Consider the following 57671-nt stretch of genomic DNA (forward strand, 5'->3'; position numbering starts at 1 on the left):
GATGACGGCCGTAAGGACGCGGCCGCCCGAGCCGCCGATGCCGTCCCAGGCCGGTGGCCGCCGGGTCGGATCCGAGCGCGCGCAGCTGCATGGTGGGCTGGTCTTCGTAAGGGGTCACGGTCGGTCTCTCCCGCTCGGCTCCTCGGTTCCGGACAAGGCCGAGGCGGGCCCGCGGCGCGCTGCCGCGGACCCGCCTTTCTCGATGTGTGGGTTCAGCCGCCGATGGGGCGGCGGTGGGGCTTCTTCGGGCCCTTCTTCGGGGCCGGCTTCGGGGCGTGGTGCTTCTTCTTCGGCTCGGCCTTGCGGGCGGGCTTGACCGGGACGATCTTGTGGAAGCTCATGATGGTGCCTTTCGGAATTCGCTGTTTCTTTTCCTTTGCCGGAGCCGTTCGGCTTCGACACGGAAGACATTAGGAGCGATATCCGTGAGGGAGATCGGACTGAGCTGTGCGTTTGCCCAGAACGGGCTCAAGGAATTTTTACGCGGGATGTGGAACCGCGGGCCGACCTGCCGCGTCACGCGCGAAGCGCCTGCCCAGAACGCCCGCGTAGGCATGTGAAAGGGGCTGGTGGCGCACGCCACCAGCCCCTTTCACAAGAGCCGAATGTGTTCGGCGAGTTCAGCCGGTCTCAGCGGGTCTTTCCGAATTTCAGCCCCGCACCGGTCAGATCGGCCCGAATCCCCTCCGGGGACACGCCAATGTTCGCCAACCGGATGCCCTTCGCCTTTTCGGGCAGCTGGAAGGAGAGCTCCAGCTTGTTCGTCAGCTCCGGCACCTTTATCCGTGCCAGCGCCGCCGCCACCGTCGGATCGATGCCGAGCTTCCTGGCCAGCTGGGGATGGTCGTTGGCCGCCTGGACGAGGTTGACCGCGAGCAGCGCGGGGACGAACCGCGGCGAGCCCGTGATCTCGTCCAGCTTCCGCTCGTCGTTCAGCGCCTGCCCCGCCTCCACCGGCGACACCCCGAGCTTCTTCGCCACCGAGGGGATCGACAGCAGCGCCTGCGCCTTCTCGGAGTCCTCGCTGATCTGCTTGGCCGCCTTCTTGTGCAGATACAGCCCGGGGCGCGGTTCGGGGCCGGGCCGGTAGGTGGCGATCCCGGGGATGTCCAGCCGCATATCGGTCACGCTGGTGGAGATCCCACGGTCTCCCTGGCGTCCGATATGTGCCTGGGCGTGCAGCGACACCTGCTGGCCCGCGACCGGCAGCTTCCCGTCCGCGCGCACCGAGCTGGGCCCCAGCGCCCGGAACCGCACCTGGGAGGCGCCCAGTTCACGGCTGAGATCCTCGAAGGACAGCAGCACATCGCCCTTCATCCGGCCCACCTTCGCCCCCCTGAAGGAGCTGGGCAGATCCCCCACGATCCGGATGTCCTGTACCTGGGCGCGCACTTCGGCGAGCGAGACCCGGTCGGCCGCCACGTCCGGTACGGCGATGTCGACCTGCTGGAGGTCCTTGCCCAGCACCTGGGTGAGGAACGGGAAGCCGTGGATGGTCACGTTCGGTGCCGTGGCCAGATTCAGCTTCTTCTGGAGCTCCTGCTCGGCCTTGCGCTCGGCGTACATCACCGCGCAGCGGTCGGCCAGCACCAGCAGCAGCGCCAGCACGACAAGCCCGATCAGCGCCTTCGCGGTGCGCGGCACCGCCCGGAAGCGGCCGCGCCGACGCCGGGACGAGCGGCGGTGGTTGGGCGGTGACCACCGCGCGCCGTCATCCCCGGAGCCGGAGGCGGCCGGCTTGTCTCTGCGCCCGCCGAGGTCGGCGTCGTCGTCATCGTCCGACGTCAGGCCGAGGCCCAGCGGGTCGTCCGGATCGTACGGGTCGGCCAGCTCGCCGAGTTCCTCGTAGGGGTTCCGGTAGTGAACGCCAGGTGAACCGCTGTGAGGATATGGGGACTGGGGTGAAGGTATGCGTGTGGGGGATCGCATCAATCAATACCACCACGGCACACTGCCCCACCCGCAAGTCCTAGCGGCGATACGTGGCGAACGGCACGTTCCGATTTCGCCTTCCGTGCACGTGCCGTTTCTCAGCGCGTGCCACGTGAGACCGCCCTGGCCTCGGTGACCGTCACCGCCCTGCCGTCCATCTCGCAGCCGTCGAGCTGGGCCATCGCCTTCTCCGCGGCCACCTCGTCCATCTCCACGAACCCGAACCCCCGCGAGCGGCCGCTCTCCCGGTCGGTGATCACGGTCGCGTCCAGCACCTCGCCGAACTGCCCGAACAGGGTCGCCAGGTCCCGTGTCGTCGTCTGATAGCTCAAGTTGCCCACATGCAGTCGTTTGGACATGACCGGCTCTCCTTGTTCTCCGTGGTTCCCAGAGGAGCGAACCGGCTCAATCCTCTCAGCGAGGTACGAAACCGGCCATTCACATGGGCTGAACCGGTCATCCCCCACGGCTCAGTGCAGCGTGCCGAGCTGCTCCACGGAGTACGGCACGAGCGCGTCCGCGCGCCCGGTCAGCACCTTCTCGGCCCACTCGGGGTCGGCGAGCAGGGCCCGCCCGACGGCCACGAGATCGAACTCGTCCCGCTCCAGCCGGTCCAGCAGATTCTCGATGTCCGCCACCTGAACCGGCCCGCTGCCGGTCCCCGGCACGAACGTCGGCAGGAAGTCCTGGTTCAGACCGACCGAACCGACCGTGATCGTCGGCTTCCCGATGAGCTTCTTCGTCCAGCCCGCGAGGTTCAGGTCCGAGCCCTCGAACTCCGGCGTCCAGTAGCGCCGGTTGGACGCGTGGAAGACATCCACCCCCGCCTCCGCCAGCGGCGTGAGCAGCGCCTCCAGCTCCTGCGGGGTCTCGGCCATCCGCACGTCGTAATGGTCCTGCTTCCACTGGGACGTACGGAAGATGATCGGGAACTCGGCGGAGACGGCCTTACGGCAGGCCGCCACCAGCTCGGCCGCGAAGCGGACCCGGGACGCCGGGTCGCCGCCGTAGGCGTCGGTACGGCGGTTCGTGGCGCCCCACAGGAACTGGTCGATCAAGTACCCATGCGCCCCGTGCAGTTCGACCCCGTCAAAACCGATCCGCTCCGCGGCGGCGGCCGCGTCGGCGAAGGCGGCGATCACCGCGTCCACGTCGCCCTGCGTCATCGCCCGCCCGACCGGCCGCCCGTCCAGCCCGACACCGGACGGGCTCAGCACCGGCGCCTCGGGGTGCGGGGGCGCCCCTTCCTCCCGCGAAACCCCCACATGCCAGATCTGCGGCGCGATCCGCCCGCCCGCGAGGTGCACCTGCTTCACGACCTCGGCCCACCCGGCCAGGGCGTCCTCCCCGTAGAACCGCGGCACGCTGTCGCTCAGCCCCGCCGAGGGGTGGTCGACATAGGTCCCCTCGGTAATGATCAGCCCCACCCCAGCGGCGGCCCGGCGCGCGTAGTACGCCACCACATCGGCATTGGGCACCCCGCCCGGCGAGAACATGCGGGTCATCGGCGCCATGGCGATCCGATTGCGCACGGTGAGCCCACCCACGGTGAACGGACGGGACAGAACCTGGGCCGCGCGCTCGGCGCTACTGCTCACGGACACGTGAATGCTCCTTGACCGGACGTCATCACCGCGCGGAATCGCGCGGCCCGGCCAAGCTAAAACCTGACGTCGACGTCAGGGGCAAGTACCGGAGGCCGCCTCCGCAGAGCCGAGAAGCTCGCGGTAGCGCTTGGCGTGCACGGCGAGGTTCTCGTCGGAGACGGTGCGGGCGCCGTGCAGAACCAGCGGCTCGGCGAGACGCATGCCGATCAGGCGGGCGGTGGCGTCGAGGGGTGCCAGCAGCTGGGTCATCGTGAAGCGGGAAGTGGGATCGACGGCAGCGTACGACTCTTCCGGCCCGCCCGTGGAGGTGACCAACTGGAGGGTCTTGCCGCGCAGTGCGGAGCCACTGCCGCCGTAGGCGAAGCCGTGGGTGAGGACCTGGTCGATCCATGCCTTGAGCACTGCGGGGACGGAGTACCAGTACCAGGGGAACTGCCACACGATCCGGTCGTGGTCGCGCAGCAGTCGCTGCTCACGGTCGACGTCGAAGCGGCCATCGCGGCAGGCGGTGCCGAGCTCATGGACGGTGACGTGGGCGAGGTCTCTCACGGCCTCGGCCAGACGGGCGGTGATGCGGGAGGAGGCCAGGTCGGGGTGGGCAACGACAACCAGGGTGCGCGAGGAGGGCGGGCCGGGACGGTGCATCGGCGGTTGATCCTTGACTGTGGTGTTGTGACGGATCGTTCCGTCCCGGAGTTTGTGACGGATCGATCCGTCTGTCAAGCTGAGACCGGGCCCACAGGCAGAAGGAGCGCACCATGGCTCGCAAGACAGCGGAGGAGAACCGGCGCCACGTCCTGGCCGTGGCGAGCCGCCTGTACTACCAGCGCGGCATCCGCGCTGTCGGTATGGACCTGGTGGTCAAGGAGAGCGGGGTCGGCAACGCCACCGTCTATCGGCAGTTCCCCACCAAAGACGCTCTCGCCAGCGCCTACACACAGGACCGCGCCGACGCCTGGTTCGAACGTATGCGTCAGGTCACCGACCAGGTCGACGACCCGCGCGAGAAGCTCCTCGCGATCTTCACGGCCGTCATCGAGGAGACCAGACTGCCCACCTTCCGGGGCTGCCCCATGCTCAACACCCATACCGAGTTTCCCGACCCGGAACACTCCGCGAACCGTGTGGCGGTCACCCACGAGCAGCGGGTCCGCGACTGGATGCGTGACTTGGCAGCCGACGCCCGCGCTTCCGACCCCGAGCAGCTGGCCGACGACCTGCTCCTCGTCCTCAACGGCGTCTACGTCACCGCCACCGTCCTCGGCCCCCAGGGCCCCGCCCAGCGCACCGGTGAGCTCGCCCGCCGCCTCATCTGGACCGCCTGCGACAAACCTCGCCGCGCCTGAACCCGGGCCTGACCCGCCGGTTGGTGCATACGCGCTCTACTGCCCCTCGACGGGCGAAGCCCAAACTGGTTGCCGACGGCCACCACCGGGTATGGCTCGGCGATCCCTCGGCGGCGTGGCCCCTGCCCGCCGCGTAGCCGGAACGCCGTCCCGTCGGCCGGGGGCCGTCCCGCTCGCCCGACGGGCCGCCTCCGCCGGGTGCGGCGCGTTGGCCGGGTGCGGCGCATGGGCTGGGTGCGGCGCGTTGGTCGGGTGCGGCGCCGTTTCGCGCGCTTCGCGCGATTGAGCAGCGGGGCAGGGGGGCGGGGGCGTCGGGCCGACCGCCGGCTGCCGGGCCGGTGGGAGCGACCGCCGGTGGCGGCATCCGTGTGCGGGGGCGGGCCCGTCGCCGGACGGTCCCGGTCGCACTCGACGCCGCAGGGGGTACCCCTCCCGAAAACCCTTGACAAGGTAGTTGCTTCAGATCAAGCGTTTTCGGAGGGGGTACCCGGAGGGACCGCCCACCGGACCGCGCTCCGGATCGGCACGGGCCCCCGGGCGCGATGGCCGTCACGGCATGGGCCCCCACCGGCCCGGCGGCCCGCAACGCGCCCTACGCCCCGGCCCCCGCCCGCCGCTGCTCAATCGCGCGAAGCGCGCGAGACGATGCCCGCGCCTGACATCCGGTCGGCGCTCAGAGGGTGTGGTCGAGGCGGCCAGTCTTTATGGCGCGTATGAACACGCCGAGCGCGGCGGGCGTCGTACGGACCACCGCCTCCGGCTCATCGCTCTCGCGCATGTGGATGCCATTGCCTGCGGCGGCGAGTTCCACGCAGTTGTCGCCTTGGCCCTCGCTGAACGACGACTTCCGCCATGTGGTCTGCGGCATGCTGCCTTCCTCAGTGGGTGTACAGGATGTGTTGGATGAGGCCCCACGAGTCACGCTTCTCGTGGAGCATGGGGGATTCGTCCGCCACAACTGGCGGCAGTGCGCCTTCGCTGAGCTCTTTAAAGGTGGCACCGTAATGCGCCACGGACTCGGTATCTCCCAGGCGCAGTCGCGCGGACGGGTGATCGGCGACGACCGTTTCCAGGCCCGGCACGCCCGTTCTGAGTAGCAGAAAGGGCGTGCTGTACCAGCCGCGTACGCCGACGTCGAACGGCAGTACCTGAACCGTGACCGTGGGAAGCATCGACGCCCGAATGAGGTGGGTGAGTTGCCCTCGCATGACCTGCGAGCCGCCGACCTCCATGCGAAGCGCTGCTTCGTGGATCACGGTGTGAAAGGTGGTCGAGGAGTTGGCGCTCAGGACGTCTTGCCGGGCCCTGCGGAAGCGAACGAGGTTGTCGATCTCGTCCTGGGTGGCGTCCGGGCGAGTGCTGCGGAAGAGGGCCCGCATGTATGCATCGGTCTGAAGCAGGCCCGGGATCAGAAGCGTCTCGTAGCTCTCCATGGCCGTGGCGCCTGACTCAAGCTCGGCGAGGTCAAGCGCGGACTGCGGGAAGCTCTTGCGGTACGCGGACCACCAGCCTTTGCCGTTGCTGTCGGCCATATCGACGAGCGCCTCGACAAAGGGTGCACTTGTGTGCCCGTAGCCCTCGCAAAGCCGACGCAGTCGGTCGCTCGGGATCGCCGTGCGGCCACCCTCGACATGCGTCAGGTGCACACGACCCATGTCGATGAGCGCGCCCGCCTCATGCAGCGTCAACCCGGCTTGCTCGCGCAACCTTCGCAGCTCTGCGCCAAGGCGGCGCTGTCTCTCGGTGGGGTTGGTTCGCAGTGCCAACGGGGTCTCTCCTCAGGGTGTGGGCCACAGTCTGCCGTCAGGGGGTGGGTCGGTCCACTCATTCTCGCGATCAGGTTGAACTTGTCACCCTTCATCTATACCGTGTGTGTGGTGACGGTCACACAGCGGAGCTGTGTTGGGTCGCACGATGCCCGTTCACGAAGCGCCACGGAGGCGTCGCATGGGAGCACACGCACACGCACACCCGGAACACCCGCACCGCTACACCCTCTCCGCCCCCGCCCTCCCCACCTCACCCCGCCTGTGCCGCGACTTCGTGCGCGGGATCTTCGCGGCCTCAGGACTGTCCCAACTCGCCGACGCGGCAGCCCTCTGCGCATCGGAGTTAGTGACCAACGTCCACCGCCATGGCAAGGGCGACGTGTGGATGGCCGCCACCGTTCAGCACGACCGCGTCCGGGTGACCGTCCACGACGACAGCCCCGAACTCCCCTCGCCCCGCCGCGCCGCGACCGATGAGACCAACGGGCGCGGCCTCTTCCTGGTCACGGCCCTCTCCGACATCTGCGGCATGACCCTCGACGAATCCACCGAAGGCACCGGCAAAGCGGTGTGGTTCGAGTTCAACGTCCCGCCCACGCACACGAAAAGCCCCGCATGAACCCCACCCCCGCCGAGCGGGTCGCCGCGATCCTCCGTGACGAGTTCGCCGCCCACGGCGTACGGCTCCCCGACGTACGGGCGGACCTCAGCGCCCCCCGCCAACCGCAACTGCAACTCGGCACCGTCCCCCTCGGCACCGGCTTCGCGCTGCTGCGCGTGCTCACGGACTACCAGCGCCTGCTGAAGGCCGAGCGGGCCCGGTCGGACCGGAGAGGTTAGGGCGTCGGCCAAGTGGAACGGCGGGCGAGGTCGGGCAGGACGGTGGCCAGGCCGACCAGAGCCGTGATCGCGCCGAGCCAGAGGGGGGCGCGCAGGCCCCAGGCGTCGATCACGACGGCGCCGATGGAGGAGCCGAGGATGATGCCGAGGGTGATGAAGGAGGAATGGACGGTGTTGACCAGGGGCCCGGCGTTGCCGGTGCGCTGGACGCGGGTCGCCATGGCCGGATTCATGGTGACGCCGACCAGGCCGATGCCCATCATGCAGATGACGGCCGGTGCGGGCAGGTCGGCGAGCAGGGCGAAGCCGGTGAGGAACACGGTGTTGAGGGCGAGGCCGACGGCGAGGACCGGGACGGTATGGCGGTCGGCGAAGCGGCCGACGATGTCGTTGCCGACGACGGTGGCGGCACCGTAGGCGATCAGCAGGACGGGGACGGTACCGGTGGAGAAGCCGGTGAGGCCGGTGAGGATGGGGTTGAAATAGCTGAAGGCGGAGAAGGTGGCGCCGATGATGAGCGTGCTGGTGGACAGCACCAGCCACAGCTTGGGCTTCTTGAAGACGCCGACCTCCTGTCGGAAGCCGCCGCCGCCCTCGGCGCGCTCGACGCGGTCCACGCCGAACAGGGTCGTCACGGCGGCGATCACGGTGATGGCGGTGATGGTCCAGAACGCCGCGCGCCAGCCGAACCGCTCGCCGACCAGGGTGGAGATGGGCAGTCCGAGCAGGGTGCCGAGCATGAGGCCGTTCATCGCGACCGCGATCGCGCGGCCGCGGACCTCGGGGCGGGTGATCTGGGCGCACATCGAGATGCCCACGCCGAAGAAGGCTTGGGAGGCGATCCCGGTGACGATCCGCGCGGCCATCATCGTGGCGTAGCCGGTCGCGGTGGCCGCCAGGACGTTGCCCGCCAGGAAGATGACGAACAGCACCATCAGTGCCGTCCGCGGCGGGAGTTTCATGAGGGCCACGGTGAGGAACGGCCCGCCGACCGCCATGGCCACCGCGAACGCGGTGATGAGGTATCCGATCTGCGGGATGGTGGCGTTCAGTCCGTCGGCCATCTGAGGCATCAGTCCGGCGACCACGAATTCGCTGGTCACCATGGCAAAGATGCCGAGTGCCAGGACGTATACGGCACGGGGCACGGTTCGATCTCCTTAGGGTTGGCGCCGACCGGTATGGGGGATCGGCGACGTGATGATGAAGGGTTATGTATCGCTTAGTTCAAAACGCGGGTACGGGTCGGCGCCACCCGGCGCGGAGCGTGAGTCAGTGGATCAGCGCGTCGAGGGTGACTTCGGCGATCGACTCCAGTGCGGTCCGGTCGGCGCCGCCCTGGCTCGAGATGCGCATGCCGCCGATCGCCGCGTTGATGAAGCGGGCCAGCGACCCGGCGTCCCGCCGGGAGGTGATATCGCCGTCCCGGCGGCCCTCCTCGATCACCGCGCGCAACGCCGTGAGTCTGCGGGCCGTGTCGCGCTCCAGCATTCCCGCCGCCTGGCTGTCGCGTGCGGCCAGTTCCACCGTGGTGTTCACGCCCAGGCAGCCCAGGCCGCGGCCGCCGGCCCGGTGCTCGGTCTCGCCGTCGATGACCATGGCGAACAGGGCGCGAATGCGATCAGCGGCACTGTGTCGGGTGTCCTCCAGTACGGCCAGTTGGGCGGTGGTCGTGGTGTCGATGTAGTGGGCCAGCGCACGCTGGAACAGGTCGTGCTTGCTCTTGAACGTGTTGTAGATGCTGCTGCGCCCCAGGCCCGTGGCTTCGCACAGGTCCTGGGTGGAAGTAGCCTCGTAGCCCTTCTCCCAGAACGTGTGCATCGCCGCGTCCAGGGCCCGCTCCTCGTCGAACATCCTCGGCCGGGCCATGCCGTCAGCCTAGCTGTTTTGGATGGGTCGTTTCAATACGTGCGGGCGAGCCTCGACGTCCCGGGAGGGATGCGCTACAGTTGATCTTGCCGTAGCCGCCCGAACTCCGGGCAGACGGTTACGCGTTGGTGGTCCAAGGAAAGACGCCCCGCTTCCTGCGGGGAGATGCAGGTGCAAGGCCTGCCCAGCGCTCAAGAGGCGAGCCCATCCCGTATGCGGGATGGGCTCGCCGAGCTTCGGGGCCTTGTGTGTCATCTCATGGTCACTCGCGACGATTGACGCGGTCGGCGGTGAGGCGGGCCTCGAAGCCGTCCAGGATGGACTGAAGGCCGAACGCAAAGGTGTCGTCGGGCGCCGCGGCGTACTCCGTGGCGGCCGTGGTGCCGAGGCGCTCGCGCAGGCGCGGGAACCGCATGGCGGTCTCCTGGGCCTGCGTCAGGGCGTCGGCCATCAGTTGCTCGGCGTCCACGCCCTTCTTGTCCAGCCGGCGGTTCAGCGAGACCTGTGCGGCAGGGCCGAGCGCGCTGCCGAGCACGAAGGTGAGCACGGTGGCGGCCGCCCGGTCCGCGTCGTCGGCGGCGAAGCCCGCCTTTTCGTAGAGGGAGAGGCTGAGGTCGTTGTGTCGGGCCTGGCCGGGTCCGTACAGGAAGTGGCTGCCGAATGCCTGGACGAGCCAGGGGTGCCGGAGGAGCATCGCGTGCATGCCGGACGCATGGGCGGTGGCGGCCGTGCGCCAGTCGGTGGCGTCGAGATCGGGCAGCTCGACCTCGTGCCAGATCGCGTCGCTGGCGAGCCGGACGAGGTCGTCCTTGGTCTTGATGTGCCAGTAGACGGCCGTGGCGGCCGAGTCGAGCCGCTTCGCCAGGCTCCGCATGTTGAGGCCGTCCAGTCCTTCGTCATCGAGCAGTTCGACGGCCGTACGGATGATCCGGTCTGCGGTCAGTGTGTCTCGCGCCATGGCCACCACCATACTTGTACTTAGTTCATGTCAGCTCTTGCACTTTGTTCAGGAGGTCGCCTACGCTCGCTCTTGTACTTAGTTCAAGTGCCTGGAAGGGGAGCCATGCCGCAGGAGAAGCTGTCGGAGTTCGTCAGGGCGCAGGCCACGGAGCTCGGAGTTCCCGGTGTCGCCGTCGGGGTGCTCCTGGACGGCCAGGAGTTCTACGCCTCGCACGGTGTGACGAGCCTCGGCAACCCGCTGCCGGTCGACGAGAAGACGCTGTTCCCTCTGGCGTCGGTGTCCAAGACCTTCACGGCGACCGCGCTGATGCGCCTGGTGGCCGAGGGGAAGGTGGACCTGGACGCGCCGGTGCGGGCTTACGTCCCCGAGCTGAAGCTCGCCGACGAGGAGGCCGCGGCGCGGATCACCGTCCTGAACCTGCTCAACCACACCGCGGGCCTGGACTGGAACCTGATCGACGACGGTGAGGGCGACCGCTCCCTGGCCGGCCTCGTGGCGAAGCTGCCCCAGCTGCCGCTGATCGCATCGCCGGGGGCCCGCGCCTCGTACAGCCAGGCCGGGTACAACCTGGCCGGGCGGATCATCGAGAAGATCACGGGCCTGCCCTTCGAGCAGGCCATGGCCGCGCTCGTCCTGGAGCCGGTGGGCCTGGCCGACACCGTGTACGGCCTGTCCGAGGTGATGGTCCGCAAGTTCGCCGTGGGCTACAACCGTGGCGACGACGGCGAACTGCGAGCCGCCCGGCCCTGGGGAGCGTTCAAGGAGGGCGCGCGCGGCGACAATCCCGGCGGCGGCCTCGCCTCCTCGGTGAGCGACCTACTGCGCTGGGCACGGTTCCAACTCGGGGACGGCGAGGGCGTGTTGCCCGCATCGGCGCTGCACCGGATGCGGGAGCGGACGATCGAGCTGCGCGCCAGCACGCTCGGCGACGGCTTCGGCATCTGCTGGTTCCTGCACGACCTGGACGGCATCCACGGGATCGGCCACGGCGGCTCGGGAAACGGCCAGTTCGCCGAACTGCTCATCGTGCCCGAGCGCGACTTCGCGGTGGTCTCCCTGGCCAACGCCGGCCCGGACGGCTACCCCTTCAACCAGTCCGTCGTACGGTGGGCGCTCGAACACTGCCTCGGCATCGTCGAGAAGCCGGTGGAGCCCGTCCCGTACGACCGGAGACAGGCCCAACAGGTCGTCGGCCGTTACGAGATCGACGCCATGAACCTCGACCTCGTCACCGAGGGCACCCGTCTCACCCTGGCGGTCGGGATCAAGCCGGAGATCCGCGAGGCCTCGGACGAGGAGATGCCCCCGGACTACCCGGCCGCGGCCATCGGCTTCCTTCCCGGCGACGGCGATGAGTACATCGTCACCGAAGGCGGCCTCAGGGGGCAGCGCGGCTACTTCTCCCGTGACGTCAACGGCGTGGTCACCGGCGTCGACCTCGCGGGTCGGCTCTTCAGCCGAGTCTCGGAGGCATCCTGATCCAACGCGTTGCCCGATGTTGTCACCGTGACGCCGGGCAGTGCTGCGGCACCGCTGATCTCCGCGTTGATCGTGACCGTCTCCAGGTCGCGGAGAGCGGCGAGCGGGGACAGGTCGATGGGGCGGTCGGCACCGCTGGGGAAGAGGATGTTCAGGTGACGGAGGCGGGGGAATGTCGAGGACAACCAGGCGGTGTCCAGGAACTCGTGCACAACATGCAGATCCAACCAGGTGATGTTGGGTGGGAAATCGCGCTCCATACGTGCGTGTCCGATCGTGACCTTCAGCCGCTCCAGCGCCGTGAGCACCTCCAGGCGCCAGGGCACGACGCCCACGCCTGACAGGCCCGGCGTTTCGAAGACCAGGGTGCGCAGGGGAAGGTCGGACAGGCCGGTGAGGAAGACGGCCCTGAGACAGTCGGTCAGATAGAGCGTTTCGAGGTTCGTCAGGTGGCCGATCGCGGCGCCGAGGTCTTCGATCACGTGGTTACGGTTCAGCCGCAGCCGGGTCACCTCCTCCCCGTTCAAGTTGTCCCTGATCTCGGTCTCCGTGAAATCCCCGCGCAGGATCAGCCATGGACGCGGACCCGTGTCCAGGAGCAGCCGCAGATGCTCCATGGTCTCGGCCACGAAGTACAGGTCGTCCCGGTCCAGGCGGAGGATCACCTCATGGAAGTACCGCTCGGTGTCGTACCGCCCCCAGCTCGACGCCAGTTGCGCGCGCACCCCGACCGCCGGGTGGTCGGCGAACTTCGCCAGATACGGGATCGCCGCGTCCACCGGTATGCGTGAGGCCGTCACCACGCAGCACTCCGCCACCTCGTCCGTCAGCCCCTCCGGCCCCGGAAGGAGCTCCAGTACCAGCGGGCCCACCCTGGCCAGCTCCCGCGCCTGTGCGATGTCCAAGGGCGGGATGAACTCCATCGCACGCCGCGTGACCTCTTCCCGTACCGCCGGATCCAGATCGGGCGCGTGCTCGAGACAGGCCATCGCCAGCAGGTTCTGACGGAGTGATGCCCGCGGGTCCCATCGCTCCGCCTCATGCAGCAACTTGCCCAGCAGCTCCGCCCGTTCGCGCGGCCGCCCATGCGCGACGGCCATACGGATGACGTCCTCCCACTGCGCGTCATGCGCGTTGCGGATCAGCAGGCCGACGTCCCACGCCTCCACCGCGGCCTTCGCTCCCAGGTAGTCCTGGAAGGTGCGGTGGACGAAGTCCACCGTGCTCATGGACGGCTCGCGCAACAGCCCGCTGCGCAGCAGCAGATGGCGCAGGATGGCGGAGGCGTCGCCCAGGGCGCGGGCGGCGGGGACCGAGGGTAGGGCCTCCTCGATGAGGTGTTCCGCGCGGTCGCGGTCCAGCTCGGCCTCGCCGTTGCGGATCAGGTAGTAGGCGAGCCGCTGGAGGAGCTGGATCTGGGGCTCCTCGTCCAGCTGGACGTCGCCCGGCGCGTAGATGTGGCGCTCGGTGTCGCGCCGCGTCAGCAGCATCGACAGCGCCGCGTCGTACAGCGCCTTGCGGCCCGGTGGCAGATAGCCGCGCCGGGCGCGGTGCAGGGCGCAGATCAAACCGCACATCAGGGGGTTGGTGGCGAGTCGGCTCAGGTCCTGCTTGGTGCGGACGGCGGTGTGCAGGGCCGACTGGTACGCGTTCAGCTCCGCCCGTTCCTCCTCCGTACGGCAGGTCTGGCGCGCCGCCTCGTGCCAGCGGTCGATGAACGCCGCCATGTCCTCGCGGCTCATCGGGGAGAGCGTGAACTCGGCGAAGTCCTGCGCCCCCAGCCAGTCCTCGGCCACGGCCGAGGGGCGGGAGGTGACCAGCCACAGATTGTCCGGGTAGGCGATGAGGAGGTCGGCCAGCCAGGCGCGGGTGCGCTCGCGGTCGCGCTCGGGGATCTCGTCGATGCCGTCGATCAGCAGCAGCCCGCGCCCGGCGGTCAGGACGCGGTCGGCCCAGCCGGGCGGCTGGGCGCCGTCCAGGGGGTTGTGGACGGAGGCCAGGAACGAGGCCGGGGAGGGCAGGGACGCCTGGCGGGCGATCGTGCGCAGGGGGAGGACGAAGGGGACGCGGCCGATGAGCTGCTCCAGGCCACGCAGCGAGTCCTGCCGCGCGGTGCGGACGGCGAGCCACTGGACGAGCGTGGTCTTGCCGGAGCCCGCGACCCCACGCAGCAGCACCCGCCGAAGGCCGGAGAGCGCCCGGTCGGCGGGGAGTGCGGCGGGGAGTGCGGTGTGCTGCGGGGCGGTGGGGGGCCCACCGGCGAACGCGTCGTCCAGCGGGCGCTCCTCGCCGGAGGACACGGCCTCCAGGCTGAGGTACGCCGCGTCCAGCGGCCACGTGGCCTCCGCGTGGCTGAGGTCGATCCCGACGATCGTCAGCGTGGAGTGCTTGCGGATCATGTACTCCGCGTACCGCCCCTCGAACGCCGCGTCCTGCGCGGATTGCGACGGGATGCGCTCGATCAGGAGGTCGATCTTGGTGATGAGGTCGCTGAGCTGGTCGCTCTGCTCGACGAGGGAGCGGGCGACGAAGGTCGAGCGCTGGGTGAAGAAGTGCAGGATGTGCAGGCAGGCGGTGTCCAGCAGACGCTGGTGGAGCAGTGTGCCGCCCTGGCTGAGGAACAGCTTGTCGCCCTTGGCGAGGGTGGCGTCGATCAGCGCACGGGCCAGTCCGCGGTGGCCGAGCTGGACCGCCTGGACGTCGTTCATATCGAGGTCGCCGAGCGCGTACAGCGTGGTGGCCAGCTTCTCGGCGACGAGTTCGTCCTCGTCGGCGGGGCAGGGCCGCTCGCCGGGTCCGGCGTGCCGGGTGGCCTGCGCGACCAGTTCGGCGGCCAGCTTGGTGAGGTCCTTCTCGGTCAGGGTGCGCTTCTCGCCCCGGAACGAGATGAGGGAGGAAACGCGGACCGGCTGGTTCACCAGCCCGGCGCCCGGCCCCTCCCTGACGAACAGCTTCTTGATGAGCGGTGTGACGACGCTCGAGGCGAGGCGAGCGCCGATGGTCGCGGGATCCACGTCCCATTCCCCCCGGTAGTTGTGTCCCCCCGGCCGCGGAGGGCCGTCGACAGAGTACAGCGGGGTAAGGCCCTTGGTCCCGAACCGGACATCCGAAAGTCCCTGCGAAGGTGACATCCCACACAGGCGGCCCCGGGTCTACTACGGAAAATAGGGGATCTCGCAGGTCAGAGGTGTGATGGGAGTTTCTGGGAATTCCGCATGAGATACGGCTCCCCATAAGCAATTCGCTACGTACCCACTTAGTAGAAGAACACCTTGGCCTATTAACCAGAACGGGATAACAAGGGGCGTTCCGAAGACGCTTCTGGAGGTACTTCCCATGGCCCCGCGCGCCACAAACCGCCGATTCTCGCTTACGTCCGTGTCCAGGGGGCGCGCCGCCGTGGTCGCCGTGGGTCTGGGGGCCTCGCTGGCGCTCGGCGCCGGCACGGCGTTCGCCGTGGGGGCGGGTACGGCCGCCTCCGCCCCGTCCGTCAGCCAGGCCGCCGCGAAGGCGCCCGCGAAGGCGGCGAACGCCTGGGAGACCCCGGTCGACAAGTACTCGATAGGCGCCGCCTTCGGCCTCGCGGGCAACCTCTGGGCGCACAACCACAGCGGTCAGGACTTCGTGGTGCCGACCGGCACGCCGGTGCACGCGACGCACGGCGGTGTGGTCGTCAAGGCGGGCCCGAACGGCGCCGGTGACGGTCCCGCGTACGGCAACGCGATCGTGATCAAGCACGACAACGCGACGTACTCGCAGTACGCCCACCTGTCCCGGATCGACGTCCGGATCGGGCAGTCCGTGAGCACCGGCCAGCAGATCGGCCTGTCCGGCAGCACCGGCAACTCGACCGGTCCCCACCTGCACTTCGAGATCCGTACGACGCCGAACTACGGCTCCGCCGTCGAGCCGCTCAAGTTCCTCCGCGACCACGGCGTCAAGGTCTGACGCTCAGACCTTGACGCGTCATGCGTCATCCGTGGGTCGATGGCGTATGCGCCTGCTTCATCAGATCGAGGGCGACTTCCAGGACAGCCTTCCGCTTGTCCTCGGGGTCGCCCTCGACCGTCTGTAGCGCGAACATCCGCGCATGCATGCTGAACAGCGCGGTGATGCTCCGCACCTGGTCGACCAGGGGCGCCTCGGGGTCCCGGACCAGGGCGGACATCGCGAGCATCCGGCTCTTGAAGATCTGGCCGATGCTCAGCTCGCGCACCGTCGCCTGGTTCTCCTGCATGAAGCGCATCAACGGCTCGCCGATGTCCATGGCCGCGCTGTAGCGGCGCAGCAGCTCCTGCTTGGTCTCCAGGGTGCGCGGCTGCTGCTCGCCCCAGGCGATCAGCTCGTCCATCGGCCGTCCCAGGTCCTGGAACAGGCTGTGGACGATGTCCTCCTTGGTCTTGAAGTGGTAGTACAGGGCCGCCTTGGTGACCTCGAGCCGCTCGGCGATCTCGCGCAGTGACGTCTTCTCGTAGCCGTGCTCGGCGAAGAGTTCCAGGGCGACGTCCTGGATGCGCTGACGGGTGTCGCCCCGCCGCGGTGTGCTGCCCATGGTGCTCTCCTGATGCTGGTGTGGCTGCCGTCGGCAGGCCGAACGTAACTTACTTGACGCCCGGCTAGTTGGCGCCTTACCTTCTCTACTGTACTGAACTAGCCGGGCGGCAAGTAAGTGTGCGTCAGGGCTCTCATCATCCAGGGGGAGACGGAGAACATGGTCCGTAAACAATCAGACGACGAAGCGTCATCCGCTTCGGCACCGGCTCAGGCCGCCCGGGAGGCCCAGCAGCCCCCGGCCAAGGCCGAGCCCAAGCAGCGCAGCACCAGTGTGGTGATATTCGCGCTGATGATCGCGATGCTGCTCGCGATGCTCGACAACATGATCGTGGGCACCGCGATGCCGACCATCGTCGGCGAGCTCGGTGGCCTCGACCACCTCTCCTGGGTAGTGACCGCGTACACCCTGGCCACCGCCGCCTCGACCCCCATCTGGGGCAAGCTCGGCGACATGTACGGCCGTAAGGGCGTCTTCCTCACCTCCATCGTGATCTTCCTCGCCGGCTCGGCGCTGTCCGGTATGGCGCAGAGCATGGGTGAGCTGATCGGCTTCCGGGCCATCCAGGGCCTGGGCGCGGGCGGTCTGATGGTCGGCGTGATGGCGATCATCGGTGACCTGGTGCCGCCCCGGGAGCGCGGCCGCTACCAGGGCATCATGGCCGGTGTGATGGCCGTGGCCATGATCGGTGGCCCGCTGGTCGGCGGCACCCTGACCGACCACCTCGGCTGGCGCTGGATCTTCTACATCAACCTCCCGCTCGGTGCCATCGCCCTCGCGGCGATCACGGCGGTGCTGCACCTGCCGAAGAAGCGGTCCGAGGGACGGATCGACTACACCGGCGCGGTCCTGCTGACCGTGGGCATCACCGCGCTCGTGCTGATCACCACCTGGGGTGGCAACGAGTACGCCTGGGGGTCGGGCCAGATCATCGGGCTCGGGGCGGTCGGTGTCCTCTCGCTCGTCGCGTTCCTGTACGTCGAGACGCGGGTCGCCGAGCCCGTACTGCCGCTGCACATCTTCCGGAACGCCAACTTCTCGCTGGTCACCGCGATCGGCTTCCTCACCGGTTTCGTGATGTTCGGCTCGACCACCTTCCTGCCGCTCTACCAGCAGACCGTCCAGGGCGCCACCGCCACCAACTCCGGGCTGCTGCTGCTCCCGATGCTGCTGGGCATGCTGGTGGTCTCGCTGGTCGCGGGCCGGGTCACCACCTCGACCGGCAAGTACAAGATCTTCCCCGTAGTCGGCGGTCTTCTGATCACCGTCGGGATGTTCCTGCTGTCCACGATGGACACCGAGACCACCCGCTTCACCTCCGGTCTCTTCATGGCGGTGCTCGGCATGGGCATGGGCTGCCTGATGCAGACGACCATGCTCGTGGCGCAGAACAGCGTCGAGATGAAGGACATGGGCGTCGGCAGCTCCTCCGCCACCCTCTTCCGCACCCTGGGCGGCTCCTTCGGCGTCGCCATCCTCGGCGCCCTGTTCACCAACCAGGTGCGGGACACCATGACCGAGCGGGGCGGGGGCAAGGCCGCGGCCATCACCTCCGGGAGCGCCCAGCTCGACCCGGCCAGCCTCAAGCTGCTGCCGCCGCCCATCCGGGACGCGTACACCCACGCGGTGGCCAGCGGTGCCCACCAGGTGTTCCTGTGGGGCGCGCTGATCAGCATCGTCGGCGCCATCGCCGCCTGGTTCGTCAAGGAGGTCCCGCTGCGCGGGGCCGCCGCCAAGTCGGCCGACGGCGACGACGCGGCCGCGGCCGAGACGGCACCGATCGCCGAGACCGTCTGACCAACGGTCCGGATGAGCGGGGTCGCCATCAGGGGCCGCTGTCAGTGGGGCATGGCAGCATCGGGCCCATGGTGACCTCGCCGGACGAGGCGCGGCTGGCGCACTTGCGCCGGCTGCGCCTCGCGAAGGACGTGATGGACCGCGACTGGGCCGAGCCGCTCGACCTGGACGCGGTCGCCGCGCACGCCGGCTATTCGCGCTACCACTTCATCCGCGCCTTCAAGGGCGCCTACGGATCCACCCCCGGGCAGTATCTGACCCGGCGCCGCATCGAGCGGGCCGAGGAGCTGCTGCGCTCGGCCAATCTCTCGGTCACCGAGATCTGCTCGCTCGTCGGCTTCAGCAGCCTCGGCACCTTCTCCACGAGCTTCAAGAAGCAGACCGGGCTCACCCCCAGCGGCTACCGGGATCTGTACGTCGGCCGGGCCGCGGCGGTCATCCCGGGGTGTTACGCGATGCTGTGGTACGGCGGGCGCGACGCCCGCGCCCCCGGCCCCGACGCCCGCGCCCCCGACGCCCGCGCCCCCGGCTCCAAGGACCGCAATTCTCAAGAAGCGGAATGAATCCGCCGCTGCCTACCGTGGCCACGTCGCGACGACGCGCGCGGCCCACACCCACCCCGATAGCTCCGGAGGCAGCAATGATCAAGGGGATGTCCATCGTCACCGTCTGGGTCCTCGACCAGGACCGGGCCAAGGAGTTCTACACCGAGAAGCTGGGCTTCGAGGTCCGCACCGACATGACCATCGGCGGGGATGGCGAGGGCGGCGGCGGTATGCGCTGGCTGACGGTCGGCGCCAAGGACCAGCCGGATGTGCAGCTGACCCTGATGGTGCCCAGCTCGCCGGGGCTCGACCCGGAGTCAGCCGAGGCCCTTCGGACGCTGGTCGCCAAGGGGGTGCTCGGCGCCGGGGTGTTCACCACGGATGACATCCACGGGGACTACGAGGCGCTCAAGGCGAGGGGCGTGGAGTTCGTCCAGGAGCCCCAGGAGCGTCCGTACGGCACCGAGGCGCTCTTCCGTGACGACTCCGGCAACTGGTTCTCGTTCACCCAGCCCCGCGCGGAGATGGACTTCAGCAAGCCCTGGGACGGCTGCGCCTCGGACTGAGCGCTCAGTCCGGCACCTCGATGATCGGGAAGCTGCCGGTGTTGGTGGGCGCGGACTCCGGCAGCCAGAGCACCGCGACCGCGCCCCGGCACTCCCCGTCCGCCTCGTCGCCGCTGTCCAGCAGCGGATCGGCGTTGCGGAACGTCAGCCGGGCGCCCAGCACCCGCGCCTGGCCCGCGGCTATGGTCAGCCCCAGGCCGTGCCCGGTCCCCGCGCGGTCCTTGCTGCCGGTGCGGAACCGGCTCGGCCCGTCCTTCAGCAGCTCCTCCGGAAAGCCGGGGCCGTGGTCGCGTACGCGCAGTATCCGCCCTTCGACGGTGACCTCGAAGGGCGGTTTGCCGTGCCGGGCGGCGTTGGCCAGCAGATTGCCCAAGATCCGCTCCAGCCGCCGGGGATCGGTGGAGACATGGGCGTCGCGCACCACGTTGACCGTCGCGTCGGGGTCCACCGCCCGGACCCGGCGGGTGATGAACTCGGCCACGGCTATCTCCTGGAGCTCAGCGCGCTCCGCGAAGCCGTCCAGCCGTGCCACCTCCAGGACGTCCTCGACCAGGGTGCGCATCGCCTGCGCCCGGTCCCGTACCAGCTCGGTGGGGCGGCCCGGCGGCAGCAGTTCGGCGGCCGTGAGCAGCCCGGTGACCGGGGTGCGCAGCTCGTGGGCGATATCGGCGGTGACCCGGCGCTCCGCCTCCAGCCGCTGCTGAAGCGCCTCGGCCATGCCGTCGACCGCACGCGCCAGATCGTCGGTCTCGTCGCGTACCCGGCCGCCGATCGACTCGCGCACCCGCACCTCGGAGTCGCCCTCGGCCAGCTTGCGGGCGGCGGTGGCCGCCTTGCGCAGCCGCCGGGAGAGCTGATCGCCGATGAGCACACCGAGCGCGATACCGCCCAGCACCACCGCCAGCGAGCCGATGATCAGCACCCGGTCCAGGTCGTTGAGGACGGCGAACCGGTCCTGGAACTTGGTGTGGACGGACAGCACCTTGCCGTTCCGCAGCGGTACCGAAGCCCACACCTCGGGGGTGCCGGTGCCGGAGTCCTCCAGATAGGTGGCGCGCTGGCCGCGCCACGCCTCCTTCTTCAGCTGCTCGGGCAGACGGGGATCGTCCAGCTTGGCGCCGAACCCCAGCACCCGGGACTGCTCGTACCACCGCTGGGCGACCTTCACCCGCTCGTCCATCACCGTGCGGCTGTTGTCGAGCATCGAGACGCGGGCCGCGTTGTGGACGACGAGGCTCAGCACCACCGCCACCAGCGTGCTCACGGCCGCGATGGCGAGGCTGACCTTCCACCGCAGGCCGGTGCGCAGTGCCAACCGCCGCAACGCCGCTCAGCCCTTGAGCTTGTAGCCGAAGCCGCGGACCGTCTCGATGCGGTCCTGGCCTATCTTGCCGCGCAGCCGCTGCACATGGACGTCCACGACCCGGGTGTCCCCGCCCCAGCCGTACTCCCAGACCCGCTCCAGCAGCCGGTCGCGGGAGAGCACGGTGCCGGGCACGGCCGAGAACTCCAGCAGCAGCCGCATCTCGGTCGGGGTGAGCGCCACCTGATGGCCGCCCTTGCGGACCTCCATGCCCTCGGGGTCGACCTCCAGATCGCCGAAGCGCAGCACCCCGCCGTCGGGCTCCTCGGGGACGGGCTCCGCGCCCCGCCCGCCGGGGCCGCTGGCATGGCCGAAGCGGCGCAGTACGGCCCGGATGCGGGCCACCAGCACCGCGCCGTCGAAGGGCTTGGTCACATAGTCGTCGGCGCCGGCTTCGAGGCCGAGCACCACATCGATGGAGTCGGCGCGCGCGGAAAGCATGATCACGGGAACGGTGGACTCGTCGCGGATCCGGCGGCACAGGCTGACCCCGTCCAGGCCCGGAACCATCACATCGAGCAGCGCGATATCGGGGCGGTCGGCCCGGAAGCGCTCGAGGCCGGTCAGCCCGTCGGGCGCGGCCGTCACGAGAAAGCCATCGCGCTCCAGGGCGAGCTGCGTGGCTTCACGGATGACATCGTCGTCCTCGACGAAGAGCACATGGGTCTCGGCCACAGCCTCGCTTCAGCCTTCCGTTCCGTCGCCGGCGCGCGCGGTGGGCACCGGGGTCGCCTCTTCCTTGGGCACATTCTTGCTGTAGTCGGTGCGTTCGCGGGACCGCACCGTGAACGAGCGGTCCGCCCCGGACCAGCCGTAGGTGATCACGGTCTCGCTCGAAGGGCAACAGACCGAGTCCCCGGAGGTGTAGGAGAGCTTCGTCACCCGCAGTTCGTCCTTGGCGACGTCGGCGTAGACGGGCGGCTGCTCGTCGCTGAAGACGTTCTCGTACCGGCCGCCCACCTTGCGGTACACATACGAGCCGATGCCGAAGCCATCGGTGCAGCTCATGACGTTGATGACCAGGTCGGAATCGGCGGAGCCGGTCAGCCGGCCGGACGTCACGTCCACCGGATAGCCCTTGATCTCCTGCTTGGACTCGCGCTCCTTGGCCGTGGGGCAGGGCTTGAGGCTAGTCTTCAGATCGTCGCTGACCCGCGGATCCGCCTTGACCAGCCTGATCACGTCGACCTTCTTCCCGGCAGCCGGTGACGGCCGGTCGGAGGCACGGCCACCCGCGTACGCGCCGGAGTCCGCGGCGGCCGAGGCCCACTCGGTGCTCGCCGGTCCCTCCTTGCGCACCCCCTGGCTCGCGTTACCGCATCCGGCCAGCATCCAGCCGCCGGCGGCCGCGAGGCCCACGACCGCACCGCCGGTGAGCATGACTGTCCTGCTGGGAGAGGCCCTGGTCAGGCCGCGCACCGTTCCTGCCCCCGCTCCTGGCGGGCGCGCCGGACCCGACCCGTGTGCTGCCGGACGTTGGTGGCCGGCTTGGTGTCCCCGTCCCGACGGCCGAGCGCGCGGGCGTCCACATCGCGGCTCTCCAGCTCCTGCCGCAGCCGGGCCAGCGCCCGGTGCAGCGTGCTCTTGACCGTTCCGGTCGACATTCCGAGCGCCTCCGCGGTCTCTTCGGTCGTCATCTGCTCCCAGTGTCGCAGCACCACGACACTGCGCTGCTTGGGAGCGAGCACCGAAAGGATGTCCATCAGCAGGGCGCGGTCGGCGTGCTGCTCGGTGCCGTCGTCGACGCTCGCCTCCGGAAGCTGCTCGGTGGGCACCTCGTCCAGCTTCCGGGCGCGCCACCACTCGGTACGGGTGTTGATCATCACGCGTCGGAGATAGGCGTCCGCGAGCGATTTGTCGGCTATGCCGTCCCAGCGGCCGTAGGTGCGCACCAAGGCGGTCTGGAGCAGATCCTGTGCCTCGATCGGGTCGGGGATCAGCCGACGGGCGCTGCGCAGCAGCGCGTCCTGCCGATTCCGCACGTACTCCTCAAAGTCCAGAACATTGCTGCTGCTCATGATGTGCAGCCTCCATCCCGCTGTCTTCCCCGCCGTTGACGTGTCCGGCTTCTCGCTCGGCACGGGAAGGACGCTACGGAGGCGCTGTTGCGGCGCCATACGCAACTACGCCTCGGCAAACGCACAGCTACCCATAGGTTGTGTAACAACGGAACCCGGCCCGACTGAGTGTCAGAACCGGGTCCTGGGCGTGTCACAGGTCTGTCACAGACAGGCCGTGACGAGGGATGTCCTCAGGTCAGCGGCAGCCGGTAGAGGCCGCCCGAGAGGGGCTCCACCAGTCCGTCGGAGACGAGTCCGTCGAGCGCGCGGGCGCGCTGCACCGGCTCGTCCCACACCTGGTCCAGCGTCGTCTGCGGCACCGGTGTCACAGCCTCCCGCAACACCGCGAGCAGCTTGCCCCGCACCTGGCGGTCCGTACCGGCGTAGGTCTGGCCGCGCCGCGGCGGTCCCTCGTGCTCCGGCGAACCGGCCTGCCGCCAGGCGCACAGCGCGGCGATCGGGCAGCGTGCGCAGTCGGGCGTGCGGGCCGTGCAGACCAGCGCGCCCAGCTCCATCGTGGCCGCCGCCCAGCGCGCCGCGGTCGGCTCCTCCTCGGGGAGCAGGGCGCGGGCCAGCTTGCGCTCGGCGGCGGTGGTGGCGTTCGGCGGGTACTGCGCACCGCTGACCGCGCGCGCGAACACCCGGCGGACATTGGTGTCCAGCACCGGATGGCGCTGGCCGTACGCGAACGAGGCCACGGCCGCCGCCGTGTACTCACCCACCCCCGGCAGCGCCAGCAACTGGGCGTGGTCGCGGGGTACGTCACCGCCGTGCCGCTCCCTTATGGCGGCCGCGGCGCCGTGCAGCCGCAGCGCCCGGCGCGGATAGCCCAGCCGGCCCCAGGCGCGGACCGCCTCACCGGGCGGTTCCGCGGCCAGGTCGGCCGGGCGCGGCCAGCGGGCGAGCCACTGCTCGTACACCGGCAGCACCCGGTTCACCGGGGTCTGCTGGAGCATGAACTCGCTCACCATCACACCCCAGGCGCCCGCCTCGGGACGGCGCCAGGGGAGGTCGCGCGCATGCGCGTCGAACCAGTCGATGACGGGCCGGTGCAGAACGGCTCCATCGGGGTTGGAGGATGCGGCGGCCGGGACGGCGGAAGCGGAAATGGCAGTCATCGCATCCGATCCTGACATGGCGGGACGGCCCGCGGGGCCCAGGGCGCGGGCGTTCGGGTTTCAGTCGCGCCAGTCGTTGCCGAATCGTGCGATACGGCGCCCGTACGGGAACGGATGGCCGCTTGTCGCGCCCGGGTGCGGTCTTCCGGTGCCCCTGGGGTGACCTCAGGGCGCCTTGTGGACGTCTGTGGGACCCCTCATGTGCCGGATCCGGTCGGATCATGAGAAAAGTAGGGCCTGGAGCGGGGGTTATTGGCCGGTAGTGCTCCCGATCTCTCGTAGAGTTTCCGCGTGGGATCTCTGCGCAATCCGATCGGGCCGCTTCCCTCCTCCATTTACTGGCGGCGGAGGGCCGTTGCGCTGGCCCTGCTCATCGCCATCATCCTCGTGGTCATCTGGGCCTTCGGCTGGGGTGGTTCGGGCGGCGGCGGAAGTGACGAGGGCAAGGGATCGGGCGGCGGGGGACCCGCGAGCACGATCACCCCGGGCCCCTCCTCCTCCGGGCCGGTCAACAGCGAACGGCCGGGCGGGCGCGATGAGTCGGACGGCGGCGGCTCGGGCTCCGGCGGCTCCGGCGGCAGCGGGGGCGGCGGCTCGGACGACGGCGGAGCGGACGCGAGCGGCGGTGGCGCGGGCGGCGGCAGCGGCTCCGGCGGCGCGGGCGGCTCCTCGGGCGGTGGCGCGGGCGGTGGCATCGGCACCGGGACCGGGCAGGGCCTGCCCGCCGGGTCGAGCCTGCGGGACTGCCGCCCCGGCGACGCGGAGCTGACGGTGCGCAGCGTCAAGGACTCCAAGGTCAAGAACACCTGGGCGCCGGGGGAGAAGCCCAACTTCGAGATCGTCGTGAAGAACACCAAGTCGAGCTCGTGCAAGGTCGACTTCGGGCGCGCCGCGGCCTCGCTGACCATCACCGACGCCCACAACGCCCACGTCTGGGCCTCCGACGACTGCCCCGAGGGCAGCGCCGCCGCGCTGGTCGAGGTGCCGGGCTCCGGCCAGACCAAGCGCACCGTGGAATGGGACCGCAAGCGCAGCGCCGAGCACTGCGCCACGCCGTCGGGCAGCGCGTCGGCCAAGCCGGGCACGTATCTGGTCGAGGTGAAGGTGGACGGGCTGGGGACGGCCAAGGTGTCGTTCGTCCTAGAGAAGGACTAGGCCCCAGCCAAGGACCGGGTCCTTCGCCAAGGACCGAATCCGCCCCCCGGCTGCTTCTGCCGGGGGGCGTTGGTGTCGCCGTGTGCTGCTCGAATCGGTGACGGGCCATCAGCCGCAGAGTTTGTCAAAAGCGTTGACGAATAGCCCTGGGCGCTCCTACCTTCATCGCGTCGTGCATCATACGTCATATATGAGAGGCGCAATGCCCGGATTAGGGGCCCAATGTCCATTCATGCTGCGGGGTCGCCTCGGGCGCACAGGCCGTGCCGGCCGGCAGTTGGGCTGACTGAACTGATCAGGCAGCAGCCGCTCATCCACTGACGATGTGAGATGCGGCCCGTTCACCGCCAAGATCCCGGGCCGCGACAGAGAGTCAGCATGCTCCCTCTGTGGGGGAGCCTATCCAACTTCGGGAGCGACGGTGCCCCAGTCCAGCGTGCCCTTGTCCAAGGCCGGGAGATCCCCGGCGTCACCGCCTCGGCAACGCAGCCGCATGCGATGGACGATCGTCGGTTTCTCGGCGCTCGGCCTCACGATCGCCTATCTCGACCGCGCCGCGCTGAGTGTGGCGATGCCCCACATGTCGGATGAGTTCCACATCAGCTCCGCCGTGCAGGGGGTGATGCTCTCGGCGTTCTTCTGGACCTACGCCCTGTTCCAGATTCCCTCCGGCTGGCTGCTGGACCGCTTCGGCCCGAGGGTCATCTACCCCGTCGCGGTCGGCTGGTGGTCGATCTGGACGGCCCTGATGGCCTTCGCGCGCGGCGTCGGATCGGTCGTGGTGTTCCGCCTCGGCCTCGGTATCGGCGAGGCGCCGGTGCAGCCGGCGAACGTCAAGGTCGTCTCGCGGTGGTTCCCGCGCCGCGAACGCGCCTTCGCCTCCAGCCTCTTCGACATGGGCCAGCAGATCGGCACGGCGCTGTCGATTCCAGTGGTGACGGCGCTGACCGTGTTCGGTGGCTGGCGACTGTCGTTCGTCGTGATCGGCGCGGTCGGTCTCCTCTGGCTCGTGGGGTGGGCGGTCGTGTACCGCGACCCCGGGGACCATCCGCGCGTCTCCGCGGCGGAACTGGCCCACATCCGGTCCGACCGGGGCGAGGAGGAGCCCGTGGAACCGGCGGTCGGCGCCACCGTGCCGTGGCGCGACCTGCTGAGCGATTCCCAGGTGTGGGCGCTGACGGTCGGCTATGTCTTCCGCTCGCTCGCCGGGGCGTTCTTCCTCACCTGGTATCCCAGCTATCTGCTCGACGACCGCGGATTCTCCGAGGCGGACTTCGGCATGGTGGGGTGGATCCCGTCGCTCGTCGCGATCGGCTCCACCGTGCTCGGCGGCATCGTGTCCGACCGGATGCTGGCCTCAGGAGCTTCCCCGAACCTGGCCCGGAAGGTGCCCATCGTCGCCGGGCTCGGCCTGAGCGCCTGCATCGGCTTCGCCCCGTTCATCGGGAGCAATGTGGTGCTGATGGTGATCCTGACCGTCAGCAGCGCCGCCCACTCCTTCGCCGGCGCGGCGATCCTGAGCCTCCCGGCGGAAGTGGCGCGCTCCTCGGAGTGCGTCGGCGTGGTGGCCGGCTTCCAGAACTTCGGCTCCCAGGTGGGCAACCTCCTCAGCCCCATCGCCATCGGACTGTTCCTGGCGTCCAGCGGCGGCTCCTATGTGGGCCCGCTGCTCGGCGCGGCGGTGAGCTGTCTGGCCAGTGCGGCGATCTATCTGTTCTGGGTGCGCGTCAAGCCCGTCACCCAGCCCCACGACGACCCCGCGGGCCCCGTCGCACAGCAGGAAGGGACCACCTCGTGAACGCCTCGTCCAGCACCGCCCGCCTGGTCGACCGGCTCGCCACCGTCATCGGGATCCCCGTGGTCCCGTACGACGAGGAGGGCGCCGTCGACCACGATCTGACCGTCTCGCTGGCGGCACGACTGATCCGTAACGGAGTCACCGTGCTGACGGCGAACGGCAACACCGGCGAGTTCTACGCTCTCTCCCCGGACGAGCGCCGTCAGGTGCTGAGGTGCGTCCTCACCGCTCGTGAGGCCCACGCCGACACCACGACGGACGCCCCGGCGGAGGCCACGGTGATCGTCGCCGGGGTGGGGCTCGACATCGGAACGGCCGTCTCCGACGCGCGCTTCGCCCGCGACTCGGGCGCGGACGCGATCATGATCCATCAGCCCGTCCTGCCGTATCTGTCGGCGGACGGCTGGGTCGAGTACAACGCGCGGATCGCCCGGTCCGTACCCGACATCGGAGTGCTGCCCTACCTCACCAAGCGCGCGGTCACCGGAGCGCACATCACCCGCCTGGTGGAACGGGCGCCGAACATCGTCGGGCTGAAGTACTCCGTCCCCGACCCGGTCGCGTTCGCCACCACGCGGGCGGAGGCCGCCGACGGACTGCTGTGGATCGCGGGCCTGGCCGAGTCCTACGCCCCGGCCTACTGGCAGGCGGGGGCTCGGGCCTTCACCTCCGGCCTGGTCAACATCGCCCCGGCGGTGTCCCTGCACATGCTCACCGCGCTCCGCGACGAGGACTACGGCACCGCCTCCCGGGTCTGGCGGCGGATCCGCCACTTCGAGGAGCTGCGGGCCCGCGATGACTCGGCCGGCAACGTGTCGGTGGTGAAGGAGGCCATGCACCAGATGGGGCTGTGCCGGCGGGACGTCCGTCCCCCCAGCCACCCGGTGTCCCCGGCCCTTGCCCGCGAGGTCGCCGAGTCCATGGCGCGGTGGCACTCCCTGGTGCCCGAGACGGCCGGGGAGCGGGTGGCATGAGAATCGATTCCCTGCGGACCTTCCGGCAGCGGGTGGGGGACCGGCCCCGGGTACTGGTCAAGATCACCACCGAGGATGGGATCGACGGGTGGTCGGAGGTCTACAACCACGGCCCCGACCTGGCGTATCCGCCTCTGCTGGACTATCTGTTCGAGCAGATCAAGGGCATGGACGCCCGGTCCCCCGCCCGGATCAACCAGTTTCTGCTCCAGTCCGGCCGCTTCCCCCAGGGCGCGCTGGGCCTGGCCGCCATCGCCGCCATCGACCACGCGCTGTGGGACATCGCAGCCAAGGCCATGGGGGTGCCGGTCTACCAGCTGCTCGGCGGCGCGGTACGCGACCGGGTGCGGGTCTATGCCGGTCTGTACTCCGCGCCGGACATCGGCGAACTGTCCGGAACCACCGCGGCGTTGCACGAACGGTACGGTGTCACCGCCTTCAAGCTCAGCCCCTACCGGATGGAACCGCACCGCACCCGGTTCGGGCTGCTGGTCCGTGAACTGGGCGATTACTTCGGTGAGGTCCGCGCCGGACACCCCGCGGAGTGGGAGTTCGCGTTCGACGCGCACGCCTGTCTGTGGGAACCCCGGCAGGCGGTCGACCTCGGCGCCGCGCTCGCCCCCAACCAGCCGCTCTTCCTCGAAGAACCGATACGGCCCGAGCACATCCCCGCCTGGGGCCGGCTCCGCTCCGAGATCGCGGTGCCGCTGGCCACGGGGGAGTGCCTGTACTCCCCCCATGAGTTCCTCGCGCTGCTGAGCGCCGGCGGAGCCGACATCGTGCAGCCGGACATCTGCGTCGTCGGCGGTCTCACCCAGATGGTGAAGATCGCCGCCATCGCCGACGCGCACTATGTCCCGGTCGCGCCGCACAACCCGCTCGGCCCGCTCGCCACCGCGGCGAACGTGCACTTCGCGGCCGCGACGACCAACTTCTCCATCCTGGAGTACAAGCCGGACGACGTGCCGTGGTGCCCCGACCCCTATCTCCCCGTCGACGGACACCTCGACCTGCGTCCGGACCGGCCGGGGTGGGGCATCGAGATCGACGAGTCCGCGCTCAAGACGGACGACTGGGTCATATGGAAACGGAAGGTGCCCATACGCTCCGACGGCTCGACCGCCTGGATGTGAGGCAGGCAGCCCGGCCGGGACCCGCACGGAGGGCCCCGGCCGGAAGGCGCAGGCACCACTCGCGGGGGCGGGAGCCGCCGTGCCCCGCCCCCCACGCACGACCCGCGGCCAGGCGGAGCTATACGTACCGCTCCAGGATGGACGACTCCGCCAGCCGCGACAGCCCCTCGCGGACCGAGCGCGCCCGGGCCTCGCCCACGCCGTCCACCATTTGCAGATCGTCCACGCTCGCGGCCAACAGCTTTTGCAGGCCCCCGAAGTGCTCCACCAGCCGCTCGATGATGGCGCCCGGCAGCCGTGGCACCTTGGCCAGCAGCCGGAAGCCGCGTGGCGAGACGGCGGAGTCGAGGGTCTCGGGCGAGCCGGTGTACCCCAGCGCGCGGGCCACGATGGGGAGTTCGAGCAGCTCGGCGTGGGTCAGCCGGTCCAGCTCGGCGAGCGCGTCGGCCACCGTACGGGTGCGCTTGGCGGTCGGCTCCGGCACGTAGTCCCGCACCACCAGCTCGCGCTCGGGCTCCACGCCCGCGATCAGCTCGTCCAGCTGGAGGGAGAGCAGCCGGCCGTCGGTGCCCAGCTCGACCACGTACTCCGCGATCTCGGTGGCGATGCGGCGGACCATCTCCAGCCGCTGCGCGACCGCGCTCACATCCCGGACCGTGACCAGATCCTCGATCTCCAGGGCCGAGAGCGTGCCCGCCACCTCGTCGAGGCGGAGCTTGTACCGCTCAAGCGTGGCCAGCGCCTGGTTGGCGCGGGAGAGGATCGCCGCCGAGTCCTCCAGGACCCGCCGCTGGCCGTCCACATACAGCGCGATCAGCCGCATCGACTGGCTGACCGAGACCACCGGGAAGCCGGTCTGGATGGAGACGCGCTGCGCGGTCCGGTGCCGGGTGCCGGTCTCCTCGGTGGGGATCGCCGCGTCCGGCACCAGCTGCACCCCGGCCCGCACGATCTTGGTGATGTCCTTGTCGAGCACCAGCGCGCCGTCCAGCTTGCACAGCTCGCGCAGCCGGGTCGCGGTGAACTCGACGTCGATGACGAAGCCGCCGGTGCACAGCGACTCGACGGTCTTGTCGGTGCCGAGCACGATCAGCCCGCCGGTGTTTCCCCGGAGAACGCGCTCGAGGCCGTCGCGCAACGCCGTGCCGGGCGCGACCGCGCTCAGGGAGGCACGCATCAGACCGTCGGCCTTGCCGGGTGCCGTTGCCCGGTCGCCTGCTGCCACTGCACTCCTCCGTCGCAAGGTCTGTCGGTGCCACGAGTCGCCCTGCCATGCGGGTGCGCGAGGCCACGTATGGGCGAGACCAGGGCAAAGTCTACCGGCGGCCACCGGCCTCCCGTGGGGTCTCCCGGCGTACGCCCGTAGGCGCGCAGCGGAGCGCGTCTCTCCCCGGGCCGTGCGCCACCCGGCTCACCGACCCCTGCCGTACGCCCTCACCAGCGCACTCGGCCATGCTTCCGGCACCGCTCCGGTGACGCCTCGCCCACCATGTCAGCCCGGTCGCCCGCCATGTGTCAGCCCGGTCGTCCACCATGTCAGCTCCGGTCGTCCGCCTCCACCCGTGCCTTCTCACCCCGCTCCCGGCGCCGCGGCAGCACCCGCAGCGCGTCTCCGATGTCCGCGACCTCCAGCACCCGCATCCCGTCCGGGATCCGGCCCGGGTCGCCCGGCACCAGGGCGTGGGTGAAGCCGAGCCGGGCCGCCTCCGCCAGCCGCCGCTGCACCCCGGTGACCCGCCGGACCTCGCCCGCGAGCCCGACCTCGCCGATCGCCACCAGGTTCTTCGGCAGCGGGGTGTCACTGGCGGCGCTGGCCAGCGCGAGCGCCACGGCGAGGTCAGCGGCGGGCTCGGACAGCTTCACGCCGCCCACCGTGGCGCTGTAGATGTCCCGCTTGCCCAGCGCGCTGATCCGGCCGCGCTGCTCCAGCACGGCCAGCATCATCGAGACCCGGGAGGTCTCCAGACCGGAGGTGGTGCGGCGCGGCGAGGGGATCTGGGAGTCCACGGTGAGCGCCTGCACCTCGGCCACCAGCGGCCGGCGGCCCTCCAGGGTGACCGTCAGACACGTGCCCGGCACCGGCTCGTCGCGGCGGGTGAGGAACAGGCCGGAGGGGTCGGCGAGCCCGGTGATGCCCTCGTCGTGCAGCTCGAAGCAGCCGACCTCGTCCGTCGCCCCGTAGCGGTTCTTCACCCCGCGCACCAGCCGCAGCCGGGCGTGCCGGTCGCCCTCGAAGTGCAGTACGACATCGACCAGATGCTCCAGCAGCCGGGGGCCGGCGATGGCGCCGTCCTTGGTGACATGCCCCACTAGCAGCGTGGACATCCCGCGCTCCTTGGACGCGCGGATCAGCGCCCCGGCCACCTCGCGCACCTGCGCCATCCCGCCCGGCGCGCCGTCGATCTCGGGCGAGGCGACGGTCTGCACCGAGTCCAGGACGAGCAGCGAGGGCTTGACCGAGTCGAGGTGGCCGAGGACCGCGGAGAGGTCGGTCTCGGCGGCGAGGTAGAGGTGCTCGCTCAGCGCGCCGATGCGGTCGGCGCGCAGCCGCACCTGGCTCGCCGACTCCTCACCGGTGATGTAGAGCGTGCGGTGCTCCTCGGAGGCGGCCTTGGCCGCCACGTCAAGCAGCAGCGTGGACTTGCCGACCCCGGGCTCCCCGGCGAGCAGCACGACCGCGCCCGGGACCAGCCCGCCGCCGAGCACCCGGTCCAGCTCGTCCACGCCCGTGCCCCGCGCGGTCGCCTGACGGCCGTCCACCTGGCCGATGGGCAGGGCGGCCGAGGTGACCCGGCCGGGTGCGGTGGTGCGCACCGCGGGCGCCCCGTACTCCTCGACGGTGCCCCACGCCTGGCACTCCGGGCAGCGGCCGAGCCACTTGGCGGTGGTCCAGCCGCACTCCGTACAGCGGTAGGAGGGCCGGTCCTTGGCGGATGAGCGGGAGGAGCTACGGGCAGCCATGCCGTAACGCTAGCGTCGCCCACCGACAGAGCCGAACCGCGCCGGGCGCGTAGCAGGCCGGGCGCATATCAGGTTGTGGCCACCGGAGGGGGACACCTGTCCCCTTATGAGGGAGATGGTCACCCGTAAGGGTTAAAACAGCGCAAGTGGCGCGAGGAAGTCTGCATCATCCGCCTACCGTCGCCGGGTGATGAGCAGCAGGTCCGAGCACTCGACACAGACCACCGGCGCACAGCGGGCGCGGCGCCGTGCGCCCCGCTCCACCAGCACCCGCCCCCAGCGGCCCCCGGAACGCTACGAGCCGTACCTGGACGGCCTGTTCACGTACTGCCTGTCGGCCCTGTGCGAGCACGACGCCGCGGCCGTCGCGGTGGGCGACGTACTGGCGGTGGCCGAGCGCCGCACCGGCCGGGGGCGGGGCCGGGTCACCGCGGAGGGCGAGCTGTCCCGCCCGTGGCTCTACGCGGTCGCCCGCTGGGCCTGTCTGCGCAAACTGGCCGAGCGCCGCGGCCGTACGGGGACGGACACCCCGGGCGACGGCACCGCGGCCGAGCTGCCCGAGCCCATCGCCGCCCAGCGCCGCCGCGAACTGGCCGCGCTGGCCTGGCCGGAGGCCGCCGGGACCTCCGCCGAGCAGCGCGAGGCGCTCGAGCTCGCGGTGCGCCACCGGCTGGGCCCCTCCGAGGTGGCGGCCGTGCTCGGCAAGGACCAGGAGGAGACCCGCGCCCTGCTCTCCAGCGCCGCCTGCGAGGTGGAGCGGACCCGCGCCGCGCTCGCCGTCGTCGAGCTCGGCCACTGCCCGGTGGTCGCGCGGCTCGCGGGCGACACCCAGGTGCTGCTCTCCGCCGCCCTCCGCCGTGAGCTGGTGCGCCATGTGGACGACTGCCGCGAGTGCCGCCGGATGGCCGAGCGCGCCACGGCCGACGGGCCCTGGCCCGGTACGGCGGCGGCGCCCGCCGCGCTGCCGGTGCTGGAGGCCCCCCGCGCCGCCGTGCACGCCGCGCTGCTGGGCGCGCTGGGCGGACGGCCCGCCCGCGCGGGCGCCGGGCCCCGGTTCGACCGGCGCGGCTTTCCGCTGGAGCCCCAGGACCGGGCCGCCCGCCGCAGCCGGATGCGCAGCCGCGTGATGACCACGACGGTGGTCGCCACGGTCGTGGCGGCCCCGGTGCTCGCCCTGTGGGCCGCCTACCGGGGCGCCCCGCTCGCCGCTGACGAGCGCGACACGGACTCGGTGGCCGCCGCCGACGCGGACGGCGTGGACCAGGCCCCGGCCGGTCAGGACCGGCCCGCCCGGCGCTCGTACGAGCAGACCGGCGGTGCGCAGGACCGTTCCGGCACGCGGGTCGGCTCCGGCCCGCGCGGCGCCAAGGCGGGCCGTGGGGCGTCGGATGTGTCGGTCGAGGTGATCGACGCGGACGGTGTGGTGGAGCGCCCGGGGCACAAGCGCGGCGAGGCGTCCCGCCCGGACGGCTCCCCGGCCGGTGGCGGCCGCCCCGGGGACGCCTCCGGACCTTCCCGGCCCGCGCCAGGGCCGGGGCGGCTCACGGTCACGGCCCACCCCGAGGGCGATGTGACGATCGTCACTCTCACCGCGTCCGGTGGCTCACCGGTGCACTGGTCGGCCTCCGCCGGGGCGCCCTGGCTCCAGCTGAACCACCCGGCCGGGGTGCTGCGGCCCGGCGACTCCACGACCATCACGGTCTCGGTGGACCACGGCCGGGAGCCGGCCGGGCACTGGAGCGCGCGGGTCTCGGTGGACCCGGCGGGCGCGGTGGTGCTGATCGAGGGCCGGGGTACGCCCCCCGACCCCACGCCCAGCCCCACGGCCCCCTCCGACCAGCCGACCCCGTCCCCGAGCGACCCGCCGCCGACGCCATCCGGTTCGCCCGCCGCGAGGCGCTGACGCGATGCGCCGTTGGGCGGACCGGACGCGTCGGCAGTGGCCCCCGCGGCGGACTACTCCCCTCCCCGCCCCTACCCGAATCCGGGTCCCCGCCCCAGCCCCCGGCCGGGTCCCCGCTCCAGTCCCTGGGCGGGTCCCCGCTCCAGCCTCTGGGTGGGGTCCCCGCTCCAGCCCCCGGGCGGGGTCCCCGTTCCAAACCCCGGATGGGGCTCCGCCCCAAACCCCGGGCGGGTCCCCACCCCAGCCCCCGGGCGGGGTTCTGCTCCAGCCCCCGGGCGGGGTTCCGCCCCAAACCCTGGACGGGGTTCCGCTCCAGCCCCCAAGCGGGGCTTCGCTCCAAACCCTGGACGGGGTTCCGCTCCAGCCCCGGGCGGGGGTTCCGCTCCAGCCCCCGGGCGGGGGTTCCGCCCCAGTCCCTGGACGGGGTTCCGCTCCAGCCCCCGGGCGGGGGTTCCGCCCCAGTCCCTGGACGGGGCTCGGCCCCAGCCCCCGGATGGGGCTCCGCCCCAAACCCTGGACGGGGCTCGGCCCCAGCCCCCGGATGGGGCTCCGCCCCAAACCCCGGACGGGGCTCGGCCCCAGCCCCCGGATGGGGCTGCGCCCCAAGCCCGGCCGGGGTTGTGCCCTGGGCCCTGAGATCGGGGTTGCGCCCTGGGCCTCGGGCCAGGGCTGCGGCCCAGACCTGGGGTCCAGGGGGCGGAGCCCCTTGGTTACGGGAAGGGGCGGGGAGGGGAAAGTGTCGATATGCGGCTCCGCCGCGTGGCCCGCCGGACACCCCACAGACGCGCCGGGTCGTGATGCCTGCGGCGGGCACCACGGGCCCGCCCATGACATCGGCACAGCCGCGTCAGCCGGCCGGATCCGCCGGGTCCGCCGGATCGGCCAGGTCCACCGGAACGTCCGGGCCTGCCGGATCCACCGGAACATCCACCGGAACAACCGGGTCCGCCGGATGCGGTGCCAGCAGCGGCAGCGACGACGCCATGCGCCGCTCGCACAGCTCGGCCAGCCGGTCGTACCCGGCCTTGCCCATCAGCTCCGTGAGCTCCGGCCGGTACGACCGGAACACCGGCTCCCCGGCCCCGTGCGCCGAGGTGGCAGAGGTGCACCACCAGTGCAGATCGTGGCCGCCCGGCCCCCAGCCGCGCCGGTCGTACTCGCCGATGGTGATCCGCAGCACCCGGCTGTCGTCCGGCCGGTCGATCCAGTCGTAGGACCGGCGCACCGGCAGTTGCCAGCACACATCCGGCTTGGTCTCCAGGGGCTCGCGCCCCTCCCGCAGCGCCAGGATGTGCAGCGCGCAGCCCGCGCCGCCCGCGAAGCCCGGCCGGTTCTGGAAGATGCACGAGCCCTTGTGGCGCCGGGTCTGCCGCTCGCCGTCGTCGTCCTCCTGAACCCACCCCGAGGCGTGCCCCTCGTCGTGGAACTGCCAGATCTCCGGGGTCAGCCGGGCCATATGACGTCCGACCCGCGCCTCGTCGTCCTCATCGGAGAAGTGCGCGCCCAGCGTGCAGCAGCCGTCGCTGGCCCGCCCCGCCTGGATGCCCTGGCAGCCCCGGCCGAAGATGCAGGTCCACTTGGAGGTCAGCCAGGTCAGATCGCATCGGAAGAGCTGCTCGTCGTCGGCCGGATCGGGGAATTCGACCCATGCGCGGGCGAAGTCCAGGCCGACCTCGTCCTCGGCGCTGGGGGCGCCCCCGACGCCCTCGGCTCCGGACTCGGCCCCGGACCCCGCCTCGGGCTCCGCCCCGGACGGCATCGGCTCCCCGGCCGCCCACTCCAGGGCGGCCTTCCGGCGTTTGTCCTGCTTCGCCTTTTTCGTCTTTGCCACGGTGCAAGGGTAGGCGCCTTCGGCGAAAACCCGGAGGTGGGGACCGCGTACGTCCCCGGCGCGGCGCAGACACGGCGCAGACGCGGCGCAGACGCGGCGCAGACGCGGTTCAGGCGCGGTTCACGTGCGAGTTCGCGGGGGACCTGTGCATGACACCGAGGTGGGAGCAGTAGCGTTCACGTTATGAGACTCGGTGTCCTCGACGTGGGTTCGAATACGGTTCATCTGCTCGTGATGGACGCCCACCCCGGCGCGCGCCCGCTGCCCGCGCATTCGCACAAGGCCGAGCTGCGGCTGGCCGAACTCCTCGACGGGCACGGGGCCATCGGCCCCGACGGCGTCGACCGCCTGATCGCGGTGGTCAGGGAGGCGCTGGAGGCGGCCGAGGACAAGGGCGTCGAGGACGTCCTGCCGTTCGCGACCTCCGCCGTCCGCGAGGCGTCCAACGCCGATGAGGTCCTGGCCCGGGTCGCCGAGGAGACCGGCGTACGGCTCCAGGTGCTCAGCGGCGCGGACGAGGCGCGGCTCACCTTTCTGGCCGCCCGCCGCTGGTTCGGCTGGTCCGCGGGGAAGCTGCTGGTCCTGGACATCGGCGGCGGTTCGCTGGAGATCGCGTACGGCATGGACGAGGAGCCCGACGCGGCGGTTTCGCTGCCGCTCGGAGCCGGCCGGCTGACCGGATCCTGGCTGCCCGGCGATCCGCCCGACCCGGCGGACGTACGGGCCCTGCGGCGCCATGTGCGGGCCGAGATCGCCCGGAGCGTCGGCGATTTCAGCCGTCATGGGGCGCCGGACCATGTGGTGGCCACCTCCAAGACCTTCAAGCAGCTGGCCAGGATCACCGGCGCCGCGCGCTCCGCCGAGGGGCTGTACGTGGAGCGCCGGCTCACCCGCCGGGCGCTGGAGGAATGGGTGCCGAAGCTGGCCGCCATGTCCACCCAGGAGCGGGCCGAACTGCCCGGGGTCTCCGAGGGCCGGGCCGGGCAGCTCACGGCCGGGGCGCTGGTGGCGGAGGCCGCGATGGACCTGTTCGACGTGGAGCAGCTGGAGATCTGCCCATGGGCGCTGCGCGAGGGCGTGATCCTCCGGCGCCTGGACCATCTGCCCACCTGACCACCGAGCGTGATCGGGGCCGGAAAGCGGCGGCCGTTCAGCCGCGAAGGCCGCCGCGGTTCGGTTGCGGAGAGCAGCCGCCGTACGCTGTCCCTCGTGACAGAGCCAGTGGTGCGCATCCCGGATGCGAAGGTCGCGCTGTCCACAGCCTCGGTCTATCCGGAGTCGACGGCGACGGCCTTCGAGATCGCGGCACGCCTGGGCTACGACGGCGTCGAGGTCATGGTGTGGACCGATCCGGTCAGCCAGGACATCGAGGCGCTGCGTCGGCTCTCGGACTACCACCAGGTGCCGATCCTCGCCGTGCACGCCCCCTGTCTGCTGATCACCCAGCGGGTCTGGTCGACCGACCCGTGGGTGAAGCTCCAGCGGGCGAGGGCGGCCGCCGAGAAGCTCGACGCGTCCACCGTCGTGGTCCACCCGCCGTTCCGATGGCAGCGGGCGTACGCCCGCGAGTTCGTCCGCGGAATCTGGCGGATGGCGGACGAGACCGATGTGCGGTTCGCGGTCGAGAACATGTACCCGTGGCGCTATCGCGACCGCGAGATGCTGGCGTACGCCCCGGGCTGGGACGTCACCCAGGACGACTACCGCCACTTCACGATCGACCTGTCGCACACCGCCACCGCCCGTACGGACGCGCTGGAGATGGTGGACCGCATGGGCGACCGGCTGGCCCATCTCCACCTCGCCGACGGCCAGGGCTCCAACAAGGACGAGCACCTGGTGCCGGGGCGCGGCACCCAGCCCTGCGCCGAGCTGCTGGAACGGCTCGCGGTCGGCGGTTTCGACGGCAATGTGGTCGTCGAGGTCAACACCCGGCGTGCCATGTCCACGACCGAGCGCGAGGCCGATCTCGCGGAGGCCCTGGCCTTCACCAGGCTGCACCTCGCCTCGCCGACCTCGGCCACCCGGCGGAGCAGGGCGGTGCCCGGTTCATGACCGCCGCCGCATCCGGGTCCGCCACACCCCCGCGCAAGCGCGGCCGCCCGGCCCGTACGAGCGCGTCCGACGGCCCCGCCGCCCGCGACCGGATCCTGATCGCGGCGCGCAACGAGTTCGCCGAGCGCGGCTACGACAAGACCTCGATCCGCGGTATCGCCAAGGCCGCCGAGGTGGATCCGGCGCTGGTCCACCACTACTTCGGCACCAAGGAGCAGGTCTTCGAGGCCGCCATCGAGCTGATCTTCGCCCCCGCCATGGGGGTTCCGGACGCGGTGCACGGCAGCCGGGAGGGCGCGGGCGAGCGGATGGCCCGCTATATGTTCGGCATCTGGGAGAACCCGGTCAGCAGGCTGCCGCTGCTCGCCGTGATGCGCTCGGCGCTGACCAACGAGACCGCCGCCGTGGTTCTGCGCGGGATGATCGAGCGCCGGGTGCTGGTGCGGATGGCGGGTGAGCTGGACGTCCCGAACCCGGAGTTCCGGGCCCAGCTCGCGGCCGGGCATCTGATCGGGATCGCGATGCTGCGGTATGTGATCCGGATGGAGCCGATGGCCTCGGCCGAGGCGGACGACATCGTGGCGATGGTGGGGCCCACGCTCCAGCGCTATCTGACCGAGAGTTGATCGAAATCCGTATCGTCCGGGGGCGAACGGTCCGATCGCTGACCGAGCGCTGATCGGTCCGTTCCGCTGAGTGACCCGGCCGTCTCTGGATCCGGACGGACCATCCGGATCCATGGACACAGGCGTAGGCTCAGAAGACTCCGATCCGATCCGCAGAACGCACGTATCACGAGGGAGCCGAGCACCGTGCCCGAGCTGAGGTCTCGCACCGTCACCCACGGCCGCAACATGGCGGGCGCCCGCGCCCTTATGCAGGCTTCCGGCGTAGCGCGCGAGGACTTCGGCAAGCCGATCGTCGCCGTCGCCAACAGCTTCACCGAGTTCGTGCCCGGCCACACCCACCTCCAGCCGGTCGGCCGGATCGTCAGCGACGCGATCCACGCGGCGGGTGGCATTCCGCGCGAGTTCAACACCATCGCCGTGGACGACGGCATCGCCATGGGCCACGGCGGGATGCTCTACAGCCTCCCCTCCCGCGACCTGATCGCCGACTCCGTGGAGTACATGGTCGAGGCGCACTGCGCGGACGCGCTGATCTGCATCTCCAACTGCGACAAGATCACCCCCGGGATGCTGATGGCCGCGATGCGGCTCAACATCCCGACCGTCTTCGTCTCCGGCGGCCCCATGGAGGCGGGCCGGGCCACGCTCGTCGACGGCACCGTCCGCAAGCTGGACCTGATCAACGCGATCTCGGACGCGGTCAACGAGAGCGTCTCGGACGAGGACATCCTCCGCATCGAGAACAACGCCTGTCCGACCTGCGGCTCCTGTTCCGGCATGTTCACCGCCAACTCGATGAACTGCCTGACCGAGGCGATGGGCCTCTCCCTGCCGGGCAACGGCTCGGTGCTGGCCACCCACACCGCCCGCAAGGCCCTCTACGAGACCGCGGGCCGTACGGTCGTGGAGATCACCAAGCGCCACTACGAGCAGGACGACGAGACGGTTCTGCCGCGCTCCATCGGCTCCCGCGCCGCCTTCGAGAACGCCATGGCGCTCGACATCGCCATGGGCGGCTCGACCAACACGATCCTGCATCTGCTGGCCGCCGCACAGGAGGCCGGTCTGGACTACGACCTCAAGGACATCGACGAGGTCTCCCGCCGGGTGCCGTGCCTGGCCAAGGTCGCCCCGAACGTCGCCCCCGGCGGCACGTACTACATGGAGGACGTGCACCGCGCGGGCGGCATCCCGGCGATCCTCGGCGAGCTGTTCCGCGGCGGACTGCTGAACGAGGACGTCCACTCCGTGCACAGCTCCTCGCTCGCCGACTGGCTCAAGACCTGGGACGTGCGCGGCGGTTCGCCGTCCGCCGAGGCCGTCGAGCTGTGGCACGCGGCCCCCGGCTGCAAGCGCTCCGCCACCGCCTTCTCGCAGTCCGAGCGCTGGGACTCCCTGGACACGGACGCCGCCGGCGGCTGCATCCGCGACCTGGAGCACGCCTACTCCAAGGACGGCGGGCTCGCCGTCCTCAAGGGCAATCTGGCCGTCGACGGCTGCGTGGTGAAGACCGCGGGCGTGGACGAGTCCATCTGGACCTTCGAGGGCCCGGCCGTGGTCTGCGAATCCCAGGAGGAGGCCGTCGAGCGGATCCTGGGCAAGCAGGTCAAGGAGGGCGACGTGGTCGTCATCCGCTACGAGGGCCCCAAGGGCGGCCCCGGGATGCAGGAGATGCTCTACCCGACCTCCTTCCTCAAGGGCCGGGGCCTGGGCAAGGCATGCGCGCTGGTCACCGACGGCCGCTTCTCCGGCGGCACCTCGGGCCTTTCCATCGGCCACGCCTCACCGGAGGCGGCGTCCGGCGGCACGATCGCCCTGGTCCGGGACGGCGACCGGATCCGTATCGACATCCCGGCCCGCTCCATCGAACTCCTGGTGAGCGAGGAGGAGTTGGCGGCCCGCCGCGAGGAGCTGGGTGGCGTCTACGCCCCGAAGGACCGCGAGCGCAAGGTGTCCACCGCGCTGCGCGCCTACGCGGCGATGGCCACCAGCGCGGACAAGGGCGCGGTCCGCGACATCAGCCAACTGGGCTGACCTCGCCCGGCAGCCCCCTCCGCTGACGTCCTTCCGTCTCAGCCACCCCGGCTGACGTCCATCCCGGACGCCTCCAGGCTGTCGTATCCGTAGACCGTGGTGAGGGCGTCCCCGCTCAGCGTCAGCTCGGCGGGGATGCCACCGGGATCCGTACGCGCCTTGGTCCGCCACAGCACCCGGCCGTCCCGGCGGTCCAGCGCGATGACCCGGCCCGCGGCGGTGGCCAGATACAGGGCGTTCCGGCGCCCGGACACCACGGGCGGGCCCAGCCACTCCACCTGCGTCGCCTTGCTCCACAGCCGCTTTCCGGTCGTGGTGACGGCGGTGACCTCGCCGTTCTGCCGGACGAAGTAGAGCGTGTCGCCCACCAGGGCAGGCGTGATCTGCTGGGCGGAGAGCCCCGCGGGCAGCTTCACCCGGCGCTGCCGCCCCCCGTCCGTGCCGAGGAACAGCAGATCGGTGTAGTCGTCGGTGTCGTGCTCGCGCTGCTCCAGATAGAGGAGTTCGCCCGAGCGCTCGGCGAGGAAGGAGCCCACGTAGAGGGTGCCGATCCGCCGGGGCGCTCCCGTGGTGGGGGAGAGGGTGTAGAGCCCGCTCGGGACGGCCGGGTCGCCCCGGTCCTCCAGCGGTCCGCAGTCCGCGAGGGGGCGTCCGGCCACCACATCCGGACCGCAGCTCAGCCCGCGGCCGACCCGGCGCGACCAGAGCGTGCGGCCGGTGCGCACGTCCACCGCCTGGAACGTCTCCTCGTCCCAACTCTGGGTGAGCACGGCCGGGTGGTCCCCCCGCTGGAACACCGCCCCCTGGTAGGCGCTGCCGATGTCGGTCCGCCAGACCCGTTCACCGTCGCTGGTGCGATAGCCCTCCAGCCGGGCCGTGCCGTCCGACTTCTCCACGGTGCCCAGCACGAGACCGCCCGCCACCCCGATCAGCTCGCTCGGCTTCGCCGACCGGTGCCAGGCCACCCGCCCCCGGACGTCCAGCCGGGTCAGGGCGATCCCGGAACCGCCGCAGTACAGATCCGTGCCCGAGGGCAGGCAGCGGCGGCCGGTCGGCCCGCTGACCGAGCGCGGAGCGCCATTGGCGCTGGTCACGATGTCGGTGTCGGGCCCGGCGAGGGTGCGATGCCAGGGGCGCCAGCCGGACGGGAGCGAGCCGTTCGCCGACGAGCGGGTGGTGGGGCGGGCATCCGGCTCGCCCTCGGGACCGGATCCGGACCGGAGGAAGACGATCGTCCCCACGATCGCGGCGACCAGGCCCGCGGCCGCGGCCGCGAGCACCAGGGGACGGCGCGTCAGATGGGCGCGGCCCGGCGCACGGCCGACTTCGGTCGGCACGGCGGCATCGCCCTCGCCGGTGCCGCCGTCCGCGTCCGTGACGTCCTTACGGTCGTCGTCACCGTCCTTACGGTCGTCACCGTCGTCCTCGGGCAGCGTCCGCAGCCGTTCCAGCAGCTCGTCAAGACCGGGCCGCGCGGGCGGTTCCTTGCTCAGGCAGTCGGCGACCGCGTCCCGCAGCGGCCCGGTCACCGTGTCCAGCGCCGGGGGCTCGTACACCACGTGATAGGCGGTCATATAGGGGCTGTCCGCGTCGAACGGGCTCTGGCCGGTCGCCGCGTACACCAGCACCGTCGCCAGCGAGAACACATCGGACTCCGGCCCGACCTCGCGCGGATCGCGCAGTTGCTCCGGCGACATGAACGGAGGCGTGCCCATGACCCGGCCCGTCATGGTCAGCGTCTGGTGGTCGGCCGCCCGGGAGATGCCGAAGTCGATGACGCGGGGGCCCTCGTCGGACAGCACGATGTTGGCCGGTTTCAGATCCCGGTGCACCACCCCCGCCCGGTGGATGTCCCGTAGCGCCTCGACCAGTCCGATCGCCAGTCGCCGCAGCTCCGCGCCGCGCAGCGGACCGCCCGCCGCGACCCGCTCGGCGAGGGTGCGGCCGGGGACGTACGAGGTCGCCATCCACGGCAGTACGGCATCGGGGTCCGCGTCCACGACGGCCGCGGTGAACGCGCCGCTGACCCGCCGGGCGGCCGCGACCTCCTGGCGGAACCGCACCCGGAACTCGTCGTCGTCGGCGAACTGCTGATGCACCACCTTCAGCGCCAGCCGCCGCCCCGACGGCGACCGGGCCAGATACACCGTGCCCATCCCGCCACGGCCGAGCCGCCGCTCGAGTGCGTAGCCTCCGATGGACTCCGGGTCCCCGGCGCGCAGTGCCATCCCTGTCTTCTCCCACCGACCCACGATCCGGCGGTCACTCTAGGCCCGGCTCGTGCCGGGGGCCCGTGACGCCGCTCACCAACCGGCCGGATTCCGCCCGTCCACGGCGAAGACCGTGCCGTCCGGGGCCGTCGCGAACACCTTGCCGTCCGCCACCACCGGCGCGGGCATCAGATCCAGGAAGCCCTGACCGGCCGCGCCCCCGCGCGAGCGGGTCTCGCCGATCACCTCGCCCCGCCGGGCATCCACGGCCAGCAACCGGCCGTCCGCCGCCGAGAAGTACAGCCGGCCGTCCGCCGCCACCAGCGGCGAGGCGTTGGAGACCGAGGTCTCAAGGCGCCAGAGCCGCGCCCCCGCCGAGCCCTCGCGCGCGGTGTCGACGGCCACCAACCCGCCGTCCGTGCCCAGTACGTACACCCGGTCGCCGCTGGTGACCGCGCTGATCGCGGACACCGGCGCGGACAGCGCGACCCGCCGCGCCGCGCGCCGCTCCGGGTCATAGCGCACGACGGCGGTGGTACTGGTCCGGGCGTCCGTCTCGGTCAGCAGCAGCACACCATCGGGGCCGCTTCCGGCCGGGGTGAGGTTGCCGCTGAGCGAGGCGTGCCAGCGCGTCGTACCGCGCACCGTGTCCACGGCCGTGACCAGCGTGTGCGAGCCGTCGCCCGCGGTGGTCACGGCGTACGCGGTGCGGCCGTCGCCGTACGAGAAGAAGGCGGGCCGGGCGTGGCCGGGCAGCCGATGGCTCCAACGCTCCTTGTCTGTCGCCCCGTTCACCGCCGTGACCGTGCCGTCCGGCGTGACCAGCAGCACCGTGTCGCCCGAGGAGTAGACCCCGCCCTGATAGCGGGACACATCGCGGGTCCAGCGGACGCGGTGGGTCGTGGGGTCGAGCGCCCGCAGCCGCCCGCCGTCCGCGGACACCGTCCGCACCAGACCGCCGGCGACCACCGGGGCGGAGATCGTCGCGCCGTCACCGGGGCGCGCCGCCGCGGACGGCCGTGACCAGACCACGCGGCCGTCGTCCGGATCGACCCGGGCGGTCTCGACACCGCGCCGGGCGCAGTACAGCGCGCCCGCTCCGTACGAGCAGAACGCGGGCCGCGCCCCGGAGCCCGCGGTCTTTCCGGTGTCCAGCCCGGTCGTCCAGGGGCGCCACGCCTCGGCGGTCGCCGCGCTGATCCGCGGTCGGCCGCCGCCGGAGGAGTCCGTACCGTCGAACGGGCGCAGTGCGACCACCGTGCCCGCGCCGAGCAGTACGACGGCCGCGAGACCGGAGAGGGCCCACCGCCGGATCCCCCCGCGCCGCGCCACGGGCTCGCTCGGCACCGACTCGGGCAGGTCCGCGGCCGGTTCCGGCTCGGGAGCCGCCTTCACATGCGTATCGGGATCCGCAGGGCCGGGATCCGCGGTACCGGGGGCCGCCGTTTCGGCGGCGGGGGCGGCAGCGGCCGCCTTCACATGCGTATCCGTGGCGCCGTCGTCCTGCCCCCAGCGCACACCCGGCAGCGAGTGCGGTTCCGGCGTCCGCTGCTGCGGCACCAGCGGAACGGGTCCGCGCGCCACCGGCGGCTGGGGACCGCGGACCGCGCGCAGGACCGTCATCAGGGCGTCCGGCGTGGGACGTTCCTCGGGGTTCTTGGCCAGACACCGCTGGACCAGCGGCAGCAGCTCATCCGGCACCCCCGCCAGATCCGCCTCGTCGTGCACCACCTGGTACGCCACGATGTACGGGCTCTCGGACTCGAACGGCCCCCGCCCGGTGGCCGCGTGCACCAGCACCGATCCCAGTGCGAACACGTCCGCCGCCGGTCCCACCGCCCGTGGCCGCTGGAACTGCTCCGGCGCCATGAACGGCGGGGTGCCGATCAACTGCCCCGTCTCGGTGCGCAGTTCGCTGTCGGACGGCCGGGAGATACCGAAGTCGATGACCTTCGGGCCGTCCGCCGCGAGCAGCACATTGCTCGGCTTGAGATCGCGGTGCACCACGCCCGCCCGATGGATGTCCCGCAGCGCCTCGGCAAGCCCCGCCGCCAGCCGCACCATCTCGTCCGGCGCCAACGGCCCGCTCCGCTTGACGTGTTCGGCGAGCGTCGGGCCGGGGATGTAGAGGGTGGCCATCCAGGGCCTCGGCCCCTCCGGGTCGGCATCCACCACGGGCGCCGTGAACGCGCCGCTGACCCGCCGGGCGGCCGCCACCTCCTGCCGGAACCGGGCCCGGAACTCGGGGTCTTCGGCCAACCCGGCATGGACGACCTTCACCGCGAGCCGCCGCCCCGAGTGCGAGCGGGCCAGATGGACCACGCCCATGCCACCGGATCCGAGGCGCGCCTCGAGCTGGTACTGCCCGGCGTACTCCGGATCCTCCGCTTCCGGGCCCGTCCCGGCTCTGTGCACCGGCGGCATGCCCCACCCCCGTGAATTCGGCCGCATCCGCGACTCGGCGAGCCTAGTCGATGGCACGTGCGAGCCTTGTTAGCCTCCGCATGTCGTGTCACTTCACACGACATGTGCACAACTTCGGAAAGAAGTTCAACGGGGGAGGGGCCGCCATGGCCATCGAAGAGACCGCGGACGCCGTAGCCACCACCGACGCCACGGACACCGCCACGGACACGGTGGAAACCACCGCCGGAGCGATCACCTATCCGGTCGCGCCCGGCTACCAGCTGAACGTCCGCAGCGGTCCCGGCACCAACTACCGGCTCGTGAAGGTGCTGCCGTACAACAGCCGGGTCCCGATCCGCTGCCAGCGGCACGGCCAGAAGGTCTCGGGCCCGTACGGCACCTCGGACATCTGGGACAACATCGCCCCGGGCCAGTACGTCTCCGACGCGTATGTGAGGACGGGCAGCGACGGCTTCGTCACCGCGCCCTGCGGCTGATCCACGAGCCCGGCCGGAGCGCGGACGGCCCCCGGCACCGCGAGTGCGGCACCGGGGGCCGGGCGACGGAAGGGGGTCTCCCCTCTCCATAGGGGTTACGCCGGGATCCCCTCCTCGAGGGCGGCGCCCCGCTTGACCACCGCGTTGTGCCGCTCGGTCCAGGTGGCCAGCGCCATCTCGCAGGCGTGGTCCACATGGCGCAGCCCGGTCAGGTCGAGCTCCACCTCGCGCTCACGGGGCAGCCCCTCCAACTCGTCCAGCAGCTTGGGCAGCCGGAGGAAGGTCGCGTTGCCGCGCACCCGGACGTGCAGGGGCTTCTCGCCGGTGCCGGCACCGGCGTCGTCCTCGCGCCCGGTGACCTCGACATGCACATGCGAGGTCTCCCAGGCGGTCTTGGCCACGGCCATCAGCAGACCGATGATCACGCCCTCGAACATATTGGTGACCACGATCGCGCCGGCGGTGACGATCAGGATGATCGCCTCGCCCCGGTGGGCCTTCCACAGCGGCACCAGGTCCTTGGTCGGGATCAGCTTCCAGCCGGAGTGGACCAGCACACCGGCGAGCGTCGCCACCGGGATGACGCCCAGCGCCGAGGGGAAGAGCACCGCGAAGACCAGCAGCCACACCCCGTGCAGCACCCGCGACGCCTTCGTCTTCGCACCGGCCTGCACATTGGCCGCGCTCCGCACGATCACCGCGGTCATCGGCAGCGCGCCGAGGACACCGCACACCGCGTTGCCCGCGCCCTGCGCCATCAGCTCCTTGTTGTAGTCGGTGCGCGGACCGTCGTGCAGCCGGTCCACGGCCGCGGCGCTGAACAGGCTCTCGGCCGAGGCGATCAGCGTGAACGCGAGCACGGTGCCGATGACGCCCACCTCGGCGAGGGCCTGGAACTCACTGCCGCCGGGCGGCTGAATGGCGTCCAGCAGACCCTTGACCTCGACCCGCGCGATCGGCAGGTCGAAGATCGCGGTCGCGGCCGTGGCGAGCGCGACGGCGGCCAGCGGCGCGGGCAGCACCTTGGCGCCCTGGCGGAAGCGCGGCCACAGCACCAGGACGACGATCGTCCCGGCGCCCACGGCGACCGCCTTCAGGGCATCCGAGGAACCGGCCACATCCCCGATGAGCCCCGGAATGCTGAAGATCTTGTCGAGCCCGCTGCTCGGGGCCTTGGCGTCGGCGAGCGCGTAGAGCTGTCCGGCGATCAGCACCAGGCCGATGCCCGCGAGCATGCCCTGCACCACGGCGACGGAGATCGCCCGGAACCAGCGGCCGAGGCCGAGCGCGCCCATGGCCAGCTGGAGCAGTCCGGAGATGAGGACGAGGACGCCGAGCGCGGCGACGCCGTATTGCTCCACGGCCTCGTAGACCAGCACGGTCAGACCGGCGGCCGGGCCGGACACCTGCAAACTGCTGCCCGGCAGAAAGCCGGTGATCAGCCCGCCGACGATGCCGGTGATCAGGCCGAGCTCGGCCGGTACACCGGAGGCGACCGCCACCCCCACGCACAGGGGTACGGCCACCAGGAAGACGACGAGAGAAGCGGTGAAGTCGGCGCGGAAGGTTCCGGCGCCGGATGAGCCTGAGGTGCCTCCGGCACCACGGAATCGGTCAAGGAGATTTCGCATGAGGGTTGCCTCCAGTGCGCCCCGTCACCGGCTCATGGGCAGGCGGGGGCACGGCATAGCGCTACGTCAGTGGGATCGATGGAATCGGTCGCTGGCGGTTGAGATCGCTTGCTGCGAGACGCGAGAAAAGCGTTGAGAAGTGCGTGAGACGGACCGCCGGGCTACGGCGGTGTAGCTCTCAGCAGCGGAAGATCTGGAGGATGACGGGCAGTTCGCCCGATCTCGACACCGGAACGGCTTGCCGTCCGGTGACCGAGGTTGAGATGGCGGTACGCGGCACCGGAACACCGGCATCGCAACCGCACACACATCCGTATTTGCCGCTCGGGGTGGGAGCGGTGAGCGGGGCCCTTCCGCGGAGCCCCTTGCAATCTTCGGTTCCGTGGTCGCCGTGCGCGGATACCAATGATTCGGTGGTCGGCCGCGGATCGGCTGATGCGGTGACGCTGACCGTTTCGGGATGGATGACCTGCGCGGAAGCACAATCGGCCGCGATGAAGAGGGCAAGCAACACGGCAACCGCTGTAACCAGTGCGTGGGCGGTATGCCGGATCGTCCTCACCATCGCCCCCTTCCCGTACGTATAGACACCGAGCCCTATTGTGTCCATGAGGCCGTGACCATTTGCAAGTCGATATGTAACCAACTTGTGAACTCGGAGTCATCGAACAGGACTGTTTCCTTCCGGGCGCCCTGGTCGGCGCGGGCGCAAAGCCGCTTCCCCGTCACGCCGGGTGGCGCGTAAAAATTAATTCATCGAACGACGAATAATAATTCGATAAGAGCCAGGGGGAATGCGCCACCCGTGCGAGGATGGCTGAGAACAACACCTACGCAGCACACGCACAAGCCGCACAGGCATGAGGAGAGCCGCACCATGACGGAGAAGGTCGCCGTGCTCGGCACGGGAAAGATCGGCGAAGCCCTTCTCAGCGGAATGATCCGAGGCGGCTGGTCGCCGTCCGACCTGCTGGTCACGGCCCGCCGCCCCGAGCGCGCCGAGGAGCTCCGGTCGCGCTACGGCGTCGAGGCCGTCTCCAACGCCGAGGCCGCCAAGGCCGCCGACACCCTCATCCTCACCGTCAAACCGCAGGACATGGGCGCCCTGCTCGATGAGCTCGCCCCGCACGTCCCCGCCGACCGGCTGGTCGTCTCCGGCGCCGCCGGCATCCCCACCTCCTTCTTCGAGGCACGCCTGGCCGGCGGCACCCCCGTCGTCCGGGTCATGACCAACACCCCGGCGCTGGTCGACGAGGCCATGTCAGTCATCTCGGCGGGCAGCCACGCCACCGAGGAGCACCTCGCGCACACCGAGGCGATCTTCGGCGGCGTCGGCAAGACGCTGCGCGTCCCCGAGTCCCAGCAGGACGCCGCGACCGCGCTCTCCGGCTCCGGCCCGGCCTACTTCTACTTCCTCGTCGAGGCGATGACCGACGCCGGCATCCTGCTGGGCCTGCCCCGCGACAAGGCCCATGACCTGATCGTCCAGGCGGCCATCGGCGCGGCGGTGATGCTGCGCGACAGCGATCAGCACCCGGTCAAGCTGCGCGAGGCCGTGACCTCCCCGGCGGGCACCACCATCAACGCCATCCGCGAACTGGAGAGCCACGGGGTGCGCGCCGCGTTGATCGCCGCGCTGGAGGCGGCCCGCGACCGCAGCCGCGAGCTCGCCTCCGGCAACAGCTGACGAAGCGCCTGACGGAGAGCCTGGCGAAGCGTCTGGCGAAGCGCTTGAGCCTGACGGAGCGCCTGACGGAGAGCCGCTTCGCTCAGGCGGGCGGCAACAGCCCCACCGCCGCATACGCCTCGTCCACCCGGGGCCGGGCCAGCCCACGCGCCCGCTCGGCCCCGGCCCGCAGCACCCCGTCCACATACGACGGGTCGGCGCACAGCTCGGCATGCCGGGCCTGAAGCGGACGCAGCACCTCCAGCATCGCCTCCGCCGTGGCCCCCTTCAGCGCCCCGTACGAGCTGAACTCCTCGGCCAGCACCTCCGGCTTGCCATCGGTGCACGAGGCGAGAACATCCAGCAGATTGGCCACCCCCGGCTGCTCCGCCCGGTCGTACCGCACCTCGGTGCCGCTGTCCGTGACCGCCCGCATGACCTTCTTCCGCACCACATCCGGCTCGTCGAGCAGATAGACGATGCCCGCCGTCTCCGCGTGCGACTTCCCCATCTTCGAGGTCGGATCCTGTAGATCCATCACCCGCGCCGAAACCCGCGGATTGGTGGCGCGGGGCACGGTGAAGACCGGTCCGTACCGCTGGTTGAACCGCTGCGCCAGATCCCGGGCCAGCTCCACATGCTGCGTCTGGTCCTCGCCGACCGGCACCTCATGCGTTCCGTAGACGAGGATGTCGGCCGCCATCAGCGCCGGATAGGTGAGCAGCGACAGCCGTACGCTCCCCCCTCTCGCCCGCTCCCGCGCGGACTTCTCCTTGTACTGGATCATCCGCCGCATCTCGCCGTCGGTGGCCGTGCACTCCATGAGATAGGACAGCCGCGCGTGCTCATCCACATGGCTCTGGACGAACAGCGTGCAGAGCTCGGGGTCGAGCCCCGAGGCCAGCAGCAGCGTGGCGGCCTGCCGGGTCAGTCGCCGCACCCGCGCCGGATCGTGCTCCACCGTGAGCGCATGCAGATCGACGACGCAGAACAGCGCGTCGGCGCGGTGCTGATCCTCCTGGACCCACCGGCGTACAGCCCCGAGGTAGTTGCCGAGGGTTAGATGGCCGCTCGGTTTGATCCCACTGAAGATCCGGCGCCGTGCCGTCTTCGTCTCTGTCATCTCTCCGCGTCTCCCGCTGTGTCGGGACCGCCGACCCGGTCGGCCGGGATTCGCGGAGGAGAAACGCGAACGGCCGCCGGAGCGGCGGCCGTGGTTGCGCATGTGCTTGTTAAGGGGCGGCCGCCGTCAGGCGGCCCACCACCGTGGGTGAACACATGCGCTCGTCATGCCATAGACAGTACGCCCTGACGGGGGGTCCGGCCATGGGTTTGATGGTCCTCGGGGCGTCGTGTAGTGTTCACCGAGTTGCCACGGAGCCCTGCCGGGAAACGAGACAACCATCGAGCCGCACCGGCGGCAAACCACTACTGCACGGCCCCTCATCGGGATGGATTTCGGCATGCCGGAATTCGGACCGGGGAACTCGATTATGAGCATCCGGGGGAATCCGCTAAAGTAGTGGACACGCCGGAAGGCGCGAAAGACCCCGCTCCAGCAGGGGGCCGGAAACGGAATTCGGATCGGAAACGACCGGAAATCGGGTCTGGTAAGGTTGGAAACACCGAAGGGAAGCGCCCGGAGAAGCCGGTGAAACGGTTTCGAAGGAAGCGTCCGTTCCTTGAGAACTCAACAGCGTGCCAAAAGTCAACGCCAGATATGTTGATACCCCGTCCACTCGTGGACGAGGTTCCTTTGAAGAAAAACACAGCGAGGACGCTGTGAACGGGCCGGGTTATTCCTCCGGTTCCGTTCCGCTCTCGTGATGTGTTGCCGGGATAGCCCGGAAGCATTCACGGAGAGTTTGATCCTGGCTCAGGACGAACGCTGGCGGCGTGCTTAACACATGCAAGTCGAACGATGAACCGGTTTCGGCCGGGGATTAGTGGCGAACGGGTGAGTAACACGTGGGCAATCTGCCCTGCACTCTGGGACAAGCCCTGGAAACGGGGTCTAATACCGGATATGACTGCCGACCGCATGGTCTGGTGGTGGAAAGCTCCGGCGGTGCAGGATGAGCCCGCGGCCTATCAGCTTGTTGGTGGGGTGATGGCCTACCAAGGCGACGACGGGTAGCCGGCCTGAGAGGGCGACCGGCCACACTGGGACTGAGACACGGCCCAGACTCCTACGGGAGGCAGCAGTGGGGAATATTGCACAATGGGCGCAAGCCTGATGCAGCGACGCCGCGTGAGGGATGACGGCCTTCGGGTTGTAAACCTCTTTCAGCAGGGAAGAAGCGCAAGTGACGGTACCTGCAGAAGAAGCGCCGGCTAACTACGTGCCAGCAGCCGCGGTAATACGTAGGGCGCAAGCGTTGTCCGGAATTATTGGGCGTAAAGAGCTCGTAGGCGGCTTGTCGCGTCGGATGTGAAAGCCCGGGGCTTAACCCCGGGTCTGCATTCGATACGGGCAGGCTAGAGTTCGGTAGGGGAGATCGGAATTCCTGGTGTAGCGGTGAAATGCGCAGATATCAGGAGGAACACCGGTGGCGAAGGCGGATCTCTGGGCCGATACTGACGCTGAGGAGCGAAAGCGTGGGGAGCGAACAGGATTAGATACCCTGGTAGTCCACGCCGTAAACGTTGGGAACTAGGTGTGGGCGACATTCCACGTTGTCCGTGCCGCAGCTAACGCATTAAGTTCCCCGCCTGGGGAGTACGGCCGCAAGGCTAAAACTCAAAGGAATTGACGGGGGCCCGCACAAGCGGCGGAGCATGTGGCTTAATTCGACGCAACGCGAAGAACCTTACCAAGGCTTGACATACACCGGAAAACTCTGGAGACAGGGTCCCCCTTGTGGTCGGTGTACAGGTGGTGCATGGCTGTCGTCAGCTCGTGTCGTGAGATGTTGGGTTAAGTCCCGCAACGAGCGCAACCCTTGTTCTGTGTTGCCAGCATGCCTTTCGGGGTGATGGGGACTCACAGGAGACTGCCGGGGTCAACTCGGAGGAAGGTGGGGACGACGTCAAGTCATCATGCCCCTTATGTCTTGGGCTGCACACGTGCTACAATGGCCGGTACAATGAGCTGCGAAGCCGTGAGGTGGAGCGAATCTCAAAAAGCCGGTCTCAGTTCGGATTGGGGTCTGCAACTCGACCCCATGAAGTCGGAGTCGCTAGTAATCGCAGATCAGCATTGCTGCGGTGAATACGTTCCCGGGCCTTGTACACACCGCCCGTCACGTCACGAAAGTCGGTAACACCCGAAGCCGGTGGCCCAACCCTTGTGGAGGGAGCCGTCGAAGGTGGGACTGGCGATTGGGACGAAGTCGTAACAAGGTAGCCGTACCGGAAGGTGCGGCTGGATCACCTCCTTTCTAAGGAGCGCATAGCCGACTGTAGGCAAGTGTCCTGCACGGTTGCTCATGGGTGGAACGTTGACTACTCGGCATGGTTTCGGATGCTTTGTCTGTTAGTACTGCTTCGGCGTGGAACACAGAGTCAAGGCGGACAGGCGATGTCGGGCACGCTGTTGGGTGTCTGAAGGTACGGGCAGGAATGCTTGTTTCTTCGGTGCCGGTCCCGGTGTACTGCGCCTGTGGGTGTGGGTGACGGGGTACGGGTCGTTGTTTGAGAACTGCACAGTGGACGCGAGCATCTGTGGCCAAGTTTTTAAGGGCGCACGGTGGATGCCTTGGCACCAGGAACCGATGAAGGACGTGGGAGGCCGCGATAGGCCCCGGGGAGCTGTCAACCGAGCTGTGATCCGGGGGTGTCCGAATGGGGAAACCCGGCAGTCGTCATGGGCTGTCACCCATACCTGAACACATAGGGTATGTGGAGGGAACGCGGGGAAGTGAAACATCTCAGTACCCGCAGGAAGAGAAAACAACCGTGATTCCGGGAGTAGTGGCGAGCGAAACTGGATGAGGCTAAACCGTATGTGTGTGATACCCGGCAGGGGTTGCGCATGCGGGGTTGTGGGTTCGTACTTCAGTCGTCTGCCGGCGGCTGGGTGAGTCAGAAATTGTTGATGTAGGCGAAGGGCATGCGAAAGGCCCGGCGTAGAGGGTAAGACCCCCGTAGCTGAAATGTCAGCAACTTGCTTGTGCGATACCCAAGTAGCACGGGGCCCGAGAAATCCCGTGTGAATCTGGCGGGACCACCCGCTAAGCCTAAATATTCCCTGGTGACCGATAGCGGATAGTACCGTGAGGGAATGGTGAAAAGTACCGCGGGAGCGGAGTGAAATAGTACCTGAAACCGTGTGCCTACAAGCCGTGGGAGCGTCGCCGTGTTCTTCGGAGCACGGTCGTGACTGCGTGCCTTTTGAAGAATGAGCCTGCGAGTTTGCGGTGTGTTGCGAGGTTAACCCGTGTGGGGAAGCCGTAGCGAAAGCGAGTCCGAATAGGGCGGTTGAGTAGCGCGCTCAAGACCCGAAGCGGAGTGATCTAGCCATGGGCAGGTTGAAGCGGAGGTAAGACTTCGTGGAGGACCGAACCCACCAGGGTTGAAAACCTGGGGGATGACCTGTGGTTAGGGGTGAAAGGCCAATCAAACTCCGTGATAGCTGGTTCTCCCCGAAATGCATTTAGGTGCAGCGTCGTGTGTTTCTTGCCGGAGGTAGAGCACTGGATAGGCGATGGGCCCTACCGGGTTACTGACCTTAGCCAAACTCCGAATGCCGGTAAGTGAGAGCGCGGCAGTGAGACTGTGGGGGATAAGCTCCATGGTCGAGAGGGAAACAGCCCAGAGCATCGACTAAGGCCCCTAAGCGTACGCTAAGTGGGAAAGGATGTGGAGTCGCAGAGACAACCAGGAGGTTGGCTTAGAAGCAGCCATCCTTGAAAGAGTGCGTAATAGCTCACTGGTCAAGTGATTCCGCGCCGACAATGTAGCGGGGCTCAAGCGTACCGCCGAAGTCGTGTCATTGCAGCATGTGCCCCTAACGGGGGCTGTGATGGGTAGGGGAGCGTCGTGTGCCGGGTGAAGCAGCCGTGTAAGCGAGTTGTGGATGGTTCACGAGTGAGAATGCAGGCATGAGTAGCGATACACACGTGGGAAACGTGTGCGCCGATTGACTAAGGGTTCCTGGGTCAAGCTGATCTGCCCAGGGTAAGTCGGGACCTAAGGCGAGGCCGACAGGCGTAGTCGATGGACAACCGGTTGATATTCCGGTACCCGCTTTGAAACGCCCAGTATCGAATCCTCTGATGCTAAGTCCGTGAAGCCGCCCTGATCTCTTCGGAGTTGAGGGGAGTGGTGGAGCCGACGGTCCAAGGTGGTAGTAGGTAAGTGATGGGGTGACGCAGGAAGGTAGTCCAGCCCGGGCGGTGGTTGTCCCGGGGTAAGGGTGTAGGACGCTGGGTAGGTAAATCCGTCCAGTATGTGTCTGAGACCTGATGCCGAGCCGATTGTGGTGAAGTGGATGATCCTATGCTGTCGAGAAAAGCCTCTAGCGAGTTTCATGGCGGCCCGTACCCTAAACCGACTCAGGTGGTCAGGTAGAGAATACCGAGGCGTTCGGGTGAACTATGGTTAAGGAACTCGGCAAAATGCCCCCGTAACTTCGGGAGAAGGGGGGCCATTGCTGGTGATGGGACTTGCTCCTTGAGCTGGTGGTGGCCGCAGAGACCAGCGAGAAGCGACTGTTTACTAAAAACACAGGTCCGTGCGAAGCCGTAAGGCGATGTATACGGACTGACGCCTGCCCGGTGCTGGAACGTTAAGGGGACCGGTTAGCTCTGTTTCGATGGGGCGAGGCTGAGAACTTAAGCGCCAGTAAACGGCGGTGGTAACTATAACCATCCTAAGGTAGCGAAATTCCTTGTCGGGTAAGTTCCGACCTGCACGAATGGCGTAACGACTTCTCGACTGTCTCAACCATAGGCCCGGTGAAATTGCATTACGAGTAAAGATGCTCGTTTCGCGCAGCAGGACGGAAAGACCCCGGGACCTTTACTACAGCTTGATATTGGTGTTCGGTTCGGCTTGTGTAGGATAGGTGGGAGACTGTGATCTCTGGACGCCAGTTCAGGGGGAGTCGTTGTTGAAATACCACTCTGGTCGTGCTGGATGTCTAACCTGGGTCCGTGATCCGGATCAGGGACAGTGTCTGGTGGGTAGTTTAACTGGGGCGGTTGCCTCCTAAAGGGTAACGGAGGCGCCCAAAGGTTCCCTCAGCCTGGTTGGCAATCAGGTGTTGAGTGTAAGTGCACAAGGGAGCTTGACTGTGAGACCGACGGGTCGAGCAGGGACGAAAGTCGGGACTAGTGATCCGGCGGTGGCTTGTGGAAGCGCCGTCGCTCAACGGATAAAAGGTACCCCGGGGATAACAGGCTGATCTTCCCCAAGAGTCCATATCGACGGGATGGTTTGGCACCTCGATGTCGGCTCGTCGCATCCTGGGGCTGGAGTCGGTCCCAAGGGTTGGGCTGTTCGCCCATTAAAGCGGTACGCGAGCTGGGTTTAGAACGTCGTGAGACAGTTCGGTCCCTATCCGCTGTGCGCGTAGGAGTCTTGAGAAGGGCTGTCCCTAGTACGAGAGGACCGGGACGGACGAACCTCTGGTGTGCCAGTTGTTCTGCCAAGGGCATGGCTGGTTGGCTACGTTCGGGAGGGATAACCGCTGAAAGCATCTAAGCGGGAAGCCTGCTTCGAGATGAGGGCTCCCACCCACTTGATGGGTTAAGGCTCCCAGTAGACGACTGGGTTGATAGGCCAGATATGGAAGCCGGGTGACCGGTGGAGTTGACTGGTACTAATAGGCCGAGGGCTTGTCCTCAGGTGCTCGCGTCCACTGTGTTGGTTCTGAAGCAACGAACCGTCCGACCCCCACCCACCCGTGTGTGGGTGGGTCCGGTTTGAATCTTCATAGTGTTTCGGTGGTCATTGCGTTAGGGAAACGCCCGGTTACATTCCGAACCCGGAAGCTAAGCCTTTCAGCGCCGATGGTACTGCAGGGGGGACCCTGTGGGAGAGTAGGACGCCGCCGAACAAATTTTACGAAAAGCCCGGTTGGGAGCTTCGGCTCTCAACCGGGCTTTTCTCATTTCTGTTTGTAGGCTGGGCATATGCGCTATGACCTGGTCATCTTCGACAATGACGGAGTGCTCGTCGACAGCGAGCCCATCTCCAACCGGCTTCTCGCCGCCTACCTCACGGAGTTGGGGCACCCCACCAGCTACGAGGACTCCATACGCGACTACATGGGCTCCGCCATGCACCGCGTCCACGACCTGGTCCTCGAGCGCTCGGGCCGGCGGCTTCCAGCGGACTTCGACAGCACCTTCCACGGTCGGGTCTTCGACGCCTTCCGCCGCGAGCTGCGGCCGGTGGCCGGTGTGGCCGAGGTTCTGGAGAAGCTGCGGGCCGACGGCGTTCCGTACTGTGTCGCCTCCTCCGGAAGCCATGAGCGCATCCGCGTCGCCCTCCGTACGACCGGGCTGTACGACCTCTTCGGTGAGGACCACATCTTCAGCTCCGAGGACGTGGGCCGGGGCAAGCCCGCCCCGGATCTGTTTCTGCACGCGGCCGAGCGCATGGGCGTGGCGCCCGAGCGCTGTGCCGTCGTGGAGGACAGCCCGCTCGGGGTGCAGGCCGCCCTGGCCGCCGGGATGGATGTGTACGGCTACACGGCCATGACACCCGCCGCCAAACTCGCCGCGGCCCGAGGCCTCTTCATGGAGATGGCCGAGCTGCGAGGAGTGCTCACCTCTACCCACAAGTAGCCAGGGGCCGTACGCTCCACGCCCATGACGGATTCGCGTCCGAGCCGCCGGCTCCGGCAGGGCCGGGCCTCATTGGCCATCAGCTTCTTCGTCCAGGGCGCGATCTTCGCTCTGCTGGTGACGCGCATACCCGCGCTCCAGGACCGGTACGGGATATCCGATGGGCTGCTGCCCCTCTTCCTGGCCGCCGTGCCGATCCTCGCCGGTGTGGGCAGCGTCGCCACCGAGCATCTCGTCAAGCGGATGCGCCCGGGACTGGTCCTCCGCGTGGTGCAGCCCATCGTCTCCCTCGCCCTGCTGTGCGCCGGATCGGGGTCGGCGGTGTGGCAGCTCGCCGTGGCGCTCGCGGTGTTCGGGCTGACGGTCGGGGCGCTCGACGCGTCGATGAACATGCTCGGGGTGAGCCTCCAGCGCGCGTACGGGCGCAGCATCATGCTCGGCTTCCACGGCGCGTACAGCCTGGGCGGGATCGCCGGGGCCTCGCTCGCCTGGGCGGGGGCGCACTGGGATCTGCCGCTGCCCACGCTCTACGCGCCGCTGGTGGCCATCCTGGTGCCCGTCGCACTGATCGCCAGCCGCTGGTACGTCGATCAGCGGGTCGACCAGCGGGGCGACCAGCGGGTCGCCGAGCCGACCGAAGTGGTGAGGGCCGGGACCTCCGTGAGCATGCGGGCACTGCTGCCGCTCTGTCTCGTCATGGCCTTCGCCTACATCGGCGACTCCACCGTCTCCAACTGGAGCGCCAAGTATCTGGAGGACGTGCTGCACAGCTCCGAGCAGCTGGCCACGGTCCCGTACAACGTCTACATGGTCACCACGCTCCTCGGCCGCTCCTTCGGCGACCTCGGGGTGCGGCGCTTCGGCGCGGTCGCCGTGGTCAGGACCGGGGCGCTGCTCGCGGGCGGGGGCTTCGCGGTGGTCGCGGTGGCGCCCGGCGCCTGGGTGGGGATGGCCGGGTTCACGCTGCTGGGGCTCGGGTTGTGCGTACTGGTGCCGCAGACCTTCGCGGCCGCGGGGCGGCTCTTCCCCGGGGCGTCCGATGCCGCCGTCGCACGCCTCAACATCTTCAACTACGTGGGCTTCCTCATCGGCTCCCCGCTCGTCGGCGCGCTCGGCGGGGCGTGGAACTACCGTGCGGCGATGCTGGTGCCGATGGCGCTCGTGCTGATGACGATCCGGTATGCGAGGTCGTTCAGCCCTGTACCAGCCGGATACGGTGACGGGCATGAGCGGCCGCGCACAGTTGATGTG

At 69.6% G+C, this 57671-nt stretch carries 48 protein-coding genes and 3 rRNA genes (3 of these 51 running past the window's edge); 25 read left to right on the plus strand and 26 right to left on the minus strand.

All coding sequences use genetic code 11. The features are described from left to right. The 6 genes from ACJX2R_RS29210 to ACJX2R_RS29235 all read right to left on the minus strand — a co-directional run. On the minus strand, positions 1-91 hold the 5' portion of the coding sequence (locus ACJX2R_RS29210; protein WP_413105969.1) for an ABC transporter ATP-binding protein. Its footprint begins 1874 nt before the window's first position; the window shows 91 of its 1965 coding nt (coding positions 1-91); the start codon lies at positions 89-91; its stop codon lies beyond the left edge, outside the window. 121 nt (positions 92-212) lie between these two features. Then, positions 213-341, minus strand: coding sequence for a hypothetical protein (locus tag ACJX2R_RS29215; RefSeq protein WP_020869498.1), 129 nt, complete (start codon positions 339-341; stop codon positions 213-215). 289 nt (positions 342-630) lie between these two features. Further along, positions 631-1929, minus strand: a complete 1299-nt coding sequence (locus ACJX2R_RS29220) for a DUF2993 domain-containing protein (protein ID WP_413102578.1) — start codon at positions 1927-1929, stop codon at positions 631-633. Between the two features lie 101 nt (positions 1930-2030). Then, the gene (locus ACJX2R_RS29225; protein WP_020869496.1) at positions 2031-2291 is read right to left on the minus strand and encodes an RNA recognition motif domain-containing protein; all 261 of its coding nucleotides are present in this window, start codon (positions 2289-2291) and stop codon (positions 2031-2033) included. Positions 2292-2402: 111 nt separating this feature from the next. Next, positions 2403-3536, minus strand: a complete 1134-nt coding sequence (locus ACJX2R_RS29230; protein WP_413102579.1) for an NADH:flavin oxidoreductase — start codon at positions 3534-3536, stop codon at positions 2403-2405. A 75-nt stretch (positions 3537-3611) separates the two neighbouring features. Next, positions 3612-4184 (minus strand): NAD(P)H-dependent oxidoreductase, encoded by a 573-nt coding sequence (locus tag ACJX2R_RS29235; protein ID WP_413102580.1) that lies wholly within the window; start codon positions 4182-4184, stop codon positions 3612-3614. A gap of 113 nt (positions 4185-4297) precedes the next feature. Between ACJX2R_RS29235 and ACJX2R_RS29240 the strand changes: the two genes are divergently transcribed. Continuing rightward, positions 4298-4885, plus strand: coding sequence for a TetR/AcrR family transcriptional regulator (locus tag ACJX2R_RS29240; RefSeq protein ID WP_413102581.1), 588 nt, complete (start codon positions 4298-4300; stop codon positions 4883-4885). A 673-nt stretch (positions 4886-5558) separates the two neighbouring features. On the opposite strand, the gene ACJX2R_RS29245 is transcribed toward ACJX2R_RS29240, so the two are convergent. Together ACJX2R_RS29245 and ACJX2R_RS29250 are read right to left on the minus strand one after the other, a co-directional pair. Beyond that, entirely contained in the window at positions 5559-5753 is a 195-nt protein-coding gene (locus tag ACJX2R_RS29245) for a DUF397 domain-containing protein (protein ID WP_413102582.1), read from the minus strand. Between the two features lie 10 nt (positions 5754-5763). Then, positions 5764-6651, minus strand: coding sequence for a helix-turn-helix domain-containing protein (locus ACJX2R_RS29250; protein WP_413102583.1), 888 nt, complete (start codon positions 6649-6651; stop codon positions 5764-5766). A 181-nt stretch (positions 6652-6832) separates the two neighbouring features. Here ACJX2R_RS29250 and ACJX2R_RS29255 point away from each other — a divergent pair, with 181 nt between their 5' ends. Then, on the plus strand, positions 6833-7273 hold the full coding sequence (locus tag ACJX2R_RS29255) for an ATP-binding protein (RefSeq protein WP_413102584.1): 441 nt from the start codon (positions 6833-6835) through the stop codon (positions 7271-7273). Further along, complete coding sequence (locus tag ACJX2R_RS29260) at positions 7270-7494, plus strand: hypothetical protein (RefSeq protein ID WP_413102585.1); 225 nt, start codon at positions 7270-7272, stop codon at positions 7492-7494. Before ACJX2R_RS29255 ends, ACJX2R_RS29260 begins: the two co-directional genes overlap by 4 nt. On the opposite strand, the gene ACJX2R_RS29265 is transcribed toward ACJX2R_RS29260, so the two are convergent. The 3 genes from ACJX2R_RS29265 to ACJX2R_RS29275 all read right to left on the minus strand — a co-directional run bounded on the left by ACJX2R_RS29265 (position 7491) and on the right by ACJX2R_RS29275 (position 10321). Beyond that, on the minus strand, positions 7491-8642 hold the full coding sequence (locus tag ACJX2R_RS29265; RefSeq protein ID WP_413102586.1) for an MFS transporter: 1152 nt from the start codon (positions 8640-8642) through the stop codon (positions 7491-7493). The two genes, ACJX2R_RS29260 and ACJX2R_RS29265, sit on opposite strands and share 4 nt — an antisense overlap. A 124-nt stretch (positions 8643-8766) precedes the next feature. After that, complete coding sequence (locus tag ACJX2R_RS29270; protein ID WP_413102587.1) at positions 8767-9363, minus strand: TetR/AcrR family transcriptional regulator; 597 nt, start codon at positions 9361-9363, stop codon at positions 8767-8769. Between the two features lie 262 nt (positions 9364-9625). Next, the gene (locus ACJX2R_RS29275) at positions 9626-10321 is read right to left on the minus strand and encodes a TetR/AcrR family transcriptional regulator (protein ID WP_413102588.1); all 696 of its coding nucleotides are present in this window, start codon (positions 10319-10321) and stop codon (positions 9626-9628) included. Positions 10322-10426: 105 nt separating this feature from the next. On the opposite strand from ACJX2R_RS29275, the gene ACJX2R_RS29280 reads away from it, so the two are divergent. Further along, the gene (locus tag ACJX2R_RS29280) at positions 10427-11803 is read left to right on the plus strand and encodes a serine hydrolase domain-containing protein (protein ID WP_413102589.1); all 1377 of its coding nucleotides are present in this window, start codon (positions 10427-10429) and stop codon (positions 11801-11803) included. On the opposite strand, the gene ACJX2R_RS29285 is transcribed toward ACJX2R_RS29280, so the two are convergent. After that, on the minus strand, positions 11719-14817 hold the full coding sequence (locus ACJX2R_RS29285) for an NACHT domain-containing protein (protein ID WP_413102590.1): 3099 nt from the start codon (positions 14815-14817) through the stop codon (positions 11719-11721). The genes ACJX2R_RS29280 and ACJX2R_RS29285 overlap by 85 nt on opposite strands. A gap of 322 nt (positions 14818-15139) precedes the next feature. Between ACJX2R_RS29285 and ACJX2R_RS29290 the strand changes: the two genes are divergently transcribed. After that, positions 15140-15751, plus strand: a complete 612-nt coding sequence (locus ACJX2R_RS29290) for a M23 family metallopeptidase (RefSeq protein WP_413102591.1) — start codon at positions 15140-15142, stop codon at positions 15749-15751. A 25-nt stretch (positions 15752-15776) separates the two neighbouring features. On the opposite strand, the gene ACJX2R_RS29295 is transcribed toward ACJX2R_RS29290, so the two are convergent. Beyond that, positions 15777-16355, minus strand: a complete 579-nt coding sequence (locus ACJX2R_RS29295) for a TetR/AcrR family transcriptional regulator (RefSeq protein ID WP_413102592.1) — start codon at positions 16353-16355, stop codon at positions 15777-15779. A 159-nt stretch (positions 16356-16514) separates the two neighbouring features. On the opposite strand from ACJX2R_RS29295, the gene ACJX2R_RS29300 reads away from it, so the two are divergent. The 3 genes from ACJX2R_RS29300 to ACJX2R_RS29310 all read left to right on the plus strand — a co-directional run bounded on the left by ACJX2R_RS29300 (position 16515) and on the right by ACJX2R_RS29310 (position 19263). Next, positions 16515-18152, plus strand: a complete 1638-nt coding sequence (locus ACJX2R_RS29300) for an MDR family MFS transporter (protein WP_413102593.1) — start codon at positions 16515-16517, stop codon at positions 18150-18152. 68 nt (positions 18153-18220) lie between these two features. Further along, complete coding sequence (locus tag ACJX2R_RS29305) at positions 18221-18715, plus strand: helix-turn-helix transcriptional regulator (protein ID WP_413102594.1); 495 nt, start codon at positions 18221-18223, stop codon at positions 18713-18715. A 77-nt stretch (positions 18716-18792) separates the two neighbouring features. Next, entirely contained in the window at positions 18793-19263 is a 471-nt protein-coding gene (locus ACJX2R_RS29310) for a VOC family protein (protein ID WP_413102595.1), read from the plus strand. 4 nt (positions 19264-19267) lie between these two features. On the opposite strand, the gene cseC is transcribed toward ACJX2R_RS29310, so the two are convergent. From cseC to ACJX2R_RS29335, 5 genes are all read right to left on the minus strand, one after another. Beyond that, positions 19268-20587 carry a two-component system sensor histidine kinase CseC gene (cseC, locus tag ACJX2R_RS29315; RefSeq protein ID WP_413102596.1) on the minus strand — a complete coding sequence of 440 codons (1320 nt, stop codon included), beginning with the start codon at positions 20585-20587 and terminating at the stop codon, positions 19268-19270. Between the two features lie 6 nt (positions 20588-20593). Further along, on the minus strand, positions 20594-21301 hold the full coding sequence (gene cseB / locus ACJX2R_RS29320) for a two-component system response regulator CseB (protein WP_413102597.1): 708 nt from the start codon (positions 21299-21301) through the stop codon (positions 20594-20596). 9 nt (positions 21302-21310) lie between these two features. After that, positions 21311-22006 carry a hypothetical protein gene (locus ACJX2R_RS29325; protein ID WP_413102598.1) on the minus strand — a complete coding sequence of 232 codons (696 nt, stop codon included), beginning with the start codon at positions 22004-22006 and terminating at the stop codon, positions 21311-21313. A gap of 26 nt (positions 22007-22032) precedes the next feature. After that, positions 22033-22644 (minus strand): SigE family RNA polymerase sigma factor, encoded by a 612-nt coding sequence (locus tag ACJX2R_RS29330; protein ID WP_413102599.1) that lies wholly within the window; start codon positions 22642-22644, stop codon positions 22033-22035. A 233-nt stretch (positions 22645-22877) separates the two neighbouring features. Then, positions 22878-23804, minus strand: coding sequence for an A/G-specific adenine glycosylase (locus ACJX2R_RS29335; protein WP_413102600.1), 927 nt, complete (start codon positions 23802-23804; stop codon positions 22878-22880). Positions 23805-24095: 291 nt separating this feature from the next. On the opposite strand from ACJX2R_RS29335, the gene ACJX2R_RS29340 reads away from it, so the two are divergent. From ACJX2R_RS29340 to ACJX2R_RS29355, 4 genes are all read left to right on the plus strand, one after another. After that, complete coding sequence (locus ACJX2R_RS29340) at positions 24096-24959, plus strand: hypothetical protein (RefSeq protein WP_413102601.1); 864 nt, start codon at positions 24096-24098, stop codon at positions 24957-24959. Positions 24960-25452: 493 nt separating this feature from the next. After that, a complete protein-coding gene (locus ACJX2R_RS29345; protein WP_413102602.1) occupies positions 25453-26757 on the plus strand; it encodes an MFS transporter in 1305 nt (434 codons plus the stop codon). Beyond that, entirely contained in the window at positions 26754-27731 is a 978-nt protein-coding gene (locus ACJX2R_RS29350; protein WP_413102603.1) for a dihydrodipicolinate synthase family protein, read from the plus strand. The genes ACJX2R_RS29345 and ACJX2R_RS29350 overlap by 4 nt, the downstream gene beginning before the upstream one ends. Beyond that, positions 27728-28864, plus strand: a complete 1137-nt coding sequence (locus ACJX2R_RS29355) for a mandelate racemase/muconate lactonizing enzyme family protein (protein ID WP_413102604.1) — start codon at positions 27728-27730, stop codon at positions 28862-28864. The genes ACJX2R_RS29350 and ACJX2R_RS29355 overlap by 4 nt, the downstream gene beginning before the upstream one ends. Before the next feature lie 118 nt (positions 28865-28982). Here the strand turns inward: ACJX2R_RS29355 and disA are convergent, their stop codons facing one another. Further along, a complete protein-coding gene (gene disA, locus ACJX2R_RS29360; RefSeq protein ID WP_044581604.1) occupies positions 28983-30041 on the minus strand; it encodes a DNA integrity scanning diadenylate cyclase DisA in 1059 nt (352 codons plus the stop codon). A gap of 359 nt (positions 30042-30400) precedes the next feature. Continuing rightward, positions 30401-31825, minus strand: coding sequence for a DNA repair protein RadA (radA, locus tag ACJX2R_RS29365; RefSeq protein WP_413102605.1), 1425 nt, complete (start codon positions 31823-31825; stop codon positions 30401-30403). A gap of 190 nt (positions 31826-32015) precedes the next feature. Between radA and ACJX2R_RS29370 the strand changes: the two genes are divergently transcribed. Then, on the plus strand, positions 32016-33728 hold the full coding sequence (locus tag ACJX2R_RS29370) for a sigma-70 family RNA polymerase sigma factor (protein WP_413102606.1): 1713 nt from the start codon (positions 32016-32018) through the stop codon (positions 33726-33728). Positions 33729-34575: 847 nt separating this feature from the next. On the opposite strand, the gene ACJX2R_RS29375 is transcribed toward ACJX2R_RS29370, so the two are convergent. Further along, positions 34576-35559 (minus strand): hypothetical protein, encoded by a 984-nt coding sequence (locus ACJX2R_RS29375; RefSeq protein WP_413102607.1) that lies wholly within the window; start codon positions 35557-35559, stop codon positions 34576-34578. A gap of 183 nt (positions 35560-35742) precedes the next feature. On the opposite strand from ACJX2R_RS29375, the gene ACJX2R_RS29380 reads away from it, so the two are divergent. The 4 genes from ACJX2R_RS29380 (at position 35743) to ilvD (ending at position 40277) form a co-directional block, all read left to right on the plus strand. Continuing rightward, positions 35743-36672 (plus strand): Ppx/GppA family phosphatase, encoded by a 930-nt coding sequence (locus ACJX2R_RS29380; protein WP_413102608.1) that lies wholly within the window; start codon positions 35743-35745, stop codon positions 36670-36672. A 96-nt stretch (positions 36673-36768) separates the two neighbouring features. Beyond that, a complete protein-coding gene (locus ACJX2R_RS29385; RefSeq protein ID WP_413102609.1) occupies positions 36769-37614 on the plus strand; it encodes a sugar phosphate isomerase/epimerase family protein in 846 nt (281 codons plus the stop codon). Then, a complete protein-coding gene (locus ACJX2R_RS29390; RefSeq protein WP_020869470.1) occupies positions 37611-38240 on the plus strand; it encodes a TetR/AcrR family transcriptional regulator in 630 nt (209 codons plus the stop codon). Before ACJX2R_RS29385 ends, ACJX2R_RS29390 begins: the two co-directional genes overlap by 4 nt. 186 nt (positions 38241-38426) lie before the next feature. After that, the gene (gene ilvD / locus ACJX2R_RS29395) at positions 38427-40277 is read left to right on the plus strand and encodes a dihydroxy-acid dehydratase (protein WP_413102610.1); all 1851 of its coding nucleotides are present in this window, start codon (positions 38427-38429) and stop codon (positions 40275-40277) included. A 38-nt stretch (positions 40278-40315) separates the two neighbouring features. Here ilvD and ACJX2R_RS29400 read toward each other — a convergent pair whose 3' ends face one another. Together ACJX2R_RS29400 and ACJX2R_RS29405 are read right to left on the minus strand one after the other, a co-directional pair. Further along, entirely contained in the window at positions 40316-42505 is a 2190-nt protein-coding gene (locus tag ACJX2R_RS29400; RefSeq protein ID WP_413102611.1) for a protein kinase domain-containing protein, read from the minus strand. A 75-nt stretch (positions 42506-42580) separates the two neighbouring features. Further along, positions 42581-44911 (minus strand): protein kinase domain-containing protein, encoded by a 2331-nt coding sequence (locus ACJX2R_RS29405; protein ID WP_413102612.1) that lies wholly within the window; start codon positions 44909-44911, stop codon positions 42581-42583. Between the two features lie 146 nt (positions 44912-45057). On the opposite strand from ACJX2R_RS29405, the gene ACJX2R_RS29410 reads away from it, so the two are divergent. Beyond that, on the plus strand, positions 45058-45390 hold the full coding sequence (locus ACJX2R_RS29410) for an SH3 domain-containing protein (protein ID WP_413102613.1): 333 nt from the start codon (positions 45058-45060) through the stop codon (positions 45388-45390). Positions 45391-45485: 95 nt separating this feature from the next. Here the strand turns inward: ACJX2R_RS29410 and ACJX2R_RS29415 are convergent, their stop codons facing one another. Both ACJX2R_RS29415 and ACJX2R_RS29420 read right to left on the minus strand, forming a co-directional pair. Beyond that, positions 45486-47021, minus strand: a complete 1536-nt coding sequence (locus tag ACJX2R_RS29415) for a SulP family inorganic anion transporter (protein ID WP_413102614.1) — start codon at positions 47019-47021, stop codon at positions 45486-45488. Positions 47022-47199: 178 nt separating this feature from the next. Continuing rightward, on the minus strand, positions 47200-47535 hold the full coding sequence (locus tag ACJX2R_RS29420; RefSeq protein WP_413102615.1) for a hypothetical protein: 336 nt from the start codon (positions 47533-47535) through the stop codon (positions 47200-47202). 363 nt (positions 47536-47898) lie between these two features. Between ACJX2R_RS29420 and proC the strand changes: the two genes are divergently transcribed. Next, complete coding sequence (gene proC, locus ACJX2R_RS29425) at positions 47899-48708, plus strand: pyrroline-5-carboxylate reductase (RefSeq protein WP_413102616.1); 810 nt, start codon at positions 47899-47901, stop codon at positions 48706-48708. An 82-nt stretch (positions 48709-48790) separates the two neighbouring features. On the opposite strand, the gene trpS is transcribed toward proC, so the two are convergent. Next, positions 48791-49810 carry a tryptophan--tRNA ligase gene (gene trpS, locus ACJX2R_RS29430; protein WP_413102617.1) on the minus strand — a complete coding sequence of 340 codons (1020 nt, stop codon included), beginning with the start codon at positions 49808-49810 and terminating at the stop codon, positions 48791-48793. A 730-nt stretch (positions 49811-50540) separates the two neighbouring features. Here trpS and ACJX2R_RS29435 point away from each other — a divergent pair. Further along, positions 50541-52067: ribosomal RNA gene (locus ACJX2R_RS29435) — 16S ribosomal RNA — on the plus strand. A gap of 285 nt (positions 52068-52352) precedes the next feature. Next, positions 52353-55474 (plus strand): 23S ribosomal RNA (locus tag ACJX2R_RS29440). Positions 55475-55570: 96 nt separating this feature from the next. Continuing rightward, positions 55571-55687, plus strand: a 5S ribosomal RNA gene (gene rrf / locus ACJX2R_RS29445). Together the 16S, 23S and 5S rRNA genes form the textbook arrangement of a ribosomal RNA operon. 76 nt (positions 55688-55763) lie before the next feature. Then, positions 55764-56420 (plus strand): HAD family hydrolase, encoded by a 657-nt coding sequence (locus ACJX2R_RS29450; RefSeq protein ID WP_413102618.1) that lies wholly within the window; start codon positions 55764-55766, stop codon positions 56418-56420. A gap of 24 nt (positions 56421-56444) precedes the next feature. Then, positions 56445-57671: the 5' portion of an MFS transporter gene (locus tag ACJX2R_RS29455; protein WP_413102619.1), read on the plus strand. 6 nt of this gene lie beyond the right edge of the window; the window shows 1227 of its 1233 coding nt (coding positions 1-1227); its start codon is at positions 56445-56447; its stop codon lies off the right edge, out of view. Next, positions 57646-57671, plus strand: partial view of an acetoin utilization protein AcuC gene (locus ACJX2R_RS29460; RefSeq protein ID WP_413102620.1) — the 5' end (the start) only. 1147 nt of this gene lie beyond the right edge of the window; only the first 26 of its 1173 coding nucleotides appear in the window; the start codon lies at positions 57646-57648; its stop codon lies off the right edge, out of view. The genes ACJX2R_RS29455 and ACJX2R_RS29460 overlap by 32 nt, the downstream gene beginning before the upstream one ends.

Origin of the sequence: Streptomyces sp. Inha503, assembly GCF_047215865.1 — a bacterium.
GTDB lineage: Bacteria > Actinomycetota > Actinomycetes > Streptomycetales > Streptomycetaceae > Streptomyces > Streptomyces lycopersici.

Bases quoted from the DNA above. Each gene is read 5' to 3' on its own strand.
- ACJX2R_RS29380 (WP_413102608.1), top strand. From the start codon at position 35,743: ATGAGACTCGGTGTCCTCGACGTGGGTTCGAATACGGTTCATCTGCTC.
- trpS (WP_413102617.1), bottom strand. From the start codon at position 49,810: ATGACAGAGACGAAGACGGCACGGCGCCGGATCTTCAGTGGGATCAAA.
- ACJX2R_RS29215 (WP_020869498.1), bottom strand. From the start codon at position 341: ATGAGCTTCCACAAGATCGTCCCGGTCAAGCCCGCCCGCAAGGCCGAG.
- ACJX2R_RS29270 (WP_413102587.1), bottom strand. From the start codon at position 9,363: ATGGCCCGGCCGAGGATGTTCGACGAGGAGCGGGCCCTGGACGCGGCG.
- ACJX2R_RS29410 (WP_413102613.1), top strand. From the start codon at position 45,058: ATGGCCATCGAAGAGACCGCGGACGCCGTAGCCACCACCGACGCCACG.
- ACJX2R_RS29310 (WP_413102595.1), top strand. From the start codon at position 18,793: ATGATCAAGGGGATGTCCATCGTCACCGTCTGGGTCCTCGACCAGGAC.
- ACJX2R_RS29390 (WP_020869470.1), top strand. From the start codon at position 37,611: ATGACCGCCGCCGCATCCGGGTCCGCCACACCCCCGCGCAAGCGCGGC.
- ACJX2R_RS29240 (WP_413102581.1), top strand. From the start codon at position 4,298: ATGGCTCGCAAGACAGCGGAGGAGAACCGGCGCCACGTCCTGGCCGTG.
- ACJX2R_RS29295 (WP_413102592.1), bottom strand. From the start codon at position 16,355: ATGGGCAGCACACCGCGGCGGGGCGACACCCGTCAGCGCATCCAGGAC.
- ACJX2R_RS29330 (WP_413102599.1), bottom strand. From the start codon at position 22,644: ATGAGCAGCAGCAATGTTCTGGACTTTGAGGAGTACGTGCGGAATCGG.
- ACJX2R_RS29225 (WP_020869496.1), bottom strand. From the start codon at position 2,291: ATGTCCAAACGACTGCATGTGGGCAACTTGAGCTATCAGACGACGACA.
- ACJX2R_RS29325 (WP_413102598.1), bottom strand. From the start codon at position 22,006: ATGCTCACCGGCGGTGCGGTCGTGGGCCTCGCGGCCGCCGGCGGCTGG.
- ACJX2R_RS29405 (WP_413102612.1), bottom strand. From the start codon at position 44,911: ATGCCGCCGGTGCACAGAGCCGGGACGGGCCCGGAAGCGGAGGATCCG.
- ACJX2R_RS29370 (WP_413102606.1), top strand. From the start codon at position 32,016: ATGAGCAGCAGGTCCGAGCACTCGACACAGACCACCGGCGCACAGCGG.
- ACJX2R_RS29415 (WP_413102614.1), bottom strand. From the start codon at position 47,021: ATGCGAAATCTCCTTGACCGATTCCGTGGTGCCGGAGGCACCTCAGGC.
- ACJX2R_RS29220 (WP_413102578.1), bottom strand. From the start codon at position 1,929: ATGCGATCCCCCACACGCATACCTTCACCCCAGTCCCCATATCCTCAC.
- ACJX2R_RS29345 (WP_413102602.1), top strand. From the start codon at position 25,453: ATGCGATGGACGATCGTCGGTTTCTCGGCGCTCGGCCTCACGATCGCC.
- ACJX2R_RS29450 (WP_413102618.1), top strand. From the start codon at position 55,764: ATGCGCTATGACCTGGTCATCTTCGACAATGACGGAGTGCTCGTCGAC.
- ACJX2R_RS29335 (WP_413102600.1), bottom strand. From the start codon at position 23,804: ATGACTGCCATTTCCGCTTCCGCCGTCCCGGCCGCCGCATCCTCCAAC.
- ACJX2R_RS29280 (WP_413102589.1), top strand. From the start codon at position 10,427: ATGCCGCAGGAGAAGCTGTCGGAGTTCGTCAGGGCGCAGGCCACGGAG.
- disA (WP_044581604.1), bottom strand. From the start codon at position 30,041: ATGCGTGCCTCCCTGAGCGCGGTCGCGCCCGGCACGGCGTTGCGCGAC.
- ACJX2R_RS29235 (WP_413102580.1), bottom strand. From the start codon at position 4,184: ATGCACCGTCCCGGCCCGCCCTCCTCGCGCACCCTGGTTGTCGTTGCC.
- ACJX2R_RS29255 (WP_413102584.1), top strand. From the start codon at position 6,833: ATGGGAGCACACGCACACGCACACCCGGAACACCCGCACCGCTACACC.
- radA (WP_413102605.1), bottom strand. From the start codon at position 31,825: ATGGCTGCCCGTAGCTCCTCCCGCTCATCCGCCAAGGACCGGCCCTCC.
- ACJX2R_RS29400 (WP_413102611.1), bottom strand. From the start codon at position 42,505: ATGGCACTGCGCGCCGGGGACCCGGAGTCCATCGGAGGCTACGCACTC.
- ACJX2R_RS29355 (WP_413102604.1), top strand. From the start codon at position 27,728: ATGAGAATCGATTCCCTGCGGACCTTCCGGCAGCGGGTGGGGGACCGG.
- ACJX2R_RS29290 (WP_413102591.1), top strand. From the start codon at position 15,140: ATGGCCCCGCGCGCCACAAACCGCCGATTCTCGCTTACGTCCGTGTCC.
- ACJX2R_RS29245 (WP_413102582.1), bottom strand. From the start codon at position 5,753: ATGCCGCAGACCACATGGCGGAAGTCGTCGTTCAGCGAGGGCCAAGGC.
- ACJX2R_RS29275 (WP_413102588.1), bottom strand. From the start codon at position 10,321: ATGGCGCGAGACACACTGACCGCAGACCGGATCATCCGTACGGCCGTC.
- ACJX2R_RS29305 (WP_413102594.1), top strand. From the start codon at position 18,221: ATGGTGACCTCGCCGGACGAGGCGCGGCTGGCGCACTTGCGCCGGCTG.
- proC (WP_413102616.1), top strand. From the start codon at position 47,899: ATGACGGAGAAGGTCGCCGTGCTCGGCACGGGAAAGATCGGCGAAGCC.
- ACJX2R_RS29260 (WP_413102585.1), top strand. From the start codon at position 7,270: ATGAACCCCACCCCCGCCGAGCGGGTCGCCGCGATCCTCCGTGACGAG.
- ACJX2R_RS29300 (WP_413102593.1), top strand. From the start codon at position 16,515: ATGGTCCGTAAACAATCAGACGACGAAGCGTCATCCGCTTCGGCACCG.